This is a genomic window from Pseudogracilibacillus sp. ICA-222130, from assembly GCF_037892545.1.
GTDB lineage: Bacteria > Bacillota > Bacilli > Bacillales > Amphibacillaceae > Pseudogracilibacillus.
The window spans coordinates 1-57,671 of the sequence record NZ_JBBKBG010000001.1 but is presented as its reverse complement, the minus strand read 5'-3'; the positions used below and the strand labels follow the sequence as shown (position 1 = coordinate 57,671).

Below are 57,671 nucleotides of genomic sequence, written 5' to 3'. Positions count from 1 at the left end.
ATATAAACGCTAATTGTCCTTTAATATAAGCAATCATGAAATTCCCCTTTATACGAGCAAGTCATCATTCAGTTTCTTCTAAATTGTGATGCACATCTTGCACGTCTTCATTTTCTTCTAACATGTCAATCATTTGCATCATCTTCTCTTTAGCGTCACCATCTAATGCAGTATATGTTTGTGGAATCAGTGTAATTTCCGCTTCTTCAATATCATATCCTGCTTCACGTAAATGGTCATTTACCTCTTGAAATGCATCTGGTGTCGTATAAATTTCATATACACCTTCTTCGACTTCAATATCATCTGCTCCTGCATCAATAGCTTCCAAAGTTAATTCATCTTCATCTATTTTTTCTTCTTTATCTACAATAACAATATACCCTTTACGATCAAACATAAATGATACGCAACCCGTTTCTCCTAAGTTACCACCATGTTTACTAAAGGCATGGCGTACTTCTGATGCTGTACGGTTTCGGTTATCTGTAAGTGCATGTACAATAACAGCAATTCCGTTTGGTCCGTATCCTTCATATGTTACTTCTTCAAAGTTCGCCCCATCGAGCATACCTGTCGCTTTTTTAATTGCACGATCAATATTATCATTTGGCATATTATCTGCTTTTGCCTTTTCAATTGCCGTACGAAGTGGTGGGTTCATTTCTGGATCGCCACCACCCATTTTTGCTGCCGTATATATTAATTTTGCATGACGCATAAATATTTTTCCTCGTTTTGCGTCTTGTGCACCTTTTCTTCTTTGAATATTATGCCATTTTGAATGTCCAGCCATGTTCCTGTCCCCTTTCTCGCTTGGACTAAAATCCTTTTACAGTATAGCAAAATTATGCCAGTAAAGAAAGAATGTACCTTATTTTAAACGTAATTGTGTTGCAATGTTCCGCTTATGTTCTGTGCGTGCATGTAATCGTTCAATGATCGCTTTATCTTTTTCAGGGATTTCTTCCCCTTCTAAATAAGCATCAATATGTGCGTATGTGGTCCCCATTTCTTCTTCATCGGTTTGTCCTATCCAAAGATCTGCACTTGGATTTTTCTCAATGACCTCCACTGGTACATGTAAGAAGTGTGCAAGTTCACGAACTTCTTGTTTCGTTAAATCAACAATCGGTTGTAAATCGACTCCACCATCCCCATATTTCGTGAAATATCCTGTAAACCATTCAGCCATATTATCTGTTCCGACGACTAAATAATTGTAATTATTTGCAATAGTATACAATGTACTCATTCGGAGACGGGCACGTAAATTTGCATCTGCAATACGAGCATTCTTTTCATGCCACTCACTAACGCGATTTACTTCCTGTTGAATCGTTTCGATCATTAAAGCATGTGTCGCCGTTAAGTCAACATTCATGGATGTAATATGACAAGCTTGTACAACTGCTTGTGCATCTTTTAAGTCTGTTGGATTACTATTAATCGGCATAATGACACCAAGTGAATCATTCGGAAATGCGCGTTTAATTAAGTTTGCAACTACCCCCGAATCTAGGCCACCACTAACACCGACAACTAATCCATTCGCATTGGCTTGCTCTACTTGATCTTGTAGCCATACCGTTATTTTTTCAACAATTTGTTCCATCTACCTCATCCTTTAATATATTCGTATGGTAGAAAAGGGATATACATCTATTTTCTATCCCTTTTCCTACATTAAATATGCTTACTATTATGTTATATTATACACATAATGTGCGGTATCTTGAATTATTACAGTTTCCCCATTACGTCAAACGATAATGGCCACCTTCATGAAAATACGTATCATTTCTAAATGACTCGAATTGCCCTATATTTTCTCTTTGCATGTTATTTGGGATTGGATCTCTTTGATGTTCACCATGTTCGATCTGCGTATGATCATGTATGTTATTTTTTATTTCACTTAAATTTTCTTTATGATGTTTACAACAGCAACAATAGTAAACAATTGTATCCGGTCTTCTTTCATGAAAATCGGTTTGTCTTGTCTGGTTCGGCTCCACCATACGGTTTTCTACTTGATTTGGCATAGGCATCTCAGATCTTCGGTTGTCATCTCGTTCGGGAACTCGTGGTGCTACAACTCGTGGTTCCCCTAAAGGCCTATTTTGTGGCACATTTGATTGCAACTCATTTTCCCTTTCCATCGAGCGAGGTCTTTGTCGTTCATCATGTTCTACATCTTGCATCGGTCGAAAATTCCTATGTTCCATCTCACTTCTTTCTTCTTCTTTCAATCTCTCTTGTTGTTCGTTTGGATGAATGGGCATCATTTTAGAAGGAATTTGAATTTTCATTCCTGGAAGCATCATCTCAGGATCGGCAATTTGTGGATTCGCTTGAATTAACGTATCCAAATCTACCCCATACTGTTTAGAAAGTTGATATAACGTATCACCTTTTTGGACGATATGAATTTGCATGAACATTCTCCTTTGTATCATAGTCTATAACAACGTATGCAAAAATCATGTCCTACGTGCCCAGAAATACTCCTCTTCTTTCTTCAAAGAAAAACGTCCATAGCATATAGCACGATGAAAGTGCCTATATGTATATGGACGTAATATCATCATATAGTTGGAACTGATGATTTAAATTGATATACAGGATATGTTCCTAATACTGTCACTTTACAATCTAAAGCGGTTAATTCTCCGATGACACCTGGAAATAAAGCATCATCATAAGGTTCGTCAACATCAATTAAGAAAAAGTAATTCCCTAATCCTGTTTTCATCGGGCGTGATTCAATTTTGGATAAGTTCATCTTTCTCCAAGCAAATGCAGATAACACTTGATGTAAAACTCCCGCACGGTCTTCAGGTAAAGTTACTAAAATACTCGTTCTTTCTAGTTTTTTCTCATAGTTAATATTTATTCCTGTTTCATCTTTCGTTAAAACGATGAAACGTGTATGGTTATTCGGGAAATCGTGAATATTTTCCTTTAATACGGTTAAATCATATTCTTTTGCAGCGAGTAAATTTCCAATTGCTGCAATTGGACGGCCATTTTCACTTACCAATTCGGCAGCACTTGCTGTTGAATTCGTATAATGAATGGATGCATTTTTTAAATTTTTATGGATGAATTGCTGACATTGTGCAATTGCATGACGATGTGAGTGTACTTCTTCGATATCATTCAAACTACGATCAAAACTTTTATGCACGAGTAAATTTTGTTCGATTGGCACGACTAACTCTGCTACGATTGGTAAACGGACTTGATGTACTAAATAATCAATCGATAAATGTACCGTTCCTTCAATCGCATTTTCAATCGGTATGACACCGATGTCGATTTCTCCTTCCTCTACTGCATCAATGACTTGTGGGATTGTTTTATAGGCAATCTTTTCATCCCCATTAAATGCTAAGTCTGCCGCTATTTTTGTAAATGTTCCTCTAGGTCCTAAATATCCAATTTTCCCTGTCAATTCACTTCGCTCCGTTCTATTTTCCGATATTCATAAAGTTGTATCTATTTTCTAAATATTTACACATATAATATACATACTTTAACAAATGGAATAGAACTAATCAATAAATTCAAATTCAAAATCTAATAATCTTACTGTATCGCCATCCTGTGCCCCACGTTTTCGTAACTCATTATCCACACCCATATGACGTAATTGTCTTGCAAACCGTTTCACACCTTCATCTGTCGTAAAGTCTGTCATCTTAAATAACTTTTCAATTTCATTCCCTTGTAAGACAAAGGCACCATCATCATCACGACTTACTGTGAACGGTTTTTCTTGTGGTTTCGGTTCAATAACAACTGTATCTTCTATCACTGCCGTATGTTTCGGTATTGTATCTAAAGTATCGGCAATCTTATATAATAAGACATCTAATCCTTTTCGTGTAAAGGATGAAATGGGAATAACCTCGATATCAGCACCAATTTTTTCTCTAAATTCTTCTAAATTTTTCTCCGCTTCTGGCATATCCATTTTATTCGCTACAATGATTTGTTTTTTCTCCATTAATACGTCATCATATTGTTTTAACTCTTCATTAATTTTTACATAATCATCATATGGATTACGCCCTTCCATACTTGCCATATCGATTAAATGAACAATCAATCTCGTACGTTCTACATGTCGTAAAAATTGATGACCTAAGCCAACACCTTCGTGTGCTCCCTCAATTAACCCTGGTAAATCAGCCATAACAAAACTACGCCCATCATCTGTGTCCACAACACCTAAATTAGGGGACAGTGTCGTAAAATGGTAATCGGCAATTTTCGGACGTGCAGCACTGACGACAGATAATAATGTAGATTTCCCAACACTTGGAAAACCAACAAGCCCCACATCTGCAATCACCTTTAGCTCGACACGGATATTACGTTCTTCCCCTGGTTCACCGTTTTCCGAAAGTGTCGGTGCAGGATTTTTCGATGTGGCAAAACGAATATTTCCACGACCTCCACGACCTCCTTTCGCAATAACAGCACGTTGTCCATGTTCTGTTAAATCTGCTATCAATTCATTTGTATCTTCATCATATACAACCGTTCCCGGTGGAACCGGAACGACTAAAGGTTCTGTATTTCTTCCATGTTTACTTTTACTCATGCCATTTTCGCCACGTTCTGCTTTGAAATGACGATTATAACGAAAATCTATCAACGTATTAATTCCTTCATCTACTTCGAAAATGACGTCTCCACCATTTCCTCCATCTCCTCCAGCTGGTCCACCTTTTGGTACATATTTTTCACGACGGAAAGCAGCCATCCCGTTCCCACCGTCACCAGCTTTTACATAGACGGATACTTGATCGATAAACATATATTTCACCTCATTATATTCTCTTTCTTGCCATGTCTCGTACAAAGTATACCAAATTGTCTAATGGATGATAATAATATCAAAGAAAAAACTCCAATCTAAATTGATTGGAGTTTTTTTATCATTTACGCTTCAACAGATTCAGGATATACGCTAACTTTTTTACGGTCACGTCCGTAACGTTCGAAACGTACAACCCCGTCTACTTTAGCGAATAAAGTATCGTCTTTTCCGCGTCCAACGTTTTCACCCGGATAGATTTTCGTGCCACGTTGACGGTATAAGATTGATCCGCCTGTAACAAACTGACCGTCTGCACGTTTAGCACCTAAACGTTTAGCTTCAGAATCACGTCCGTTACGAGTAGAACCTGCTCCTTTTTTCTGTGCGAAAAACTGTAAATCTAATGTTAACATGTAAGGCACCCCCTTACTCTAGTATAATTTTTATAAATTCACCATATTGTCGTTCTATCGTTTTTAAAGATTCGATCATCGCTTCTAAAATAATATTCGCCTTTTCTAATCGTTCTCCAGTTAAAGAATTTGGTAATTCAACGTATAAATAACCGCCTTCTCCATGCTGATCAACGATTAATTCCGTTTCGCATAAAGCAGATACCGCATTTACGGAACCAAAGGAAACGGCCGACACAGCAGCACATACTAAATCGTAGCCGTATGGTCCACTATTTGCATGCCCACTTATTTCAAATGCATGGATCGTATCATTATATTTTGATATGACAACTTTTATCATACTTAAAATCCTTAAGCGTTAATTTTTTGCACTACTAATTTCGTGTATGGTTGACGATGCCCTTGTTTACGGCTGTAGTTTTTCTTAGGCTTATATTTGAAAACAGTAATCTTCTTTTGACGACCTTGTTTTTCAACTTTTGCCTCAACAGTAGCTCCTTCTACGTATGGAGCACCTACTTTAACATCTTCTCCACCAACGAATAATACTTTGTCAAATGTAACTGTTTCTTCTACGTCAGCATCAACTTTCTCAACGTAAATTACTTCCCCTTCAGCTACTTTAACTTGTTTACCACCAGTTTCAATAATTGCGTACATTCTCTTGCACCTCCTATTAGACTAAGACTCGCCATGCAGGTACTTTCTTTTAAAAGTTTAAAACCTGATCTGTGCGGTTGTAGCAATGGTGCTACAAATACATAACATAAAGATAATAGCATATTTCATTTATACTTGTCAACACCATTCATCCTTTATTTTTTAGCCATTGAAAGATGGTCATATGATATCCTCTAGAATCGAAAAAAGCATCTATTATTTCACGTTCTTCTACGATCAATTCATCGCTCATGTGAAATTGCGTTTGTTTTTCTTTATACAATTTTTTAATAAGTGTTTTGATTTGGTCCTCATGTTGACAATGGATTAATTTCCTCCGTTCATTGACTCTTTTTTTCTGCATCAGAAAACGAAGAAATTGAAAATGTCTTTCCCGAAACATACGTACATTTTCAAGGAACAGAAATATAGTGAGTAAAAGTACGGTTAAATGAAAATGGTACATATAGTAATACATCATATATAAGAGGGCGAGTAGCAATAGTGAAAATAGAACGATGAGTTGATAGGCAAAGTAGTACGGTAATTTTTTTAAAACGATATAAAACAACATTCTTCCCCCATCTAACGGCATGATAGGTAATAAGTTAAATACGCATAAAAGAAGATTAAAATAATGAATTTCTAAAAGGAGGGATGCGGGTACAATTGGAAATAAAGCTATTATGTTTAAAAAGAGAAATATAAATGCATGTTGAATTGGTCCCGCAAGTGTAACGATCATACATTCATTTATCGGTCGATTCATCCATTCTGTCGTCTCCATCACACCACCAAAAAAATGAAAGGAAACAGTTGGAATGTCCCATTTATAATATTTCGCAGCAATAACATGTCCTAATTCATGTATACATACAATCAAACTAACAATGAAAAATTGTACAAACATCCCAGTAAAAATACTAATAATGAAAAGAAATATAAAAACTGGATGAATGGATATGTTACGGGCTATCGTCAACTTGAATTACCTCTAAAGGATCCATATATGTATTATTTTTTTCCATTTGTACATATACTTCTTTTGCTTTACTTGCTTTGCCAATCCTATCTCCAGCTTCAACGGTTTCATAAATGTGTACATCAATATCTTTTAACTGCCCATAAGTCGTTGTACTATTATTGGCATGTTGAACAACAATCGTTTTCCCATAGTCTTTATCGTTTCCAGCAAAAATAATAACCCCACGCTGCATCGCATTTACGTTTTCCTCGTTTGTCGCAAGCACCGTCATTCCTTGTCCATTAGTTGAAAAAGTTTCAATCACTTCATTTTCTGTTAAAAAATTTCCCGACTCTGTTTCGTCTTTCATATGTTTTGTTGGGATTATTGCGAGAGGACTTCCAAAATTCGATACATACCATTCATTTACTTTTGCAAATGGAAATTCTTCTTTCATCCCATTATGTACAAATTGTGCCACCGGTTGAAAAAATGGAATGTTCGTCTGTAACAAAAAAGCACTTAATAAAAACAGTGTCATTGCACCAGCGAACGATCGAAATAACCGTTGACGGCGAAACATATGCTTGTTTGCCATCGGTGGAACATCGACATTACCATCATAAGATTCTTCTAACGTTGGTAAAATTGGCATCTGTTTTCGTTCATCACGTTGTACTTGTACACGTCGCATCCCTTTTCGTTTTTTTATTCCTCTTCGAATTTCTTTAATTCGCTTGTCCATACCGTTTCATCCTTTACCTAATTTGTTATCTTACTATATGCAAACGGATGGACACATATGAATTTAAAAAGTGTGGTATAAACTAAAAAAATAATTTCTTACGCTAAAATGATTGGCAACCAAACATATTGATATAACGAATATGATGAAACAATAAAACGAAAAGGTTGTATCCCTGTTATTCACTTAAGTTCGTACTTCCTATTCGTCTAATTGATCATGATGCCAGGGAATTTTTTCTTCTCTAACATTATATGGTATCGAGCCAAAAAAGGAGTCCCAGTAAAAATTACTGACACTCCTTTTCGCTCATTCGCTTTTGTCCAAGCCTTGTCATACATATTTTCTATGACTTAAAGCCAAACAAACTTTTCATTTTTTGGAACATTCCTTTGTTCTCCTCCAATGTTTGAAGGGGAACCGATTCTCCTAAAATACGACGTGCAATATTGCGATATGCAATCGAAGCCTTGTTGTCATTTTTCAATGCGACAGGCTCTCCATCATTGGACGCTTTTATGACATCGTCACTATCGATGACAATTCCTAATAGGTCGATCGACAACACTTGAATAACATCATCAATATCAAGCATATCGCCATCTTTCATCATATGATTACGAATACGATTAATAATCAATTGTGGCCGTTCCATTTCACGCTGTTCAATTAAACCGATAATACGATCAGCATCTCGTACACTGGATTTTTCAGGTGTTGTCACAACAATAGCTTTATCTGCACCTGCAATGGCATTTTTAAATCCTTGCTCAATTCCAGCAGGACAATCAATGATGATATAATCATAATCTTGTTTTAATTCCGCAATAATTTTTAACATTCCTTCTTCTGTAACAGCAGATTTATCACTCGTTTGCGCTGCTGGTAACAACGAAAGATGTGAAAAGCGTTTATCTTGAATTAACGCTTGTTGTAGACGACATCTCTCTTCAATGACATCCACAATATCGTAAATAATTCTATTTTCAAGCCCCATAATGACATCCAAATTACGTAAACCGATATCTGTATCAATGAGACACACCTTTTTATCCATCAATGCAAGGGCAGTTCCAACGTTTGCGGTTGTCGTCGACTTTCCGACGCCACCCTTTCCAGATGTAATAACAATCGCTTCACCCATCATACATTCCCCCTTTTAATTTACGCAATTTTCTCTGTACGTAAGGTAATACTTGTAAGCGGTCAATTACAATTTTTTCATTTTCTTTATCCAAATAGCCGCACTCCATATAAACCCCTTCTGTCTCGTAATCAGGGGCACGACTTATGTATTGTGATATGCGCAATTGATTTGGGTTCATATATGAGGCTGCAATGACAGCTTCATCGTTTCCCTTTGTTCCTGCATGTGCAATCCCATGTAATTTTCCTAATATGTAAATATCCCCTGTTGCACGAACTTCACCGCCCGGATTCACATCTCCAATTAAAAGTAAATCACCTTCAATATCAAGAATTTGTCCCGAACGAACGATTTGCGATATCGATTTTAAAGAGTGTTCTTCAAACCATTGTTTTGCTTTTTCACGGCTAATAACTTTGGAGTCAAATTTTTCTACATAGAAATGATTGTCTTTTTCAACCATTTCACGTAACTGCTTTTTTTGTTCAGGTGAAACATGACGATATCCCAATTGTAATGTCACATTTGCAGCTTTTTCCTGTTGGTCTGTATGAGGAACAGATGCTAACACTTCTTCTAGTTGAAGTATAACATCTTGGTAACTTGCTTCATCATTAATATGAAAAATTAAACCATCTTTTGTTCCTTTAATTGAAATAATTTGATTGTCATTTTGCATTTGTTTCACCCCATTAAGCAACCTTCCTTATTATGAAACTCGTTGTAACTCTTCATCACTCCATCTTACTAAACGTTTAGAAAAAATGAAATAGACTAATAAAAAGAACAAAAGATTTGCTACTACTGTTGGAAGGAGTCGATGTGTCAAAAAGAACATAAATGGTAAATCAATTGTTCCAACAAAACTATATACAATGTAAATTTGGATTTCTACTAGACTTATAGTAATCATTGCGATAATACATGACACAAGAAAATTCGTTATAAATAGTCGTTTTAAGATTTGTGCAATATAAACAGATACAGCATACACAAACATGTACACCCCTAATATATCCGCATAGACAATATCAATTAGTATCCCAAAAACAATACTAAATACGACTGCATAGAATGTATAACTTTTGTCAAAAAAAATAGCGACAACGATTAGAAACATAAATAACCAATGAGGGACAATTAATATTTCTGTTTCTAATAAACGTAAAGGCAATAAATCAATTGCTATACCTTCAATGACAAGCAAACCAAATAAAATGAGTACTAATACAAGACGCTTCATTTACTTATCACCCGAATTTTCTATGTCATCGTCTGTATCTAATGCTCGATCTATTACAATTACTTGATTAATATCGTAAATGTTTGCACTCGGTTCTAAATATACCTTTGTTGTTAAACCATACGGGTCTGCTTCAATCTCCTTAATTGTACCTATTGGAAGACCAGATGGATATTGTCCACCTAAAGAAGAAGAAACGACTAATTCTTCTTCTTTTACCTTTTTACCAGATTGCTCCATTATACGAAAAACAAGTGCTTCCTTTTCCTTGTCATACCCTTCAATTAACCCAAAAATATTATCTTTACCTTTACGTGAAATTGTAGCGGATATACGATTTAACTGGTCAAAACCAGTAATAAGTTGTACTGTCGCATGCATATTAGATACAGATGTAACTTTTCCAATCATCCCATCTACCGTCATCACTGCCATGTTCTTTTCCACACCATGTTTTGTCCCACGGTTAATGGTAACTTGTTCTAACCAACGTTCAGGTGAACGAGAGATTACTGTTGCTAATATTGGCTCAAAATCTCGTGGCGAATCTACGATATCTAGTGTTTTACGTAATTCCTCATTTTCTTTATCCAATTCATTTACTTCGTATACTAATGTTTTATATTCAGCTAATTTTTCTTTTAATATTTTGTTCTCTTCATACGTTATTCTAATATCCCCAATACTATGGTACGTATCAATAAAAAAGTTCGCTGGTTGACTAATAATGTTTTGCATCCAACCAACCGAATCGACAATCACCTTCTCAGGGCCTGATAAATGATCTCTTTTTGTTAAAGAATAGCCAACTAATACTACAAGTAAGATGATCCCAATTAATAGTATAAATAAAGATTTCCTACGAAAAAAAGACATGCATACACCTACTTATTCAATCGTTGTACGTGATGCTACATTCGGATTATCACGGAAATGTTGAATGTACTCTAATGATTTCCCTGTTCCAATCGCAACACATTCTAACGGATTATCCGCGATAAATACCGGTATATCCGTTTCTTCACTAATTACTTTATCAATATCATTTAATAGTGCGCCTCCACCTGTTAATACAATTCCACGATTCATTATATCAGCAGATAACTCTGGTGGCGTTTTTTCTAACGTCGTTTTTACCGCATGGACAATTTTTTCTACACTCTCTTTTAATGCATCTACAATTTCATCTTGAGAAATAGTAATGGTTTCTGGTAAACCATTCAATAAATTACGTCCACGAATAGCCATTGTAACATTGCTGTCTGCTTCTCTTGCAGATCCTATTTCCAGTTTAATTTCCTCTGCGGTTCTTTCACCAATCATTAAATTATATTTTTTTCGAATATAAATCGTAATAGCTTCATCTAAATTGTTTCCTGCAACACGAATTGATTTAGCTGTAACAATACCACCTAAAGAAATAACCGCTACTTCTGTCGTACCTCCACCAATGTCAACAACCATACTTCCTGTCGGTTCCCATACAGGTAAATCAGCCCCAATAGCTGCTGCAAATGGTTCAGCAATTGGATATGCTTCTTTTGCTCCTGCTAGTTTTGTTGCATCAATAACTGCTCGTTCTTCTACCTTCGTAATACCTGAAGGCACACAAACGACAACATTTGACTTCGCCCCAAAGCTAGAGCGTTTTTCATTTGCACGTTTCATATAATATTTCATCATCGCTGCAGTCGTGTCATAGTCTGCAATAACTCCATCTTTCATCGGACGAACAACTGTAATATTACCAGGAGTTCTTCCAATCATATCTCGTGCTTCATTTCCTACTGCGACAATTTGATTCGTGTCGTTGTTAACGGCAACTACTGATGGTTCGCTAACGACAACACCTTTTCCCTTTATACATACTAACGTATTTGCTGTACCTAAATCTATTCCTAAATCTTGTGATAATCCAAACATGATAAAACCTCTCTTTTATCCAAATAATTTGTCCATTCCTAGTTGATGATTCATAATCTTACCTTTTTTATAATATAACCAAACAATTCACAAAATAACATCTTGCATTAATCGTCATTCTTTATTATACGAAAAATAATGAAAAAATGATAGGGATACTTTTTTTCATTTTCATAAAAAATGCCATCTTTTCGCTGTTTTTTGTCATCAAAATGTAACCTTCTATCCATTATAATATAAAACACCAAAAAAAGTTATCCGGACATTTAGAAGGGATATTATTGTTAGAGTTGACAGATATATGAAATGTTTCATTTATACATCAAAAGCATTGAACTTTTTACAGAAAAAGTGGAAAAAATGGTCGCATATTTGAGATGTTTTTAGACGGTTATACAATATCAGCTGAAGATGCAAATGGAATAATCATGCGTACGATGGAAAAGGATCTTTACTTTGAAACATATCACATTTTAGATATAGACCCAACTCCAATCGCCGAATCAGATATTTCATTAGAACAAATGTCGAAATTTACATGTAACCAAGAGGGAAATGGTAGCATGTAGAGAAACTGTTCTACCAGTATATGACAAATGAAGTGACCAATTTGATAGTATGGTGGAACATATTCAAAATAATAGATTTTATCATGTGGTCATTCAGTAATGTGAGAAACTTTTTTCAAGGGAGGTGTTTTATATGGTCAAAGATAGCTCATCATTATAGTTGCGAATATTTTTATACAAATTGTTTTGAAGGTGCGCGGAAGCGGATGCGATAAACGGAATTCGGATGCAACAACTACGGAAACAGATGCAATAAAAAAATTTTAGATGCAACAATCGTGAAAACAGATGCAATAAACTAATTTTAGATGCAACAAACACGAAAACAGATGCAATAAGCAAAATTCGGATGCAACTAACGCGAAAACAGATGCAATAAACTAATTTCAGATGCAACAATCGTGAAAACAGATGCAATAAGCAAATTTCAGATGCAACAATCGTGAAAACAGATGCAATAAGCAAAAATTCAGAAGCAACAATCGTGAAAACAGATGCAATAAACAAAATTCGGATGCAACAAACGTAAAAACAGATGCAACCATCAAAAATTCAGATGCAACAAACGTAAAAACAGATGCAACCATCAAAAATTCAGATGCAACAAACGTAAAAACAGATGCAACCATCAAAAATTCAGATGCAACAAAAGATTAAATAATATGTACAACAAACTTGGGACAATATACAAAACAAACTATTGTCCCAAGCCTTTTATGCAAAAAAAAAATTATAAATACCCTTTTTCTTTTAAGGAGGTGAAGGTCCCTTTTCCAATAACGAGATGATCGAGCATTTCAATCCCCATTATTTTTCCAGCTTCCACTAGCCTTCTTGTCACATGTATATCTTCTTGAGAAGGTGTCGGGTCTCCAGATGGATGGTTATGTACACAGATGATGGAAGCAGCCGCACGTTTTACTGCTTCTCGAAAAATCTCCCGTGGGTGCACTATAGAAGCGTTTAAGCTACCTATAAAAATCGTCTGTTTATGAATAATTTGATTTTTTGTATTAAGAAATAAAACAACGAGGTGTTCCTGTTTTAAATGTTGCATATCTTCCATTACAAAATTCGCCCCGTCTTTTGGAGAACGTATAATATATGCTTCATCTGGTTTATATCGTTTAATTCTTTTTCCTAATTCAATTGCAGCTAATATATTGACCCCTCTTGCAATACCTACGCCTTTTATTGCCGTTAGTTCCTCGATCGTTGCCTCTGATAATAATTTAATCCCTTCAAAATGCATGATAATTCGAGTGGCTAAATCTAATACAGACTCCTTTCTCGTTCCGCTTCCGACTAAAATAGCAATCAATTCTTGATTGGACAGCTGTTCTGCCCCGTATTTTAATAAACGCTCCCGAGGCCTTTCATCTTTAGGTACATCTTTCATTTTAACAACAATATTATTCCCCATATATTCCCTCCTTTTCAACGTACACATATTGTACAGTGGAAGGAATATTTTGACGAATGGACAAAATTGCATTTTAAGCTACATATTCGTATCTATTTTTGCAAAATCTCCCTAGGAAAATAGCGTTTTATCCTTATTTTTCGTCTAGAAAAATTAAATTTACCTATTTGATAGATTTTTTTCTAACCCAAATAATAATTGCAATATTTTCCCCTTTGTCCATGCGTTTTCCTCTGTCTCTTGTATCATTTTATAACTATTGTATAACATGCTATCCTTTGGAACTGTCAACGCCTGTAAGCGGCCCAATGCATGTCCATCATCTGTCCCTAATAATTGGTTTTCCAACCAAACAACTAACGTTTCCAAATACATTATCTCTTCTTCAGAAAAATTAATTTCTCCCATGTTAATTGTCCATTCTTTTATAAACACCGTTTCATTGTTTTGATACTTTTTTTCTAAAGTTTCCTTATTAAAACTTATATCTATAAAGAGGTAATATTTCCCATCCTCTTCCCAAATATACGTTTCCTCATGCTTGTCACGTATGGATTCAGCATTTGATTTTTCTTCAAACAGACCAGCTTGTACGATATAAAAAGAAATATTTTCAATTGCTGTTGGCTTTTTTACGATATTATCTTCTGTCATCGTTTCTACTTGTTCTTCTCCAGTTACTTGCAGCATAAATAGCCCTAAAAAGATCCCAATGGTCGTACTGAAAAATACAGTTATAATTAACTTTGTTACAAAGACCTTGTCCAATGCATGCCAAAACTTATCGATCTTTTCTTTCATTTTATCCAACAACTTTATCACCTTCTTTATGTTCATCATAATACTTTTAGAACGCATATTTCCCCTTATTTTGTCGATTCGTTTTCTACAAATTTTATCGTTTTCCACTTGTAAAAATAAGTTATTCCGATACACTTATGAGTAGACTATAATCGCTTCTATTAGATACATATAAAGAAAGTTGGTAAAAGATGTCTTATTCATGTTGGATTATTTATAATGGTTTTTTAAAAAGTGATAAATTTATTGATTTCGCAAACATGTTTCATCATGCAGCAAATACAGTTGGGGATAAAGCAACTATTTATCGAAATGACGAAATCTTGACGTTAATTGAAAACAATTTAATTGTAAATGGAAAGCAAGTCCAACGACCTGATTACGTTATTTTTACAGATAAAGATATTTACCTAGCAAAACAATTAGAATACCTCCATATTCCGGTATTTAATTCTAGTGAAACCATTGAAATTTCTGATGACAAAATTAAAACCTATCAAGCTTTAAAATTCGCAAACATACCGATTCCAGAAACAATTGTCGCACCAAAAACGTACGGATTACCAATTCAACTTGATCATTCTTACATAGAATACGTCATGGACACTTTCGGCTTCCCGCTTATCATAAAAGAAACATTTGGTTCATTTGGAGAACAAGTATATTTAATTGAAGATGAAGCTACTTTGTATAAAAAGAAAAAGGAAATCGGTGGTAAGCCATTCATGTTTCAAAAGTTTATAAATACGAGCTATGGAGTAGATGTACGTTTACAAGTAGTCGGAAATGAAGTGGTTGCGAGTATGAAACGTGTAGCAGAAAATGATTTTCGTGCTAATATAACAAATGGTGGAAAAATGATGGCATATACACCGAATGAAGAAGAAAAACGTGTCGCTGTTCAGGCTTCCAATGCAATCGGAGCTCATTTTTCTGGAGTGGACCTTCTATTCGGCAAAAACGGGAAACCGATTGTTTGTGAGGTTAATTCTAACGCACATATCAGAAATCTATATGATTGCACGGGTATTGATGCCTCCCATGCAATAATCGAACATATTCATCGAGTATTAGAAAATACAAATGCATAAAAAATGGTGCCAATGGATTTTATTTTCCACCAACACCAGTTTTTGTATAACCTGAAAAAATGAAGCACGATAAAAAGCAGGCTGATAGAAAAATAGTCTATTTCTTCCTATTCGTGCTTCATGTACAGAGATAATCTCTTACTTGCATAATAAAATGCATGGATCCAGTTATGATGTATAAGATTTCTGAATCTTTATCTTTATTCAATGTATCAAGATAAAGATGCCAATCCGAGAGAAAATGAACACCCTGTAATTCCAATGTATATAATTCCTCCATCGACATTGCTCTTTCATGGTCAAACGACGTAACGGTCATTTCATCACAATTATTTGCTAGAAATTCAATCATTTCATGTACGGCCTTATCTCTAAATCCAGCAAATAAACAATGGATTTTTTTCTTTTGATATTTTTCCTTTATAGCATGGGTGAGCGCTTCTACCCCTGCCATATTATGAGCACTGTCCAACAAAATAGCAGGATTTTTAGAAATCAATTCCAAACGTCCTTGAAGTTGGAAGGTTCGAATGGCTTCCTCAGCTGTTTTTCTATGGAACTTTATGCCATCCTTTTGTAATAGATATAATCCCATACACGCTACAGCAAAATTTTGTAGATGATAGGTACCTGTAAAGGATGGATCAATATTGATCCGTTCATTTTCAATTTGTATACATATCTCCGTATCTGTTTCTTCCAGTGTATAATCTTTTCCAAAAGTATATAATGCTGCTTCTTGTTTCATTGCTTCCTCTTTTATGACGTCACTTGCTTTTGTGCTCATATTCCCAATCACAACAGGATGACCTCGTTTAATTATTCCAGCTTTATGAAAAGCTATACTTTCAATTGTATTACCTAAAAATTGCATATGATCCATTGCAACAGTGGTAATAATCGACAAAAGAGGCTCTACAACATTCGTCGTGTCTTCTCTTCCACCCATCCCTGCTTCTATGATAACGATATCTGTTCGTCCGACAAAATAACGGAATGCTATCGCTGTTAAAATTTCAAAAGGAGTTGGATGGTTACCTTCCCTATCTAACTGTTCAATCGTTTTCTCTAAAGCTTCAAATAATGCAACAAAATGTGTTTCTGGTATTGGTCGATCATTCCATATAATATGTCCTCTTATCCCTGTAAAACTCGGCGATGAAAAAACACCGACTCGATAATTTTCAAGTCTTAATATATTTTGCATTAAAGTAACGGTCGACCCTTTCCCATTTGTTCCAGCAACATGGATGACCCGTAATTTTTTCTCTGGGCGATCAAATGCTTCTAGTAAACGGTACATTCGATCTAATCCTGGTTTAATCCCAAATTTCTTTCTTTCTATGAAAAATGTTTCTATTGTCTTGATCGATTTCATCTTTTTCCCCACATTTTCTTGTAAATTTTATATTTTACATTAAAATTAGTATAGCAACTATTAAACGGAAAAGCATGTATGAAAAGATAGGTGAAAAAATGATTGGTTGGATCATATACAATGAACAAGATGCGAATGAAAATAAGCGTTATATTGAATGGTTTATCGATGAAGCTAAAAAAGAGGCCATCGATTTACAATTGAAATTGCGACATGAACTAATAATCGGGACAGAGAACGGCAAACAAACCATCCTATATCAAAACAAAAAAATGATGAAGCCGGATTTCGTCGTCATACGAACAATTGAACCATTTTTACAATTATATTTTGAGCGAATGAACATTCCCGTTTTCAATAACTATGAAACAGCAAAGGTTTGCAATGATAAAGCAACAACATATATGGAAATGAATGCTTTACAAATCCCAATTGTACCGACATATTTTATACATAAGGCTGCTTTGCCAGAAACGATGCCTCTTCCCTTTCCTTTTATTTTAAAACAAACGAATGGCCGAGGTGGCAGAGAAGTATTTTTCATAAAAAACGAAACAGACTGGGACGAAGCGATTGCACAATGTACCAATCATGCACTCGTCATACAAAGTGCAAATGTCCAACTCGGTCGTGATGTGCGTGTCTTTATTATCGGAAAAGAAATTATCGCCGCTGTGTTACGTAAAAACGACACTGATTTTCGTGCAAATTTCAAACTTGGTGGTACTGCTGAACGTTTCAAATTAAGTAAACGGAATGAAGAAATGATCATGAAAATTGTCGAAAGATTTAATTTCGGTCTAGTTGGAATCGATTTTCTCATTGGAAAAAATGGCGAATTAATTTTTAATGAAATTGAAGATGTAGTCGGATCAAGAATTTTAAGTGAAACGACGGATATTAATCTACTACAAAAATACGTACAATTTATTAAAAAACATGTAGAAAAATAACGGTACATCGGAAAAAACATCAATAACCTAGAGTCAGATGACTAAAATCTAACTCTAGGTTATTTTTTTACGCCTTTAATTCGTGTAAACGATCTTGAACGATACGGCGTTTTTCTTCATATTCTATTTGTTTTTTCTTTTCTGCTTCAACCACTTGTGCTGGGGCCTTTTCAACGAACCCTTTATTACTTAATTTTTTCTCTACTAAAGCAACTTCTTTATTCCATTTTTCTAGTTCCTTTTCTAGACGGGCGATTTCTTTCTCAAAATCAATTAATCCTTCTAATGGTAAAAATATTTCTGCTCCCGTTACTACTGCTGACATAGCTTGCTCTGGTACAATTGCGTCCTCATCAATCGTAAGTTCACTCGTATTACAAAAACGCTCTATAAATAAACGGTTTACGGACAATTGTTCTAACGCTTCTGTAGAAGTTGGTTTTAAAATCATGTTCACTTGTCGTGACATTGGTGTATCTACTTCCGCTCGAATATTACGAACAGATTTAATGATTGCCATGACTTGTTCCATTTGGTTGGATGCTTCTACATCATGAAATTTGTTATTTACTGTAGGCCAAGTCGCAACCGTGATAGATGCTCCCTCATGTGGCAATTGTTGCCAAATTTCTTCTGTAATAAAAGGCATATAAGGATGTAACATGCGTAATGTTTGGTCTAATACATGTGCTAAAACAGAACGAGTCGTTGCTTTTTTCGTTTCATCGTCCCCATATAAAGAAATTTTTGCCATTTCAATATACCAATCACAAAAGTCATCCCAAATGAAATTGTATAAATAACGTCCAGCTTCCCCAAACTCATATTTATCTGTATTCATTGTAACATGCTCGATTGTTTCATTTAGGCGCGTTAAAATCCACTTATCTGGTAAGGACATTTCTCCTGTTAAGTCGATTTCCTCATAAGTCAATCCATCCATATTCATTAACGCGAAACGAGAGGCGTTCCAAATTTTATTAGCAAAATTCCAAGTCGATTCGACTTTTTCCCAATGGAAACGTAAGTCTTGTCCTGGAGTGGATCCTGTTAATAAGAAATAGCGCAGTGCATCTGCACCATATTTTTCGATTACTTCCATCGGATCTACACCATTTCCTAATGATTTACTCATTTTACGTCCTTCCGCATCACGAATTAAACCGTGAATTAACACATCTTTAAATGGTTTTTCATCGGTAAATTCTAACCCTTGGAAAATCATACGAGCAACCCAGAAGAAAATAATATCATATCCAGTTACTAACACATCTGTTGGGAAGTAACGTTTGAAATCTTCACTTTCTTCATCCGGCCACCCCATTGTTGAAAATGGCCATAACGCACTTGAGAACCAAGTATCTAACACATCCGAATCTTGCTCCCAATTTTCAATATCTGCTGGTGCTTCTTTCCCTACATATATTTCCTTTGTTTCTTTATGGTACCACGCCGGAATACGATGTCCCCACCATAATTGACGTGAAATACACCAATCACGAATGTTTTCTAACCAATGTAAGTAAGTTCCTTCAAATCGATTCGGAACAAAGTTAACTTTTTCTTTCGTATTTTGTAATTCCACTGCTCGGTCTGCTAATGGTTGCATGTTTACAAACCACTGTGTAGATAAGTAAGGTTCTACAACTGCTCCACTACGCTCCGAATGACCTACTTGGTGTACGTGGTCTTCTATGTCGAATAATATACCCGCTTCTTGTAAATCTTTCACAATTTGCTTTCTACATTCAAAACGATCTAAACCTTCATATTGACCCGCGTTTTCATTCATCGTTCCATCTTCATTCATAACGAGTACACGATCTAAATTATGACGGTTTCCAATTTCAAAGTCGTTTGGGTCATGCGCTGGTGTAATTTTCACTGCACCAGAACCAAATTCCATGTCTACATAATCATCCGCAACAATTTCTATTTCACGACCGACGATTGGAAGGACTATTTTTTTGCCAATTAAATGTTTGTAACGTTCATCTTCAGGGTGTACGGCAACAGCAGTATCTCCTAGCATTGTTTCAGGTCGAGTTGTTGCAATTTCAATGGTTTCATCGCTATCTTTAATCGGATAACGCATATGATAAAATTTACCATTTACTTCTTCATAGATCACTTCAATATCAGATAATGCTGTTTTCGTTGCAGGGTCCCAATTAATAATATACTCTCCTCGGTAAATTAACCCTTTTTCGTATAAATTAACGAACACTTCTTGCACTGCATCAGATAAACCATCATCTAATGTAAATCGTTCACGTGTATAATCCAGTCCTAATCCTAGTTTCCCCCATTGTTCACGGATATGGTCTGCATATTCTTCTTTCCATTCCCAAACCGTGTCAACGAATTTTTCACGTCCTAAATCATAACGTGATTTCCCTTCTGTCTCTTTTAATTTTGCTTCTACAACGGCCTGTGTTGCGATTCCAGCATGGTCCATTCCAGGTAACCATAATACATCATACCCTTGCATTCGTTTCATACGCGAAATCGTATCTTGCATCGTCGTATCCCAAGCATGTCCTAAATGTAATTTACCAGTAACATTTGGTGGAGGAATAACGATTGAGAATGGGGTTTTATTCGTATCTCCTGTCGCCTCAAAAAATTTCCCTTCTAACCAAAAACTATAACGATCACGTTCGATAGCTACATGATCATATTTTGGTGGAAGATTTACATGATTGTTTTCACTCATTTTTCATAGCCTCCTAAATTTTGCAATAAAAAAACTTTCCATCCTAAATAGGACGAAAAGTATTATTTCCGTGGTACCACCTATGTTTACAAGTTTCCTTGTACACTCTAAATGTACGTAACGTGTACGAACCGTTCTTTTCCTACTCTATTTTCAGAAAAGCTGTCTAAAGGGCGACCTTCTAAAAATGTATATAGAAAACTCTCAGCAATTGTTTTCTTCTCTGGCAATATAACATGTTTTATACTCTTCCCTCGCACTACATTTCTCTTATACAGTTATTATTATTTTAAACTTTTACAATGATTTTTGCAACTTTTACAATAATTGTGTCCCATCTTTTGTGTATGATACATATAGTATGGCAAGAGGTGAACAATATGGGGAAATTTTATCGTTATAAATTGCCAACATGGTTATGTAAAATAGTGAATATATTGGAAAAAGCAATCGTGCCCATTCTCGTTTTTCAGTTAATTCGTACACTGTTTATGACGACAACACTCGATTTAATTATTTTAACATTACTTATTATTTTGTTCATTCTTTTTTATGTACAATGGCTTTAAGAGGACTTTTTCTTCGTTTTTATTTTTAAAATTTGACCTGCTTCAATGATATCTTCAGTTAAATCATTATCTTTCATTAATTGATAAACCGATAGATTATATCTTTCCGCAATTTTATCTAAATAATCATTTTCTTGCGTAATATACATTTTTACATGTTCATACTGTTCTGTCTCATCTTCGTTAGAAAATAACATATGAAATAACGAGACAGGACTTTTGGTTGTTTCTTCTTCAACCGCTTCTTCTGCAATTGCTTCTTCCTCTTCTGTATGATCTAATTCTTGTTCATTCGATGAAAAACCGATAGTGACAGGTGTTTCTTCCTCTTCTACCATACGTATGTCATCCGCTTCATGTAACTGTACTGTTTCTTCTACTTGTTGGCCTTCATTTTTGCTTTGCTTTACCTTATCTAGTTCCTTTTCTTCATCATGAAGTTGTGTCGAAATAATATCAGTTTCTTTTTTATCTTCTTTTCGTTCCTTTTCGGAAGTGGTTTGATCAATTCCATTAATCCTAACATTGGCGGTTAGATGAATGGTAACAGGATTTTTTATTGTATAATCAAACATTTCCATTTGCATAGAAACATCATCTAAATTTTTAATTTTTGATTTTTCAATGGCAATTTCAATCGGGAATGCATGCAAAAACATCGCTTTATTTTCACCTAATAACTGTACTTGTTCCATTTGCGGTTCTTTTCTGTCAAATGGTTCCTCATTTTCTAACAAACGATAGTTTCCTTGTAAAATTAAATCTCCTTTTAATAAAATGAAATCATGTTTCATTTGCATGATAATATTTGGCTCCAAAGATATTTGCATCATTTCATCAATTTTCATATCGTTGGAAACATGAATATATTCTTCTATCGGGATATACATTACTTCGTGTTCCTCCATCACAATCATTCCCCCTGTTAAAAAGACTTTTCTATATTGTATGTGGTAAAATATAGTTTATGAATGATCCGTTTTGGAAGGAAAGGAATGTTACAATGATGAACAAGCAACACGCATTTGTTGCCTATTTATTAATTGGGTTTGGAACGTATTTTTTAATTCGTCAACTCGATTTACAATTATTTGCTAATTTCTATTCATGGCCAACATTTTTACTCATTGTTGGCATTGCATATTTAATTCATGGATATACGATAAAAAATGAGGATGATATATTTATTGGATTCATTCTTACTGGATTAGGCATTCATTTTCATGGCATTGAAAATTATGATTTTTGGTTTGATCATTGGTCTATTTTCGCGCTCATTTTTGGGCTTGCATATATGATTCGATTTTGGCGAACGAAAAAAGGATTTATTCCAGGCGTTATTTTATTAACCATTGCTTTTTTCATGATTTTTTCTGTTAGTTTACCTTCTTGGTTTACATGGATTTATGGGGTTGTAGAATTTTTAGAAACCTTTTGGCCAGTTGCGTTAATTGCCATCGGTTTGTATTTATTAAAATTTAAAAAATGAAGGTGAAATCGAACAATAGAAGGATCGTAATCCTCTATTGTTCGTTCTTATTTATTCGTTATTGGAATGATTTTCTCCCCAAATTTATTCTATGCTACATGAAGTATACCCACATATGATCACTCTTCGGTCTATCCTTCATTTTTTACCATGTACCTTATTTTGGGTGAACACGTTTTAACCGTTGATCTTATTCATATTTCCATTATTTTTCACATAAAATATAAAAAGATGCATCTTATATCAGTCATAGAGAGAGGTTCGTTATGCATAGACTAGCTTCGCATGAGGGGTTTGGTAACACCATTCATTTACCTAAGCTTACATGAGCCATATGGTAAGGAGGTGTGTACCAATGACAATTGATAGTGCGCTATCATTAATGATTTCTTTTGGTGCATTGGTCGCTTTTATCGTTGCCAATCAAAATAAAAAGAAATAATCCCCCACATGCATTGGTTAGGCGCTGAAGGATTATTTCTGATGTTGCCTTCCCCTCTTTGTCGGGTCCGGTCTATTATGGCCGTCTCATGTCATACACATGAAACGGTCTTTAATAATGTATGATACGTGTAAAATTATATGCCAATAAAAAACATACCGAATAATCACAAATAATAGATTGGAACTATTGAGAAGTTCTCTTTCTTCTATTTGAGCATATGTTATTAAAAAAGGAGTGTGACGTATGGAATCAATCAGTTTTCCTATTTTCATTCAAACGATGGTAGTAGAAGCCGAACCAAACACAAGGTTATACTATCCAAGAGTAACTCACTTACCGGATCCAGTAAAAAGAAAAATAAATGAGACTATTTATCAGATGGTGGAACATTTATATGAGCGACAATTTATCGAACAACAAACAAGCGAATTTGCTGAAGCACTTGGAACATATGAAGTAAAATTAAATGAACGACATTTATTAAGCATTACTTTATCCAATTATAGCATCGCCCCTCAAGCTGCAAACGGACTAACCATGATGGAAGCTTTAACTTTCGATACCGAAACTGGCAAAACATATACTTTAAGTGATTTATTTCAACCTGACAGTAATTACATAGAAATTTTATCCACCATCATCCAGAAACAAATAACAGATAGAAATATTCCAACCAATGAAACTTTCACAGAAATTTCTCCTACACAATCTTTTTACTTAACCGACAAATGCCTCATTCTCTTTTTTCAAGCGCTTGTTTTCACCCCACATTATGTTGGGATACCCGTTTTTCCCATCTCCATATTTGAATTAGAAGAGATAATCAATGAAGAAGGACCGTTAGCGCGTTTGCTACCTACTGTGTAGCTAAAGATAGAAAAAAGCTTGTAGCTTCATATAAATATAGCCACAAGCTTTTTTATTTATTTCAAATACTTTTCCATCACAGCCCAAATTTCTTCTTTATTTTCACCCGTTTCAGCTGAAAATGGCATGACGTATGGTTGGTCATTATACTCTGTGATAAATGCATTACGCACTTGTCGTATATGTTGATCTCGTTTATTCTTCGCAATTTTATCTAGTTTCGTCGCTACAATTAGAACAGGATGTTCTAAATACGAAGCAAAATTATACATTTGAACATCTTCTTCTGTCGGTTTATGGCGAATATCGACGATCAATACGACTAATTTCAGCTGTTCTCGTGTTTGGAAATATTCTTCCATCATTTGTCCCCATTTTGCTTGTTCTGTTTTAGATACTTTCGCATAGCCATATCCGGGAACATCAACAAAATGAAATGCATCATTAATAATATAAAAATTTAATGTACGAGTTTTTCCAGGTTTTGACGATGTACGAACGAGATTTTTTCGTTGAATCATTTTATTAATAAAGGATGATTTACCAACATTTGACCTTCCTGCTAATGCTATTTCTGGTATAGAATGATTTGGATACTGTTTACTCGAAACTGCGCTAATGACAATATCAGCACTATTTACCTTCATTGTTTCGCCTCCACAAGTGCATGATCGAGCACTTCATCTAAATGTTTCACCGGTATAAACGTTAAGTCATTACGAATACTTTCTGGAATATCTTCCAAATCACGTTCATTATCTTTTGGAATGATAATGGTTCGTAAGCCAGCACGATGTGCACTTAATGATTTTTCTTTTAATCCGCCGATTGGTAAAACATTTCCACGTAATGTAATTTCCCCTGTCATCCCTACTTCACGTTTAACAGCACGATTTGTCAATGCTGAAATTAATGCAGTAGCCATTGTAATCCCCGCAGATGGACCGTCTTTTGGAGTTGCTCCTTCCGGTACATGCACATGGATATCATATTTTTTATGAAAATCAGGTTCAATTTGTAACGCATTTGCACGAGAGCGAATATAACTGAAAGCTGCTTGCGCTGACTCTTTCATAACATCGCCTAATTTTCCAGTTAAAATTAATTCCCCTTTACCTGGATAATGAGCAACTTCAATGGCTAATGTATCTCCGCCGACGGATGTATATGCTAATCCTGTCGCTGTTCCTATTTGGTCCTCTTGTTCCATTAATCCATAACGATAAATTGGTTTACCGAGTAATTCAACTAATCGTTTTTCTGTTGCAATGACTCTTTTTTGTTCCCCAGCAATAATAATTTTTGCAGCCTTACGACAAAGGGTTGCAATAGTACGTTCTAAATTACGTACTCCAGCTTCTCTCGTATATTCTCGAATCAACTTTAATAGAGCATTGTCCCGAATTTGCAAATCATTCTTTGTTAGTCCGTTTTCTTTTAATTGTTTCGGAATTAAATGATCTTTTGCAATATGCAATTTTTCTTGCTCTGTATATCCAGATATATTAATTAATTCCATTCGGTCTAGCAGTGGTCCAGGAATATTGTTAACGTAGTTTGCTGTAGCAATGAATAAAACATTCGACAAATCATACGTTTCTTCAATAAAATGATCACTAAAGTTATGATTTTGTTCTGGGTCCAACACCTCTAGTAATGCGGATGATGGATCCCCACGAAAATCATTAGCCATTTTATCAATTTCATCCAATAAAAAGACCGGATTTACAGTGCCCGCACGTTTCATTCCTTGAATAATACGACCCGGCATTGCACCAATATAGGTACGACGATGTCCTCTAATTTCTGCTTCGTCACGTACACCACCAAGTGAAATGCGGACAAATTTACGATTAACCGATTCCGCAATCGATTTTGCTAAAGATGTTTTCCCAACTCCAGGTGGGCCCACTAAACATAAAATGGGTCCTTTAATAGAATTCGTTAATTTTTGTACAGCTAAATATTCTAAAATACGTTCTTTTACTTTATCTAATCCGTAATGGTCTTTATTTAAAGTTGCCTGAGCTCGATCGATATGGATCGTATCTTCCGTTTTTTCCTGCCAAGGAAGCGCGATTAACCAATCAAGGTAATTACGAATCACAGAGCTTTCGCCAGAACTTTGAGGCACACGCTCAAAACGTTGTAATTCTTTTAAAGCTACTTTTTCCACATTTTCCGGCATTTTCACTTCTAAAATATCTGCACGTAATTGGTCAATTTCGCTCAATTTACCTTCTGTCTCACCAAGCTCTTTTTGGATTGCTTTTAATTGTTCACGTAAATAATACTCTTTTTGCGTTTGTTCCATCGATGTTTGAACACGTTTTCCAATTTTTCTTTCTAAATTTAATACTTTCTTTTCATTTGCCAAAATTGTTAACAATAATTTCATACGTTCGATTACATCATCTATTTCTAATAAACGTTGCTTGTCTTTCATTTTAATCGGTAAATGTGAGGCGATCATGTATGACAGACGATTCGGTTCATCTATATCAACTAAAGTTGCTAACGTTTCTTTCGTAATTTTTTTGGATACTTTTATATATTGGCTAAACTGGTCTAAAAGTTGCCGCATTAATGCTTCTTCTTCGTGCTCATCGCCATTCGTATCATTTAATTTCGCAATTTTTACTTCAAATTGCTTTTTTTCTTCTATATATTCAATAATTTCTGCACGATACAGTCCTTCCACGAGAACTCTCAATGTACCATTTGGTAATTTGATCATTTGTGTAATTTTTGCAACTGTTCCTACTTTATAAATATCTTCTTTTTCTGGCTCTTCCATAGCAATTTCTTTTTGCGACGATAAAAAAATCAATTGTTCTTCATGCATCATGGCATTTTCCAATGATGCAATCGATTTTTCACGTCCTACATCTAAATGGATAACCATTGATGGATAAACGAGAATACCGCGCAATGCCAGGAGGGGTAATTTTTCGATCTTATTGTTTTCCATATGTACCTCCATACTTCTTTCGATGTAAACACGTATTTCAATAATAAAAAAGACTAACTTAAACGATCAAATTGCTCCATCATGCGTTTTCACGGTTGGAGTAGATGAATACGTGAGTCAGTCTTCTTTATAAAATAACGTCAATGAAGCGTTCGCCAATTCGATTGACGTTATCAGTTAATTTTATGCACTTTCTTTAGGCAAGCCTTTGTTGCTATCTTCTACAGTACCGTCTGTATAGATTAATTTTGGCCTTGAATGCTCTTCTGTTACCGTTTCTTTCGTAATGACACATTTCTCAATATCATCACGAGAAGGAATTTCAAACATAATATCAAGCATAATTCCTTCAATAATCGAACGTAATCCTCGAGCACCTGTTTTTCGTTCCATTGCTTTTTTCGCAATTTCAACGAGTGCCTCTTCTTCAAACTCTAATTCAACATCATCCATCTGGAATAATTTTTCATATTGTTTTACTAGTGCATTTTTTGGTGTTGTTAAAATTTCAACTAATGCCTTTTCATCCAGTGGTTCTAAGTTTGCAATGACGGGTAATCTTCCAATAAATTCTGGAATTAACCCATATGATAACAAGTCTTCCGGTAATAAATGTCCAAGTAATTCCGCCGCTTCCAACTCTTCGTTTTCGTTTTGTTCGCCAAATCCGATAACCTTTTTACCTAAACGGCGTTTAATAATTTGGTCAATTCCATCAAATGCACCACCGACAATAAATAAAATATTCGTCGTGTCGATTTGAATGAATTCTTGATGTGGATGTTTTCTACCGCCTTGTGGTGGAACGCTTGCAACTGTACCTTCTAAAATTTTGAGTAAAGCTTGTTGTACCCCTTCCCCTGATACATCCCGTGTAATCGATGGGTTTTCAGATTTTCTTGCAACTTTATCAATTTCATCAATATAAATGATCCCTTTTTCTGCTTTTTCTACATCATAATCTGCAGACTGGATTAATTTTAATAAAATATTTTCTACATCTTCCCCTACATACCCTGCTTCTGTAAGAGATGTTGCATCTGCAATTGCAAATGGCACGTTTAAAATGCGTGCTAATGTTTGTGCTAGTAATGTTTTACCGCTACCAGTCGGTCCAATCATTGCGATGTTACTTTTCGCTAATTCAACATCGTCACTGCCTTTTGATGAATTGACACGTTTATAGTGATTGTAAACAGCTACAGATAAGTTTTTCTTTGCCTTATTCTGACCGATAACATAACTATTTAAAGTTTCAAAAATCTCATGAGGTGTAGGTACTTCTTCCAATTCTACTTCTTCATCTGAACCAATTTCTTCTTCTACAATTTCGGTACATAAATCGATACATTCATCACATATATATACACCTGGTCCAGCTACCAGTTTACGAACTGATTCTTGGTCCTTTCCACAGAAAGAACATTTCAATTGTCCTTTTTCATCATTAAATTTAAACATTTATACTTCACCCCTAAACGTTTCAATCACTCAAATTTCGAGCTTATAGCAATCATAACAGATACAAATCGGAAAATAAAACAATTCACCCTTTTCATGTCTGTATGATTACTGTTTATTCTATTGTACCATGAATAACTGAATATATAACCAATTTTAGTTGATAAGGAAAAGAGATTGGAACGATGTAGTCCCAATCTCTGCTATTTTAAAAATTACTTAGCTTTACTTTCGTCAACGATAAAGTCAATTGCTTTTTTAATTTTTAAATCTTCTTTCAATAAGTTAGTGTTTCCACCTAACATACCGATGATTTGATCTTTGTCTAAGTTATACATGCTAGCCATGTTTTCTAATTCCGCTTCAATATCTGCTTCTTCCACTTCAATATTTTCAGCTTCTAAAACAGCTTCTAATACTAAGTTTGTTTTCACACGTAATTGTGCATCATTTGACATTTGTTCTTTTAATTGTTCTTCTGTTTGACCTGAAAACTGGAAGTAATTTTCTAAGTTCATTCCTTGCATTTGTAAACGTTGTTCGAATTCACGTAACATCTGGTCTAATTCTGTTTGAACCATTGCTTCTGGAATATCAATTTCAGCATTTTCTGTTACTTTTTCGATTAACTGTTCGCGTTTTTTGTTTTCCGCGGCTTGTTCTCTTTCTTTTAAAAGTTCTTCTCTTTGCTTTTCTTTTAAAGCTTCTAAAGATTCCACTTCTTCATCAACATCTTTAGCAAACTCATCATCTAATGCTGGTACTTCTTTCTCTTTAATTTCGTGGATCGTCACTTTAAATGTTGCTTCTTTTCCAGCTAATTCTTCCGCATGGTAATCTTCAGGGAAAGTAACGTTTACTTCTGTTTCTCCTGCTCCTTTACCAATTAATTCTTCTTCAAATCCTGGGATAAATTGACCAGAACCAATTTCTAATGGATGATTTTCACCTTTTCCACCTTCAAAAGGCTCGTCCCCTAAAAATCCTTCAAAGTCAATTACAGCTGTATCGCCTTCTTCAACGGTACCTTCTTCTTTTACAACTAATTCTGCATGGCTTTCTTGTAAAGCTTCTAATTCGTTTTGAACGTCTTCATCTGTTACTTCTACTTCTTCCACTTCAACTTCTAAACCTTTATAATCTCCTAATTTTACTTCAGGTTTAACCGTAACTTCACAAACGAAAACTAAATCTTTTCCACGTTCAATCTCATCGATGTCAATGCTAGGCTGATCAACTGGGAAAATTTCTGTCTGATCAACTGCTTCACTATATGCACTTGGTAACACAATATCAATTGCATCTTGGTATAAAGATTCTACTCCAAAACGTTGTTCGAAAATCTTACGAGGTACTTTTCCTTTTCTGAATCCAGGAAGATTTACGTCTTTTACTACTTTTTTAAACGCTTGATCTAAAGCTGTTTCAAATCTGTCAGCTGGTACTGTAATTGTCAGTACCCCTTCATTGCCTTCTTTTTTCTCCCAATTTGCTTGTACTGTCATTTGTTTTATTCCCTCCACATTCATTTAAAACATATATCTTTCATATATATTATTTACCTTTTAATATTCAACCATTAAAGTATAACATAGTCAACAACTTAATGAAAATAAATACATTTTACGATCGTATAGCTATTTCATGAACGATAAAGTGAGGCATTTTCTAGTAAATACCACTTACACCTAATGCAAAAATAACTCCACATATAATCGTTCTGCTTCCATCACTTTTTTTAAATATTTATTTACCTTTCCATCATACATCGGTTCATTTTCTACTACATATAACTCCTGGCCAATAAACATTAATGCTTGCATAATATGTTCTACTTCATTACTCAGATCCATCGGAACATACATATAAAGAAAATGCTCAGTTAATTCCAGTAAAAATTGTTCCATGACTGGATTATCTTGTCCTACTAATTCTAGTTGTTTGGCAATATCTTTATATGTCCTCGACTGTTTGACCATCGTCGTTTCTGAAGGTTTTTTAGTTATTATTTCACCAAACTTTGAAACAGAAATACTTTCTTTTACTTGTCGTTCACGTAATAGTTGCCATATATATGCTTTTATCCCTTCATGGATGTCCATCAACAAATATGAATGAAAAACGGTTGGTGGTTGCTTATGCAATGTATTCCACTGTTTTAAACATATAAACGCATTTTTGTATTCCTTTTTTTCTATGTGCTGTTCGATTTTTTCTAATAGCTCTTTTGACTCTTTTTCATTCATCATTTGACACATTTCGTATATTTCACGATATTTTATTTGTTCTTCTGGTGGAACAGTGGTCGTTGACTCCAGTTCGTCTATATATTGAATGATTTTGTTATATCGTTGAGCTTCAAATAAAATCGTAATATAGTAGAATAATATCGTATAAAATGCATTACCTGTCTTTCTTTCTAATATATCTTCACAAAATATTTCCGCTTCTAATGGTTGTCCTAATTGAATATGACAAATAATTTTCCCAATTGCTATATCCGAATTTTCTATGCCGTGATGCAGTAATTGATCAATATATGTTAATGCTTCTGAAAAATTTTCTTGTTCCATTGCAAGAAAACTTTTTTCTATGAGTGTATCTTGCATTTGTGGAAATAATATAATCTTGTTTTTTTCCGCCATTATGTCACCACATTTTCTTTTGTGATCTATTGCTTTGTATGAACAATAGAAAAATATGTCTTCTATGTATTTTTTTTACCTATTTAGTTCATCTTCCTATAAAAAAGATATGATATCAAATAATTTTCATTTCTTTCAAATATTTGCCTTAAAAGGTTGTTGAGTTTTCTGAATATTCCTTTAAAATAGAAGGTGAAGGATATTTAAAGGAGGATATGTATATGGCTAAAAAAGTACTCATATTAATTGGTGATGCTGTAGAATCTTTGGAAATTTATTACCCGTATTATCGATGTTTAGAAGAAGGTATCGAAGCGACAATTGCTGCTTCAGAAGTACGTAAAGTGCATACGGTTGTCCACGATTTTGTTGGATGGGAAACATATACAGAAAAACCAGGTTATTTAATTGATGCACATATTGCTTTTAGTGACATAAATCCTGAGGAGTATGATGGTCTGATTATCCCTGGTGGACGATCTCCTGAACATATTCGTATGAATGAACATATCCCGAAAATTGTGAGTCATTTTTTTGAAGCGAACAAGCCTGTCGCTTCAGTTTGTCATGGTAGTCTCGTTTTAACCATGGTGCCCGAACATATAAAGGGTCGTGAAATGACAGCATATATTGCATGTAAACCTGAAGTAGAAGCTGCTGGTGCAACCTATGTCCATGAAATGTTACATGAACATAAAAACTTAGTCTCCGGACATGCATGGCCCGACTTACCGGGATTAATGAAAATGTTTTTAAGTAAACTTTAAACTGAAAGATGGATATAAATAGAAATAAGATGAGGATGTTAGTATATACATTACTAACATCCCTTTTTCATAGGAAATGATGAACCATTACCATATCGATTATTTTTGTATATATTCGACGATTTGTCTAACTGCTTCTTCGGCTTGTCCGATGCAATCCGGGATGCCTACCCCTTCTATGGAACTTCCAGCGAGAAAAAAACCTGGCATTTCTTTTTCTAATGTACGTTTCGTATGTAACACCCTTGCTTTATGTCCAACGGTATATTGTGGCATCGCATTTTCCCATCTTGTTACAACAGAAAAAATAGGCTCTTTTTTTACCCCGATAGATTTCTCGATATCTTTTAAAGCGATTTTTGTGATTTCCTCATCTGATAGATGCACGACAGATTGGTCTGTAGGTTTTCCGACATATGCACGTAATAACGCTTTTCCATCCGGTGTCGTATGTTGCCACTTTTTATGTGTCCACGTGCATGCCGTTATCCGATAATTACTATGACGCGATATAACAAATCCAGTTCCATCTAAAGTTGCCCCAAGCTCATCTGTATCATAAGCAAGGGCAACATTTGCAACTGAATTAGAGGTCATCTCACATAAACGATCCATATTGAAATCATTTCCTACTATTTTCTCCAATATATGATGTGGTGTCGTTGCCAACACAATATCCGCTTCTATACTTTCACCATTTTGACAATGAACAGTATATGTATTACTTTTTTTCTCTATCCATTCCACTACATGCTCTTTTCTAAGCACAGAAGGCGAAATTGCCTGTTCTAAAGCTGTCACTAATGTGTCTAAGCCATCTGTAAATGTGCAAAATTGCCCCGTTTTTTTCCCTGTATTTGCCGAACTTTTCCCTATCGTATTTCGAATGCCTTTTATAATACTCTTATGTGATTGTTCCAATTCGAAAAATTGTGGAAATGTGGCATATAAACTCATTTCATCGATATCTCCAGCATAAATACCTGACAATAGCGGCTCTATAATATGATCCACTAATTCATCACCAAATCTTCTCCGTAAAAAATAGCCTAATGATTGATCTCCTACATAGGTGGAACGAGGTAAAATGAAGTCCAATCCTGTACGTGCTTTTCCCCTTTTAGATAATAAGGACGTTTCTAAAAAAGGTTGTAACGTGGTTGGCACTCCCATAAATGAACCTTGGGGCATTTTATGTAATACATCATTGGAAAGGATGTATGCTTGCCCTGTTGTATTTCGTACAAGCTGATTTTTTATTTGTAAACTTTCAACTAATCGAATTGCTGGTAATTTTCTGCCTAAAAATGAATCCGGACCTCGTTCAATAATAAATCCATCTTTTCGTTCTGTACGAATTTTTCCACCAAAACGATTGGAAGCCTCTAACAATTGTATCGTATAAGGTGCTTCCAATCCTTCTATTTGTTGTTGCAAATAATAAGCGGCAGCTAACCCCGTAATACCACCGCCGATGATTACGATAGACGTTTCTTTTTTATCCATGTTCCTTTTAACGGCTCACAATCGAACGTCCAGAATGTGAATGAATGAGTTCTGTAAGTTTTTTCAATGTTGCTGGTTGAATGTTCGGGGTTACACCATGTCCTAAATTAAAGACATGTTTTCCATCTTGTAAACCTTCGTCAATGATGGCTTTTGCGCGTGTCTCAATCGTATCCCAGTCCGCTAATAATATCGTTGGATCTAAATTTCCTTGTAATACTTTCGTTACTCCAAGTTCACGTGCCTCTTGGATAGAAGTTCGCCAATCTAAACCGATGACATCTAATGGTAAATCGTTCCATTCCAGTAATAAATGACGTGCATGAATCCCAAACATGATAAGTGGGACATTTTCCTTCTGTAATGCAGTGAAAATTTTATGCATATATGGTTTCACAAATGTACGGTAGTCTGATGCGTTTAACGCGCCAACCCACGAATCAAATATTTGAATGGCATGTACTCCAGCCTCGATTTGTGCCTTCGTATAATCAATCACCATATCACTTAATTTATCCATTAATAAAAACCATGCTTCTGTATGAGTGTACATAAAAGCTTTCGTTTCACTATAATTTTTCGAAGGACCACCTTCAATCATATAACTTGCTAATGTAAATGGTGCGCCACTGAAACCAATTAATGGGACCGATAATTGTCCCGTCGTTAATAAGTGTATTGTATCCAACACATATGGAATATCTTCTTTCGGACGTAATGTGCCTAACTGTTGGACATCCTCTATCGTTCTAATTGGATTTTCAATTACTGGCCCGATCCCTGATTTTATTTCTACATCTATTCCCATCGCAGGAAGTGGACTCATAATATCTTTATACAAAATCGCTGCATCATTATGATAATTTTCAACAGGTGTTCTTGTCACATAAGCACAAAGTTCCGGATTATGTGTAATTTCAAATAATGTATGATTTTTTCTCACTTCTAAATATTCTTGCTGAGAACGTCCTGCTTGCCTCATGTACCAAACAGGTGTATAGTCCGTTTTTTCTCCTTTATACGCTCGAATGATCGTATCATTAAATTTTTTCGTCATCGTTCATTGTCACCCTTCTTTTATAAAGTACTAAATACACGTTGTACTGCTTCCACTGTTTTTTCAATATCCTCATCAGTATGAGCAGTTGACAGGAAAAGCCCTTCAAATTGAGATGGTGGCAAGAAAATTCCTTCTCGAATCATTCCTTGATAATATTGTTTGAATCGATTTAAGTCTGATGTGGAGGCTGTATCATAATTCGTCACTTTTTCATTTGTAAAGAAAAAACCTACCATAGATCCTGCACGATTCACTTGTAATGGAATATTATATGTATTTGCTGCCGCTTCATATCCCTCTATTAATCGGTCTACTTTTTTATTCAACACGTCATACGTTTCTTCCGTTAAAGCATTCAATGTTTCATATCCTGCTGTCATTGCTAATGGATTACCTGATAATGTCCCCGCTTGGTAAATCGATCCACTTGGAGCTACCTTCTCCATTATTTCCTTTTTACCACCATATGCTCCAACAGGAAGACCACCACCAATTACTTTTCCTAAACATGTTATATCTGGCTCGATACCGAAATGTCCTTGTGCACAATGGTATCCGACCCGAAAACCAGTCATCACTTCATCAAAAATAAGCAATGAACCATATGTTTTTGTTATCTCACGTAAAGATTCTAGAAAATTACTTACAGGTGGAACGACCCCCATATTTCCGGAAACCGGCTCTACAATTACAGCCGCGATATCTTTTCCATATACTTCAAATGCTTTTTCAACACTTGCTATATCATTATATGGTACGGTGACGGTGTTTTTTGCAATTCCTTCAGGTACACCAGGACTATCTGGTAATCCTAATGTTGCCACACCAGAACCAGCTTTAATTAATAAAGAATCACCATGACCATGATAATTTCCAACAAACTTTAAAATAATATTACGACCTGTATACCCACGTGCTAAACGTAAAGCACTCATCGTCGCTTCTGTTCCGGAATTTACCATACGGAGCATTTCAATAGATGGGACGCGTTCTTTCACTAATGCTGCTATTTTATTTTCTAACAACGTCGGTGCCCCAAAACTTGTTCCTTTTTCAGCAACATCCTTTATAGCATCTACCACTTTATCTGGTGCATGCCCTAAAATTAATGGTCCCCAACTTAACACATAATCAATATATTCATTACCATCGATATCTGTAATTTTAGACCCTTTTCCTTTTTCCATAAAAATGGGCGACATGCCAACAGAAGAAAATGCTCGTACTGGAGAGTTGACACCTCCCGGCATAAGCTCTACCGCCTCTTTGTATGCATCGATTGAGTTTGTAAATTCCATCATTATTCTCCTAACTTTATTGTGTATTTTTTAACCATCTAGCTACTTCTTTTGCATAATAAGTAACAATCAATTGTGCACCAGCACGTTTCATGGCGATTAGTTTTTCCATGACAACACTTTTTTCATCAATCCATCCATTTAATGCTGCTGCTTTTGTCATGGAATATTCACCACTTACGTTATACGCAACGACCGGTACATCAACATGGTTATAAACTTCACGGACAATATCTAAATAAGCTAATGCAGGTTTAACAATGATAAAGTCGCCCCCTTCTTTCGTATCTGTTTTCGCTTCACGTAGCGCCTCTTTCCGATTTGCTATATCCATTTGATAGGTTTTTCGATCCCCAAAGGCTGGAGTGCTTTCTGCTGCATCACGGAACGGACCATAAAAAGCGGAAGCATATTTCACGGCATAAGACATGATGGGAATATGCACAAATCCCGCCTCATCCAAAGCGTTTCGAATTACTGTCACAAAACCGTCCATCATATTAGACGGAGCGATTATATCAGCACCAGCCTCTGCTTGTGTAACAGCAGTTTTTGCTAATAGTTGCAAGGAGCTATCATTTTCAACATATCCATCACGAAGCACACCACAATGACCGTGTGATGTATATTCGCATAAGCATGTGTCTGCAATGACGAGCATATTTGGTGCATACTGCTTTATGAGCCTTGTTGCACGTTGCACGATACCTTCCTTGTCGTAAGCTCCCGTCCCTTCCTCATCTTTTTCTTTCGGAATGCCAAATAATAAGACGGCCTTTAATCCTACATGTTGTAATTCATCTAGTTCTTCTTCCAAAAAATCGAGCGAAATTTGGTATACCCCAGGCATGGAAGGAACTTCTTTTTTCGTGTTCGATTCTTCTGTAATAAAAAGTGGATAAATAAAATCATTCACTGATAGCGTAGTCTCCCGTACCATTTCCCGCATCGCTTCACTATGACGTAAGCGACGGTGCCGTTTAAATGAAGCATTTTCCATTTTTTCATTCATCCTTTCCGTTATGATGTTGAATCATTTTTTCAACCATTCCTTCAATCGTAAATACATCCGCAACGAGAATATTCGAAAATTGTGCATCGATCGCCTTTTTTTCTGTCGTCGTTCCAATACAAACTGTTGGGATAGATTGCCATGTTGTAAAATTAGGTACCATGGAAAGAAACGCATCAATGGCAGATGGACTTGTAAAAGTGATATAATCAATCGCATTCCTTTCAGACACTTTTTGTAACGTTTGTTTCATCCCATCATTTTGTTTCGTTTCATACACTTCCACGACATCATACGGTATTTTTTCCTTAGTAAACGCCTTTAATAATACAGGCCTTGATAAATTACCGCGAACGAATAAAACTCGCTCTTTCGTATTAAAACGTTGTAAAAATTGTGATGCCATCGTTTCAGCATTATAAGTACTTGGCATAAAATCAACTACATATCCTCTATTATGTAATGCTGCTTTTGTTTTTTCACCAACTGCTGCAATATTACATTGATGCAATTGCTGAGCATATCTTTCATGTTGTAAAAAACAGGCAACTCCTTTTTGACTCGTAAAAAATACCCAACTATATTGTGTCAATGCATCTTTCATTTCAAAACGTTTACAATTAATTTGTAAAAGTGGTACTTCTATTGGATTTGCCCCAGTTTTACGTAATACATCTGCCAAAATCGTTGCACCTTGTTGATCTCGTGTAATTAAAATGTTTTTGCCTTGCAAGTTACTCAATGTGCTTCAACTCCGCATTGGTTTTTTGAATAAGCTCCTCAGCTCCTTGCTGTTTCAAGGCATCAGCTACTTCTTTTGCTACTTCGTCCGGATTCGTTCCAATTGCTTCGTGTTCAAGGATCGTTTTTCCATCTAGTGAAAATAAGCGACCGCGTAAGTGAATTTTTCCGTCTTTCACATTAGCATAGGCCGCTAATGGTGCTTGATCTCCTTCTGCAAAAGCTTCTAAAAATTGACGCTCCGCACGTACGGAATTCGCTGTATCTGCATCATGGATAAGTGATAATAATTCGATCATTTGTTCATCATCTTCCCGGCATTCAATCGCTAAAGCCCCTTGCCCCATTGCTGGCATGAAATCATTATCAGGTAAATATGCTGTAATATGTTCTGAATCGATACCGAGTCGTTTTAATCCGGCTACAGCTAATATGATTGCATCAAACGACCCTTCTTCTAATTGCTTAATCCTTTGATTAATTGGACCACGTATCCACTTTGCTTCAAGATCTGGTCGTTTCGCCAAAATTTGTGCTTGTCGACGAACACTACTCGTTCCAATGACGGCACCTGGTGGTAGCTCTTCAAACGGAATATGATGTCTGGCAATATAAGCATCACGATGATCTTCTCGCTTAGGAATCGAAGCAATCGTTAATCCATTCGGAACGGTTACAGGTACATCTTTTAAACTATGTACGGCAAAATCAATCTCCCCTTGTAATAATTGTGCTTCAATTTCTTGTAAAAACACACCACCTTGGCCTAATTTGGTCAGGGAAACATGTAAATTTTTATCTCCTTTTGTCATTATTTCTTTAATGGAAAATGGCTCTTTTACTCCTTTTTCTCGGAGTGCTTCCATTACCCATTTTGTCTGAATTAACGCTAACTTACTATTTCTTGAACCTACGACAATATCTCGCAAATAAAACCCCTCCTATCTTTTTTCGGTCATGTTATCTTCTAACCCAAAAATATCGATGAACAATTCCTTTTCTTGTTCAAACGTTCCTTCTTCACACATTGTTTTCACTTGTTTGATCGGTTGTTCCATTAATTGATTGACGATACTTTTTGTATGCTTTTCAATTATCTTTCGTTCTCTTTCAGTTAAAGAAGGAATTTTTCGGAACACACTCTCTACTGTTTTTGCTTGAATACCAAAAGATTTTTCGCGCAATGCATGAATAACAGGTACAGCTTCCAATGTTTCTGTCCATAATCGAAACGACAGTAATTCTTCTTGTATATCTTCTTCAATTAACTTGGCAGCCTCTTTTCGTGCTTGCATATTGTCGTCCACGACATGTTTTAAATCATCCACATCATATAAAGTGACTCCTTTAATTTGTTGGACAGCTCTTTCGATATCTCGAGGTACAGCAATATCAATACAAAGTAGTTCTTTATTCTTTCGCTTATTCATTACTTGTTTCAGTTGATCTTTCGTAATAATTGTATGTGCAGCACTTGTAGAGGTAATGACAATGTCTACTTCTGTTAACACCTCTTCTAATGCTTCAAATGGCTTACATTGTACATCCATTTTTTCGGCGAGTGATTTCCCACGTTCTACATGACGATTTAATATCGTTATGTCGGTTACACCAGCCGATAATAAATTTTGGATCGATAATTTTCCCATCTCCCCTATTCCGACAACGCAAACAGATTTTTCTTTTATATTTGGATAAAATGACTTTGCTAATTCCACTGCAATATAACTAATCGACATCGGTTGCTCGCCAATTTGTGTTTTATGATGGGCGTTTTTCGCAAATTGAATGACCCGCTTACTTAATTCATTTAACATTTTTCCTGTTGTTTTATACTGTTGTCCTAATAGAAAAGCGTCACGAACTTGACCGAGAATTTGCGTTTCTCCAAGGACAATTGAGTCAAGTCCAGAAGCTAGGCGAAATAAATGATGAACAACAGCTTCCCCTTTTGTAAATTGACAATATTGCAGTAATTCTTCTTGCGAAAAATGAAATATTTCACTTAAAAAATGCAATATATTATCTTTTCCACCATGTACATGATCGACAACAGCAATTATTTCTGTTCGATTGCATGTGGATATAATTATATGCTCACATATATGTGGATATTGGTGTAATGCTACATATGATTTTTCCATTATTTCATCAGAAAATTGAATTTTTTCACGTATTTCAATCGGTGTCGTGTCATAATGAACACTCATTTTTAACATGTACAACTTTTTCTTCTCCTTTTGGATCGATATGAAAAATTGGATGATGTCTTATTCTCATTATTATGTACGTTTTCCATCATGTTATGGGTAAAATTTGTAATTAGAAAGTTATCTCATTAGCTATCTAAACTTTTTCTCATAAAAATTCACTATGTCCTTTATCATACCATTTTATTATACTAACTGGTATATATAATTTTTGACAATTGTTTGTCTTTTATTTGACAATGATGAATCATCTTCTTTGTATTCGCATTTTTCAAATAATGATAAAGGTTATAAAAAAGCTCTTCAAACAAGTATGTATGCTGAAGAGTTTTTTTAGTACCTATTTTATACTGTGAGCGTGTTTCCTGTATGCAGCGATTCATATGCTTTTTCTAAATAATGGATCATTTCTAATGATTGATTAATATCGTACATCGGTGTACGGTTTTCTTTTATACAAGCATGAAAATGTTCTATTTGTAGCGAATATTGATTTGCTTTCACTTTTTTCGTTTCCATGATGTTTCCTTGCTTATTCATAAGTTGAACAATCGCTTCTTCATTTTCTGCAGCATCTGGTCTAAAGGCCGATGCAACGAAAATGGACCCATTATCGCCAAATATTTCGTAATAATTTCTAAATGGACCTTTAAAGGAACATGTAACGGTAGCGATTCGTTCCTTTTTATCTTTAAAGATTGAAGTGGATGTGACATCTACCTCATGTTTTGGATCCACATGACCAATGGTCGTTACAGACGTTGGTTTTATACGTGCAATTTGTGTTAGTGCATGTATGCCATAACAACCAATATCCCAAATTGCTCCACCACCAAGCTCTTTATTTAACCGAATATCTTGTTCCTTTTCTAACAAAAATGAAAAATGGGCATGTGCAGAAGTAATATTTCTAATTTTGCCTTCTTCTATCCATTGTCGTACTATATTATGTTGTGGATGATATTGATACATAAATCCTTCCATAAAAGTTACTTTATGTTTGTCAGCCGCATCTTTTATTTCTTGCAAATCCTGTACTGTTAATGTTGCTGGTTTTTCGAGTAACACATGCTTTTTTGCTTCTATTGTTTTCATCGCCCACTCTTTATGTAAATTATTTGGTAATGGAATATATATAGCATCAATATTTTCATCGACAAGTAATGCTTCATATGAATCATAAACCTTCGCAATACCAAATTTAGCTACTTTTTCTGGACTTTTAGAAGCGATTGCGACAATCTCCTGATCTGCTACTTCCTGTATGGCAGGTAAAAATTGTTCATACGCGATATTTGCAGCACTTAAAATTCCCCAACGTAATTTCTTCACATATGTTCCCTCCATCTTTCTTTTATTATATATAACTTTATTTCATTTGCATAGTTTTCTGATTGTTTAAGTAGGAATTAAAGTAAGGTTTTTTTCTATTTTTCTAGCTTCACGATACAACTCCGTATTAGGTAAAATATAAGAGATTAAAAATGATGAGAGGAAGCCCACTTTTATAACATAAAGCAGACATTCCTCTACCCACTATTATTCGTTTAAATATCCTTTTGATTGCACAAATTCTTTTAAATGTGCTCGACGCGGTTTTGGCCAAAAATCTGCCATTGATTCTGTCCACGTAATATTTTTTTTGTTATTTGTACGTGCTTTTATGTAATTATTATATGTTTCATCATATTCTTTCAATAAGTCATCATACTTTTCCTCATTATACCCATCGACATGTACGATAGCTTCTAACGGCAAACGAGGTTTTACTTCATTTTTCTTAGTAGGGACACCTACCGTCATCGCAAATAATGGGATGACATACTCCGGTAAATCGAATAAATCACTAATTTCTGCCGGATTGTTCCTTGCTCCACCAATATAACAAATCCCATATCCTTTCGACTCTGCCGCAATGACAAAATTTTGTGCATAAATCGCCGTATCAACTGCTGCAACTAAAAAATCTTCAACACGGTCACCAATTAATTCTTTGCCATGCATTTCCACTGCTTTTACATTACGCTTTAAATCTGCACAAAATAAAAGTGCAACGGGTGCTGTTGTAAATTGGAATTCATTATTCGTTAATGCCGCAAATTTTTTTATTTTTTCTTCCTCTTTCACATGGATGACTGAATATGCTTGGACGAAATGTGAACTTGCACTATATTGAGCCGCTTCTAGTAATTCATACAATTGCTCATCGGAAATTTTTTCATCTGTATACTTTCGAACAGAAGTATGTGATTTTAATAGTTGTAACATTCTTATCCCTTCCTTTAGCTATACTTTCCATCATTATAAGCGATTACATTGTTTTATCATACTAAAAAACCTTTAAAGAAAGTCAACTGCAATCTTTAAAGGTTTTTCAGTTATGCTCGACGTCGTCTTCTTCTTTCTGGCATATCACTCATTTCATTTACAGATACAACTTCTTCCACTTTTTTCTCTGGTGGATTCCAATATTGTTCGTTTCCAGGTAAATCGTCAAACCATGCGGCATCTTTTGGACAATCTAATACCATGAATTTACCGTAATTCCCATCACGAGCTTGGTGGAATTTTAAATACGCTTTTCCATCTTCAATTGCCAAAATTTCTACCTTCCCAGCTGTATGACTCATCGATAAACGAACACGTTTTCCTAGTCCAGAAGTTGTTGCCTTCGCCTCTTCGACAATATTGTATGCTTCTTCTAAACTTAACACAAAGTCTTCGTTCCCACGTACTGGGCGGTTAATAAAGAAGTAATACGGTGTCACACCAGCCCATGAAAGCTTGTCCAATAATTCCCCTAACACTTCTGGGTCATCATTAATTCCTTTTAATACAGGTGTTTGGTTTACGACGATTGCACCAGCTTCGTGTAACGCTTGAAATGCTTTATATGCTTCTTCCGTAATTTCTCTAGGGTGATTAATATGTGCCATAATATAAATTCGCTTATCTTTTTGTGAGTGTTTTTTAATGACATCTAACAATTCTTGATCTTCATAAATTCGCATCGGGTTAAAAACAGGTAATTTTGAACCGATTCGAATAATTTTCACGTGGTCAATCGCTCGTAATCGTTCAAAAATCATATCGAGGCGCCTAGCGGCTAAGATTAGTGGGTCTCCTCCAGTTAAGAGGACATTATTAATTTCAGGGTGTTGTTCAATATATTGTAGCCCAGGTTCTACATCAATCATCGCTTCTTTTACATCATTTCGGAATAAACGTTTTCGGAAACAGTATCGGCAATATGCTCCACATACTTCCGAACAAATTAACAGTGCCGTCGTTGTATATTTATGCTGACAACCTGGTACAACATAATTCGTATCTTCATCAGATGCATCCCAACGCCCATAATCTTCTAATTCATTTTCATTTGGGATAACTAACTTTTTAATTGGATCATGTGGATCATCCCAATCAATTAAGTTCAAGTAATAATCATTGACACGGAAAACAAATTTCTCCGTAATCTGTTTCAATCTTTCCCTTTCCTCCTCAGGGATTTGTGTAATCTGATCAATGTCTGTGATGTATTTAGGTAATGTCATCTAGAATCTCCTCCATTTATGTAATTTTGGTAGATCTCACATATGCAATACTCATTCTTACGTCAGACAATTCTTGATAGCGCATACATGCCATATATTAACGTTACCATATAAAAATGGTTCTTTCAAATGACCTTGTCAAAATTTAAATAAATTATACAAAAGTTGTGAAATTTTTCTGAAAATAAACGTTTTAAGTTGACATTTGCACCGTTTATTCTTATATTATAGGTGTAATAATTGAACGATCATAAAGGACTAGTATGTAATAACTTCTATGTACAGAGAGTGAAACATTTGTTGAAAGTTTCACCTTAGAATCTACAGAACCTACCTTTTAGTCTAACAAAAGTTGGCGTTTCTTCACGTTACGAAGTTAAGTGGGACTTGATGTCCAATATAGGTGGTACCGCGGAGGAATATAACTCTTTCGTCCTTATAAGAAGGATGAAAGAGTTTTTTTATTGTGTAAAGAATAGGAGCAACAATGAATGAAAAAACAAACAATCGTCGTAAAAATTGGGAGTAGTTCTTTAACGAATGAGCATGGAGAAATCGATGAACAAAAACTAACCACTTATGTAAATGCTATTGCAGCTTTAAAGAAGGCAAATCATACGGTCGTTTTAGTTTCATCTGGAGCAGTTGCTGCTGGTTTTAAACAGTTAGGGTACGCTTCTCGCCCGGTTACGATTAAAGGACGCCAAGCAGCCGCGGCAGTCGGTCAAGGCTTATTAATTCAATCATACAATGAAAAGTTTCAAGCACACGGGCTTGTCTGTGCACAAGTTTTATTAACGAGAGCTGATTTTACGGAAAAAGAACGTTACCAAAACGCCTTTTCTACGATGAATGAATTAATGCATCGAGGCGTCGTACCTATCATTAACGAAAATGATACCGTCGTGATTGATGAATTAACCTTTGGCGATAATGATATGTTATCTGCACTCGTTAGTGGATTTATTCATGCCGACCAACTAATTATTTTAACAGATATTAATGGGCTATATACGGATAATCCAAAACGAAATCCGCTTGCGAAGAAATACAACTTTCTAACTGAAATCGATGAAACCATTTTATCTAGTGCGACAGCAGAAGGATCCCATGTCGGTACTGGTGGCATGAAATCAAAAATGGAAGCCGCCAAAACCGCCCTCTCTCTCGGTGTCTCCATCTTCATCGGGAAAGCAGAAGATGAAACTAGTTTAGTAGACATTTTAGAAGGTCAAGGGGATGGAACATATATTTCAAACAAATCATTTGGCCCAATCAACACGAGCAAACAATGGATTGCACTCCATTCAGAATCGACAGGGAAAATTTATATTGATAAAGGGGCTGAAGATGCCATTTTGCATAAAGGGAAAAGTTTACTCCCCGCTGGTATCATCAAAGTAAAAGGAAACTTCTCACGTGGAGATGTTGTTGAAGTACATGGTGTAAAAGGATTTATTGGTAAAGGGGAAGTAGGATATACATCTGACGAGCTAGTGGAAGAAATAAAACAACGTAAATTAATGAAAATTTCTTCTCCTTCAGTTGAGGTGATTCACCGAAACCGTTGGATTGAAATGAAACATTTATAGGAGGAATGAAAAATGAATGAAGTTTTTCAAAAAGGAAAGCAAGCAAAACGTGCAAGCTATGCACTTGCTGTAGCGACGACAGAAGAAAAAAATGATGCACTGTTACAAATTTCCCAACAGATCATTTCGGATCAAGAAATAATTTTAAAAGCAAATAAATTAGATGTAGCTGCAGGAGAAAAAGATGGTTTAGATAAAAGTGTCTTAGACCGTATTATGTTAAATGAAGAAAGAATTCATGCGATGGCAGAAGGAGTAAGACAAATTGTTACGTTAAAAGACCCAATCAATGAAGTATTGGAAGATTCTGTCTTACAAAATGGATTACAAGTTACTAAAGTTCGCGTCCCAATCGGAGTATTTGGCATGATTTATGAAGCTCGTCCAAACGTGACAATTGATGCAGCAACACTTGCTTTAAAAACAGGGAATGCAGTTATTTTACGCGGAAGTTCATCTGCCATCCATTCTAATAAGGCATTAGTTTCCTCCATTCACCGAGCTTTGGAAAAAACGACGATTACCGTTGATGCCGTTCAATTAATCGAAGATACTTCTCGAGAAACGGCAAAACATTTATTCCAATTAAATGAATATTTAGATTTACTAATCCCACGTGGTGGTCAAAAGTTAATAGATACGGTCATTCGTGAATCGACCGTTCCAGTCATTGAAACAGGAGCAGGAAACTGTCACGCATTTGTTGATGCAACTGCAAAAGTCTCGATGGCTACGGATATCGTTATGAATGCTAAATTACAACGCCCTTCAGTTTGTAATGCCATTGAATCATTATTAATAGAGAAAAATTGGTTTGCAGAAAACGGAAAAGCACTATTACAAACATTGCACGAAGCTGGAGTAGAAATTATCGGAGAAGAAAAAGTAGTAGAAGTTTTTCCAGAAGCAATATTAGCAACAGAGGAAGATTGGGGAACGGAATATTTAGATTTAAAAATCAGTGTGAAATTGGTTGACGATGTAACAGAAGCAATAGAACATATTAACACATATGGAACACATCATTCAGAAACAATCATTACAGAAGATGCCACACATAAAGAGATGTTTTTAAACGGTGTGGACTCTTCTTCTGTATACCATAATGCTTCCACCCGTTTTACGGATGGGTTTGAATTTGGATATGGTGCTGAAATTGGTATAAGTACACAGAAATTACATGCGCGTGGACCGATGGGCTTACAAGCATTAACATCGACAAAATTCGTCATTAAAGGGGACGGACAAATAAGAGAATAACGAAACACACCCTTTGAGTTAAACTAAATTTAGCTCAAAGGGTGTGTTTGGATGTTCGAATATTTTTTCTATAAAGTGATCCTATATTTTCGTTTTAAATTTTCTTTAAAAACGCTGATTTCAGTTGCATGTTTCCATGACCTGGAACTTTACAATCGATATCATGGTCTCCTTCGATAATTTTAATATCTTTAATATTCGTTCCTTGTTTGACGACAATAGAAGATCCTTTCACCTTTAAATCCTTTATTACTGTTACGTTATCTCCGTTGTTTAATTCTGTCCCATGTGCATCACGAGTTATGTTCTTTCGCTCTTCTTCTACAGGAATATCTGACCATTCATGTGCACACTCAGGACAAACATAAAAATGTCCATCCTCATATGTATAGGACGAATTACATTCTGGACAATTCGGTAATTGTGTCATCTATTTCCCCTCCCTACCACCAAGTATTTACATCCACATCATTATAACATGAACAAAATAAGAAGCGAATGTTTCAAATAAACTACCCTTATTCACGCCTATAAGGTGGAAACATCTATCATTCTAACGAGTCTCTCACTTATTTTTATGCAGAAAAAATGGTGCCAGTGGATTTCCACCAACACCATGTATGGTAATATGCTTTTTTCTTGATGAGCGTTTTAGCTCAGGCCGTGCGTTTAGTTCGGATCAATGGTAATCGTTGTGCTTTCAGAAATGGCCATATTATATGGGAAGTAAGAAATGATTGCTTCCTCTTCTTTCCCTTTTTCAACGCCAGCATAGATTGTTGCTTCTAGCTTTTCGCCTGGTTCCATATTTTCATCATAAGCCCAAAATGCTTCTCCCTCTTTTGGAACGATAAGATCGGCACTAAGACCTTGATCTAATACAATGTTTTCTATATCGCCTGTACGAACATACGGCACAGCAAAATTAAAACTGATCGCTTCGTCCGTCGTGTTTTCAAATGTAACGTCCATGGCCAGATAAGTTAACTCTTCTCCTGCTATTCCTTTACTTTCCATTTCTTCCACGGACTCTTCCGTGTAAACATCATGGAATGTCACTCCAAGACCACCATCATCACCATGGTCTACTGGAAATACTTCTTCCTCTAAACTATATGTACCGACAGGTGTTTTATGTTCACTTTGAGGTACGGCATATACGAATGGACCTTCATCGGCTTCATATCCGTTAAATAATAACACAGAGGAATATTCTAATGCTGGATCAGTTAAAACAACAGAACCAACAAAATGTATCTCTTCTCCTGGCTCAATCACTTCATTAAAAGGATCGTCTCCGGCTTCTAATGTTTCATGTTCTGGATATGTCACATCAATCTCTGCATTCATCTCTGAAAATTTTGGAATAAAATCTCCATAACCGATATCTGCTTCTCCTTTATTTACAACCGTCATATCAATTAAAGCAATACTATCCACATCGTCAAAATCTCCATATATATCTTCAATATATTCTTTATGGTCTTCCTTTTTTTCGATCGATATGTCGTTTACCGTTACGTCCATTGGTTCGTTTGAGTAATAACCGATTAATTCAAATGTTTCCCCAATTTCCGCATAATTTTTATCTTCTTCTGCTGCACTATTCTCACTTGATTGATTGCTATTATTATTTTCATTTGCTTCGTTATTGCTATTTGCTTCTTTATTTTCTCCACATGCTGCAAGAAAAAGCATACTAACGACAGCAAAAATTATATATGTACGTTTTAGCATCATAAAATCTTCCTCTACTTCTTTAATTTGTCCAAATGAACGTTTCTTCCCTCCTTTAAAATATTAGACAAAAAAGTTATACCACAAATATTTTAAAATAAAACATAAAATAACAAAAACAATTATTATTACCTATATATTTTTTTCATTCCAAAATAAAAACAGACAAATTTTCATGCGCATATTTTCTTATAAGATTCATTTACTGAAATTACTTTTTCGTTTTACTAAGTTTTGTTCAAGGCTCTCTCCTTATTTTGCGTCATGAAGTGTAGGGTTTTGTGATTTTTCCAAAACGTCTTCGATAGAAGCATCTATTTCTATCTCGACATAAATTTCCTTTTTCGACATGTTACCACAATCCTTTATTCATTGTTAACCGTTCCATTCCGGTAATAAGTTGGATGTACCTATATATGTATTGTTGTTCCTGTCTACTCGCAATTGGTTAAAACGGAATACGTTTAAACAATAAACCTCTCAAAGAAGGGTTCACTTTATCCATGACAATAATAAAATAAATGAATAGATATAAAAATGGTTCTGCATGTGGGTGTAATTCGATTGTAAACGTTGCCGATAACCGGAGTAATTTTGTATCTATTCGTCCTAGCTCTTGATCGTCTTGCCATAATGTATAAGATAATTTTGAGTCATTATGTGTCGTATGAATGCCATGCGGTTCAATGGAAAAATAATGTTTCGCCCACCCTTTATTCGTTTGAATACGTGCTATTTCTTTTCCTTCCTTTTCAATCGTAAATACGATATTTTTTCGATCTTGTTTACGAAACATTGTCGCTTCTAGACTTTCATCTTCTGTTTTCCATAAGTCATACCCGTATTTGCTGAATGGATTTGCAATTCTCGTATAAAACAGAAGATCTTTTTCTGTGTTGTACACATAATACCTATCTTTAAAATCAATAAATTTCTTTTTAACATCGTATTTTTTCATATAAATACTCCTCATTTTCAACAAAAAAAACTATATTTATGATGAACTACCCTTTCATATTTCAATCTAAACGAATAAATGATAAGCAGTTACATTGTATATAAAGAAAACTAATATTATCATATTAGTGAGCTTGTAATTTTAAAGAATAGGATGATGATACATGACAAAACACGTACCATTAAGTGTGCTTGATTTAGTAGGCATTTCGAAAGGACAAACGGTAAAAGAAGCAATAGATACTTCTATGGAACATGCTCAACTAATAGATGAATTAGGATTTAAACGATTATGGTATGCAGAACACCATAACGCCATATCTCTTGCCGCAGTCGCCACTCCTTTATTAATTGGGCGTGCAGCATCTTTGACAAAAAACATTCGTGTCGGATCTGGTGGAATCATGTTACCAAATCATGCTCATTTTCGTGTTGCAGAGGAGTTTGGAACGTTAGCACAAATGTATCCGAATCGGATTGATTTAGGATTAGGGCGTGCTCCTGGAACAGACGGAATGACTGCACAATTAATTACGCGAACGAGTGGGGATGCACAAGAATTTGCAAATAATATATACGATATGATCGGTTGGTTCAGTGAAGATGGAGTTTCTTCCCGTATTCCAAATGTAACGACAGGAGTTGCAACGAATACGAATGTGCCAATTTGGGTATTAGGTTCCAGCATGAATGGTGCCCATATTGCTGGTCAGCTAGGGTTACCATATTCAATAGCCACTCATTTTATGCCGGACGATTATGAAGAAAAATTAGCATTCTATCGCTCGTCATTTGATCCTAGTGGACCAACTGCAGCACTTGATGCGCCATATTCTATGGCAGCGATCAATGTCGTCGTTGCTCCAACAGATGAAGAAGCAGAACGAATTTTTACTTCAACCGAAAAAATGTTTATCAATTTATATGCTGGTGAACGAAATTATATCGAACCTCCTGTTGAGCCATCTGAACTTCCTAACCGTCACTTAGCGGAAGGCGCATTAAAAGTAAAAGCAGTTGGTTCTCCAGAAACTGTTCGAAAACAATTAGAAGCCTTTGTAGAAAAAAGTAAAGTGGACGAATTGATGATTGTTACTTATGCGTATCACCCTGAAGATCGTAAACGCTCTATGGAATTATTAGCAGACCTTTGGTTTTAAACTACAGCATAATTTTCTTTTGGTTGTAAAAAATAAAAAGACATGATTCAGTTCCGTTCGAATTATGACGTAAATGCATCTTTCAAACTTTAATAAATAGATGAAGAAGAATCCAAACAAAAAACGAAGTTGGAACATTGGTAAGTATACAAGCTACACGACTATGTTCTAACTTCGTTTTCTTTTAATCTACTTAAATACTCATTATTCCACCTTTTGATGCGTTTGTAACAAGTGCAGAATAGCGAGCTAACCAACCTTTTTTAATTTTTGGTTCAAATGGTGGTAAGTTTCTCTTTCTTTCTGCCAATACTTCGTCACTTACTTTTAAGTTCATCGTACGTGATGGTAAATCAATTTCGATTATATCACCGTTTTCTACTAATGCGATTGGACCGCCTTCCGCAGCTTCTGGTGAAATATGTCCAACAGAAATCCCACGAGATGCTCCACTAAAACGACCGTCAGTAATAAGTGCTACATCTTTCCCTAAGCCTCGTCCCATAATTGCAGACGTTGGAGCTAACATTTCTGGCATTCCTGGTCCACCTTTTGGTCCTTCGTATCGAATGACAACGACATGTCCTTTTTGAACCGTTCCATCATCAATACGTGCTTGTGCTTCCTCTTGAGAGTCAAATACGATAGCTTCTCCCTTAAACGTTTTAATAGAAGGGTCTACTGCTCCAACTTTAATAACTGAACCCTCCGGACAAATATTACCGTAAAGAACAGATAATCCACCTACTGGACTGTACGGATTATCTTTCGTACGAATAACTTCTTCATCTTTAATATGGTAATCTTGCACTAATTCTCGCATCGTTTTTCCTGAAACAGTTGGACGATCTGGGTTCATTGCTCCAGGTATTTTTATTAACTCATTAATAATCGCTTCTACTCCACCAGCTTTATTAATATCATCCATTGAAATATCTGATGCTGGCATAATTTTCGCCAAATAAGGAACCCTTTCTGCAACTTTATTAATGTCTTCCATGTCATAATTAATTTCCGCTTCATTTGCAATAGCTAATGTGTGTAATACCGTGTTTGTGGAACCACCCATTGCCATATCCAATGCGAATGCATCATCAATGGCATCTTTTGTAATAATATCACGAGGTTTCACATCTTCCTTAATCATGCGAACTAGTTGTCTAGCAGCCTCGTATACTAACTCTTTACGCTTCTCACTTGTAGCTACAATCGTACCATTTCCTGGTAAAGCGACGCCTAGCATTTCCATTAAACAGTTCATGGAGTTTGCAGTAAACATTCCCGAACAAGAACCACAAGTTGGACATGCATTCATTTCAATATCTAACAGTTCTTCTGAAGACATTTGACCTGATTTATGTGCTCCAACCCCTTCAAATACAGAAGTTAAAGAAATTTGTTTTCCTGAAGCACTTACACCGGCCTCCATCGGGCCCCCTGATACAAATACAGATGGGACGTTCGTTCTTGCAGCAGCCATTAACATTCCCGGCGTAATTTTATCACAGTTCGGAATGTAAAACACACCATCAAACCAATGTGCATTGATAACTGTTTCTGCTGCATCCGCAATTAATTCACGACTTGGTAATGAATAACGCATTCCGATATGCCCCATTGCAATTCCATCATCTACCCCAATTGTGTTAAATTCAAATGGAATTCCACCAGCTTCATAAATAGCATCTTTCACTACTTCTGCAAATTCTCGTAAATGCACATGCCCAGGGATAATATCAATATATGAGTTACATACTCCAATAAATGGTTTCTCTAAATCTCTCGGTTTCACTTTCCCCGTTGCATATAGCAAACTTCTATGTGGGGCACGGTCAATTCCAATTTTAATTTCATTACTTCTCATCTGTAGTGCACCTCAATTTTCTAAAAATTTAGTATGTTCTTCTTATTGTAAAACGTACGTTGTCTACTGTCAATTATGTTGTTGGACAAAGAATCATTTTCTGTCATTTTCACGTCATGCCTAAGTCTTTCATCGCATGTAAAATGTGAATTTTCATCGCATTTCTTGCACCTTCTGCATTCCTTACTTCCATAAATTCCATTATTAATCGATGATCATGAATGGTATCTGTAACGACATTTGTCTTTTTCTCAGACAAAATAACTCCTCTATTAATCGCTTGGAAAATTACTGGCATTAGTCGATCGATAAATTCATTATGGGTCGCCTGGGCAATCGTGCGGTGAAATAATTGTTCCACCTCTGTACGATCTTCGCCTTTATTTATTTTCTCCTCGATTAATTTTCCATATTGCAAAATTTGTGCAATTTCTTGATCTGTCGCTCGTAATGTCGCATAATATGCCGCTTCCGGTTCAAAAATAAGACGAATTTCATATAAATCTTTTATATTCATCGTCAAATTAGACAAATCATGAAAAGAAGCGGTTAATTGATCGACATGGAGTTGTTCTTTCACAAATGTCCCTCGACCACGTTTTATTTCTAATATGCCATTTGTTACAAGAATACGGATTGCTTCTCTTAAAGTTGTCCGACTAATTTTCAATTCTTCTGAAAATTCTACTTCATTTGGAAGTTGATCACCAGGTAAAAACCTTTGATCAACGGTAATCATCGACAAAATTTCTGTCGCAATTTTATCGGATAATCGTTTTTCCCCTATCATCTAGTTTCATCCTTATTTTTTCTCTATAGCATAATAGAAAAAAATAAGGATGTAAAGCGTGATATTTTTTAAACAAGTTACATGGAGTTAACTTTATTTCAGATAATTAAAAGATTTAATTTTTCATATGGCTATATAAACATTAAAATATCCAATACTTATATACAAACAGATAAAGTTTTAATCTTGCTATATTCCAAATAAATTTTTATTATGATAAGCTATAATCGTGAATAATACGTCAAAGGAGAAAATTATCATGAAACATAGACCTTTTACTATACAAACCTATTTTCCTACCGGCGATCCAAGAGGATATCGTATTTGCCAAATTCCAACGCGAACCATACAAGCAATTTATATTCCACGAATTGATTTAGATGAAGTACTCCAAGAAAGGGCCGAACTATCTTACAACGGTATATACTTTTTGTTCCATCACCAAGATATCGATGGAACAGATAAAAACAAAGTATATATTGGAGAAAGTGAAAACATTGCAAAAAGGTTAAGATCTCATCGAAAGAGAAAAGAAGATTGGAATATCGCAATTGTATTTACGACGATAAGTGAGGAAAGCCAGTTAACAAAAGCCGATATAAAATATTTAGAGAATTTATCCTTTCAAAAAGCGACCGAGGCTGAAAGATACGAAATAAATCAAAATATACCGACAAAGTCCTTTATACATGAATCAAGAATTGCAGATTTAATGGATATGTATTATTCCATTTCCCATATTTTAGATTTCTTAGGTTACCCAATCTTTAGAGCAAAAATCGATGAATTAGAACTACGTAAAGATAACTCCATCTACTATATTAATACCCGTAACGCCAATGCAAGAGCATTTTTTTCGGAAGATGGAATGACGGTACTTTCAGGTTCAAAAATAGCAGATACTCCTACTCCTTCATTCTCAAAAGAAAAATTATTAACACAACTTAAAAATTCAAACATCATTGATGATAAAGGAATTTTTAAAAAAGATTATACCTTTTCTAGTCCTTCCACCGCTGCTACGATTGTACGTCTAGCATCTACAAACGGATGGACGAACTGGAAAACAAAAGAAGGTAAAACCTTAGATGAATGTCAAGCTAGATAAAGAATTTTAATACATATTTACTTTTTATAACATTTATTCTGACATAAAAAACACCTCTATCCGTTAAACGTACATCTAAACGTACATCTAACGTATAGAGGTGCCATGATGTTTTTAATTAGACACTGCTAAGTCATCCGTATCTGAATGTTTCGCAGTCCAATTACCATACCATTTTGTAATATAATTATTCGGTTTTCTTCCAAGTATTTTCGTTAAATTTGCATATTGCATTCGTACATTATCATGCTCCCCAATCGCATCATACAACTGCATTAGTACTAAATAGTTGTTTTGGAAAGTCGGATAATGCTTTTGAATCGTCAACGCTAATAAAAGCGCATCAAAATAATTATGTTCTACTTTTAGATGTTCAATCATCGTATTGATCATTGTAATATATAAAATTTTTAATTGTTCATTTTTATTTGCTTTCCAGCTAAAGTTTTCTTCTTTTAAATAATCTCCCGTATAATACTTCATTAATTTATCATAGTAACGATAATTTTCATCTGTTAATGATTCGAAGTTATCAAAAACCGACTCAAAAATATGTAAATCGACAGCGACATCATGTAAAATCATTTCATAACGACCAACCGTATTCGTTATATCAATATTAAAATCAATCGACTTTAACATGGATTTAATTTGATAAATTGTCGTGTATAAATTTTGCATCGCCTTTGTTTCATCATATTCCGGCCATAACATCGTCGTTAACTCTTCTTTAGATGCACTTTTATGTTGCAATAAATAACAAAATAACTCCTTTGCTTTAATCGTACGCCAGTTTACATCCTTAATGACATCTCCATCTTCCATAAATTGCAATGTTTTAAATGTACGAATCATTTTACCTTCCTGAAATCTTTTTACTCCTGTATATAAATCAATCATATTTTTCACCCCAGTTGTTGAATCGTATAGTTTTTAACTGTGTTATATGGACCTATACGAAATCTTTACATTATATTATTACCGTTTTTCAAAATTATAAACAAGTATTTTTTTCCAACTGTGAAAAAGTGCAAGGATAAACCTTATTTTATCCTTTATTCTTAAAGCAATAACGACTTTTTTAAAGTCATCAAAATTTTGAAAAAACGAACATTTCCTGTCCTATCATCATTTCCGACATATTAGCGTTTTTTATATGTCATATTATTTTATCCAAGCCTCAACCTGAAATAATCTATGTATACTTCCCTTTTATCCTATTCATGATTAGCCATTTTATGTACATACTTGTTTTAAATTCATACTTCTAATAAATACTTTATCGTTTCACACTTTTCCTTCATCATAGATCGCAATCGTACATCATTCTATCTCCTATTTTCCCTTTTAAAATTAAAGTTAACTTATATCTTACTAACACGAAATGAAAACAAACTGTGAGATTTATGAGAATACGATTAGAAAACGACAATATAGTATACATAATATAATTATTGTAAACAGAGTACGATGAAGCGTGATTTTTTGGACGCCCTATTGTATAATAGGAACAAACGTTCTATAGGTGGGATAATATGACTGACTTAGAAATGGCAAAACTTTATTTATTTCTCGACCTAGCCATTAAAAATTTATTATTAGATTTAAAATACATTTATGAAGGGCCCTTTCGTATCAAGGATCCTTACATCCTATTCAATGAACAACTATTAACTAGTGCGAGAACTGAAATGAGGAAATTAAAACGAGAAATGTACAAACGAAATATCCAAGTCGTTCTTCTACGCCAAGAAGGAAAATTTACAACATACAAATTTATTACCAAACAAGAAATTAAAGAAATTACTTATATGAATGCCGTCATGAAAAAACATGTCAAATATGTTATAGAAAGAATTGCTACTGGCCAAGCATTTTAAATCAACCTTTTCGTATGTAAAGTCTTTCTAACAAAAAACAGGATAGTTTTCAATGATGATGGAAACTATCCTGTATGGTTGGCATTAAAAATGGATTTTTACATGTTCTTTTTCATCATGATCATCTAACGTAAAAATGGATACATCAACCTCTAAATAGTTAGCCGAAACCAAAATAAATGGTATTTTTCTCGTCGTCTCACTCCATTTTTTATTTTATACACTTACAAATAAAAAGGTAATAATACCATGAAAGTTCGTTAATTATACATACTCGTAAGTCTAACATTTATATATTTATGTTACTATTTTATAAGAGGAGAGGATGAACATGAACAAGACAATAGTTGATAATAATTTACTAAAGGAAGCTACCTTATTTATCCAAAATTGTTATGAAGAACTTGGCTTATCTGCTGAAAAACAAAATGAAAGAATTAAACAAATAGAAAAAGAAATTTTTGCTACAGATACGTATACACATGAACCATTTGAACTAATCCATGGAGCTAAAATGGCTTGGAGAAACAGTAATAGATGTATTGGAAGACTGCTTTGGAATACATTACATATTTTCGATGCAAGAAATATTAACACGGCGGAAGAAGCATATGAAAAACTACTTAACCATATAACTTTTGCCACAAATGATGGGAAGATTCAATCTACCATTACGATTTTCCCCGCTAGAAAAGATGGAAAAGATCCACTTCGAATTTGGAACCATCAATTGATTCGATATGCTGGCTATGAAATCGATGGAAAAATTATTGGTGATGCTTCATCGATTGCTTTTACACGAGCTTGTGAAAAATTAGGATGGCAAGGCGATAAAACAGATTATGATATATTGCCTTTAGTCATTCAAGAAGACGGAAAGGAACCGAAAGTTTTCGATATTCCAAAACATTTAGTCAAGGAAGTACCAATTACACATCCTGAGTATGATTTTACACCATTAAACGCAAAATGGTATGCTGTTCCCATTATTTCTGATATGCGTCTCGAAATCGGTGGAATTGATTATCCTATGGCACCTTTTAATGGTTGGTATATGGGTACGGAAATCGGTGCAAGAAACCTTGCTGATGAGGATCGTTATAATTTATTACCAAAAATTGCCGAAATCATGCAACTTGATACGACGATCAGTCGATCACTTTGGCTAGATAAAGCGTTAGTGGAATTAAATATCGCTGTATTGCATTCGTATCATGCTGCTGGTGTTACGCTTGTTGATCACCATACAGCTGCAAAACAGTTCCAACAATTTGAAAAGAATGAATTAAAGAACGGTCGGGCTATCACTGGTAATTGGGCATGGCTCATTCCTCCACTTTCACCAGCAGCAACCAATATATATCATCGACCATACAATAACGATATTGTGTCACCAAATTACTTTTATCAAAGAGATATTAAGTTTGATTAAAAAATGAAACAAAGAAAGAAAAAATTATAGAAGAAGATTGTGAAAATGACTAGATATTTAATTTAGGAAAACTACACCAAATAGATGAGGACATTTTTCACTAAGAACAAAACAGCAAATGAATTAGTCCTTTAGCATGGTGCATGGCGGAATGGAGATAGTTTTCTACACGGTGGAAACAATCATGATGGAGCAGTAATCAAAGGCTGTCTTTCTTAACAATATCTATTATAACAATTACTATTAAAGATATTATCGATGAGACAAATAAGGATAAACTAATATACCCTAAACCCATACCTACCCATGCACCGACTGTTAAACTAATCAAAAACAAAATAATACTAATTAAGAAAATAACTATCGGTAACATGACTCTTATTTCTGTTTTTTTAGTAAGAAATGAAAGTAGAATGATGGACATAATAAAAAATAA

At 35.0% G+C, this 57,671-nt stretch carries 56 protein-coding genes and 3 other annotated features (1 of these 59 running past the window's edge); of the genes, 13 read left to right on the top strand and 43 right to left on the bottom strand.

Going from position 1 to position 57,671, the window contains the following annotated elements:
- From ruvA to WKT09_RS00205, 16 genes are all read right to left on the bottom strand, one after another.
- On the bottom strand, positions 1–37 hold the beginning of the coding sequence (gene ruvA / locus WKT09_RS00280) for a Holliday junction branch migration protein RuvA (RefSeq protein WP_340414120.1). It extends 560 nt beyond the left edge of the window; the window shows 37 of its 597 coding nt (coding positions 1–37); it begins with the start codon at positions 35–37; the stop codon falls past the left edge of the window.
- 27 nt (positions 38–64) lie between these two features.
- Positions 65–796: a YebC/PmpR family DNA-binding transcriptional regulator gene (locus tag WKT09_RS00275; protein ID WP_340414119.1), complete on the bottom strand. Its 732-nt coding sequence runs from the start codon at positions 794–796 to the stop codon at positions 65–67.
- Between the two features lie 78 nt (positions 797–874).
- Complete coding sequence (gene nadE, locus WKT09_RS00270; RefSeq protein ID WP_340414118.1) at positions 875–1,615, bottom strand: NAD(+) synthase; 741 nt, start codon at positions 1,613–1,615, stop codon at positions 875–877.
- A gap of 142 nt (positions 1,616–1,757) precedes the next feature.
- Complete coding sequence (gene safA / locus WKT09_RS00265; protein ID WP_340414117.1) at positions 1,758–2,438, bottom strand: SafA/ExsA family spore coat assembly protein; 681 nt, start codon at positions 2,436–2,438, stop codon at positions 1,758–1,760.
- A 149-nt stretch (positions 2,439–2,587) separates the two neighbouring features.
- Complete coding sequence (gene pheA / locus WKT09_RS00260) at positions 2,588–3,457, bottom strand: prephenate dehydratase (protein WP_340414116.1); 870 nt, start codon at positions 3,455–3,457, stop codon at positions 2,588–2,590.
- A gap of 99 nt (positions 3,458–3,556) precedes the next feature.
- Complete coding sequence (gene obgE, locus WKT09_RS00255) at positions 3,557–4,828, bottom strand: GTPase ObgE (protein ID WP_340414115.1); 1,272 nt, start codon at positions 4,826–4,828, stop codon at positions 3,557–3,559.
- A 125-nt stretch (positions 4,829–4,953) separates the two neighbouring features.
- Positions 4,954–5,244: a 50S ribosomal protein L27 gene (gene rpmA, locus WKT09_RS00250; RefSeq protein WP_336267856.1), complete on the bottom strand. Its 291-nt coding sequence runs from the start codon at positions 5,242–5,244 to the stop codon at positions 4,954–4,956.
- A 13-nt stretch (positions 5,245–5,257) separates the two neighbouring features.
- The gene (locus WKT09_RS00245) at positions 5,258–5,587 is read right to left on the bottom strand and encodes a ribosomal-processing cysteine protease Prp (protein ID WP_340414114.1); all 330 of its coding nucleotides are present in this window, start codon (positions 5,585–5,587) and stop codon (positions 5,258–5,260) included.
- 11 nt (positions 5,588–5,598) lie between these two features.
- Positions 5,599–5,907 carry a 50S ribosomal protein L21 gene (gene rplU / locus WKT09_RS00240; protein WP_340414113.1) on the bottom strand — a complete coding sequence of 103 codons (309 nt, stop codon included), beginning with the start codon at positions 5,905–5,907 and terminating at the stop codon, positions 5,599–5,601.
- A 14-nt stretch (positions 5,908–5,921) separates the two neighbouring features.
- Positions 5,922–5,996: a sequence feature (ribosomal protein L21 leader region), on the bottom strand.
- 59 nt (positions 5,997–6,055) lie between these two features.
- On the bottom strand, positions 6,056–6,889 hold the full coding sequence (locus WKT09_RS00235; RefSeq protein WP_340414112.1) for a site-2 protease family protein: 834 nt from the start codon (positions 6,887–6,889) through the stop codon (positions 6,056–6,058).
- Positions 6,873–7,616, bottom strand: a complete 744-nt coding sequence (locus WKT09_RS00230; RefSeq protein WP_340414111.1) for a M23 family metallopeptidase — start codon at positions 7,614–7,616, stop codon at positions 6,873–6,875. Before WKT09_RS00230 ends, WKT09_RS00235 begins: the two co-directional genes overlap by 17 nt.
- A 346-nt stretch (positions 7,617–7,962) precedes the next feature.
- The gene (minD, locus tag WKT09_RS00225; RefSeq protein WP_340414110.1) at positions 7,963–8,760 is read right to left on the bottom strand and encodes a septum site-determining protein MinD; all 798 of its coding nucleotides are present in this window, start codon (positions 8,758–8,760) and stop codon (positions 7,963–7,965) included.
- The gene (minC, locus tag WKT09_RS00220; protein WP_340414109.1) at positions 8,753–9,442 is read right to left on the bottom strand and encodes a septum site-determining protein MinC; all 690 of its coding nucleotides are present in this window, start codon (positions 9,440–9,442) and stop codon (positions 8,753–8,755) included. The genes minD and minC overlap by 8 nt, the downstream gene beginning before the upstream one ends.
- A 30-nt stretch (positions 9,443–9,472) precedes the next feature.
- The gene (gene mreD / locus WKT09_RS00215; RefSeq protein WP_340414108.1) at positions 9,473–10,006 is read right to left on the bottom strand and encodes a rod shape-determining protein MreD; all 534 of its coding nucleotides are present in this window, start codon (positions 10,004–10,006) and stop codon (positions 9,473–9,475) included.
- On the bottom strand, positions 10,007–10,882 hold the full coding sequence (gene mreC / locus WKT09_RS00210; protein WP_340414107.1) for a rod shape-determining protein MreC: 876 nt from the start codon (positions 10,880–10,882) through the stop codon (positions 10,007–10,009).
- A gap of 12 nt (positions 10,883–10,894) precedes the next feature.
- Positions 10,895–11,929 carry a rod shape-determining protein gene (locus tag WKT09_RS00205; protein WP_340414106.1) on the bottom strand — a complete coding sequence of 345 codons (1,035 nt, stop codon included), beginning with the start codon at positions 11,927–11,929 and terminating at the stop codon, positions 10,895–10,897.
- A 377-nt stretch (positions 11,930–12,306) separates the two neighbouring features.
- Between WKT09_RS00205 and WKT09_RS00200 the strand changes: the two genes are divergently transcribed.
- Entirely contained in the window at positions 12,307–12,498 is a 192-nt protein-coding gene (locus tag WKT09_RS00200; protein WP_340414105.1) for a hypothetical protein, read from the top strand.
- 730 nt (positions 12,499–13,228) lie between these two features.
- Here WKT09_RS00200 and radC read toward each other — a convergent pair.
- The gene (radC, locus tag WKT09_RS00195; RefSeq protein WP_340414104.1) at positions 13,229–13,921 is read right to left on the bottom strand and encodes a RadC family protein; all 693 of its coding nucleotides are present in this window, start codon (positions 13,919–13,921) and stop codon (positions 13,229–13,231) included.
- Between the two features lie 159 nt (positions 13,922–14,080).
- On the bottom strand, positions 14,081–14,734 hold the full coding sequence (locus WKT09_RS00190) for a hypothetical protein (protein WP_340414103.1): 654 nt from the start codon (positions 14,732–14,734) through the stop codon (positions 14,081–14,083).
- Positions 14,735–14,913: 179 nt separating this feature from the next.
- Here WKT09_RS00190 and WKT09_RS00185 point away from each other — a divergent pair, with 179 nt between their 5' ends.
- Positions 14,914–15,813, top strand: coding sequence for an ATP-grasp domain-containing protein (locus WKT09_RS00185; protein ID WP_340414102.1), 900 nt, complete (start codon positions 14,914–14,916; stop codon positions 15,811–15,813).
- Between the two features lie 118 nt (positions 15,814–15,931).
- Here WKT09_RS00185 and WKT09_RS00180 read toward each other — a convergent pair whose 3' ends face one another.
- Positions 15,932–17,191 carry a bifunctional folylpolyglutamate synthase/dihydrofolate synthase gene (locus WKT09_RS00180; protein ID WP_340414101.1) on the bottom strand — a complete coding sequence of 420 codons (1,260 nt, stop codon included), beginning with the start codon at positions 17,189–17,191 and terminating at the stop codon, positions 15,932–15,934.
- Positions 17,192–17,265: 74 nt separating this feature from the next.
- On the opposite strand from WKT09_RS00180, the gene WKT09_RS00175 reads away from it, so the two are divergent.
- A complete protein-coding gene (locus tag WKT09_RS00175; protein ID WP_340414100.1) occupies positions 17,266–18,144 on the top strand; it encodes an ATP-grasp domain-containing protein in 879 nt (292 codons plus the stop codon).
- A gap of 67 nt (positions 18,145–18,211) precedes the next feature.
- Here WKT09_RS00175 and WKT09_RS00170 read toward each other — a convergent pair whose 3' ends face one another.
- Positions 18,212–20,860 (bottom strand): valine--tRNA ligase, encoded by a 2,649-nt coding sequence (locus tag WKT09_RS00170; RefSeq protein WP_340414099.1) that lies wholly within the window; start codon positions 20,858–20,860, stop codon positions 18,212–18,214.
- A gap of 45 nt (positions 20,861–20,905) precedes the next feature.
- Positions 20,906–21,129: a binding site (T-box leader), on the bottom strand.
- Between the two features lie 111 nt (positions 21,130–21,240).
- Between WKT09_RS00170 and WKT09_RS00165 the strand changes: the two genes are divergently transcribed.
- Complete coding sequence (locus WKT09_RS00165) at positions 21,241–21,429, top strand: hypothetical protein (protein WP_340414098.1); 189 nt, start codon at positions 21,241–21,243, stop codon at positions 21,427–21,429.
- Here WKT09_RS00165 and WKT09_RS00160 read toward each other — a convergent pair.
- The gene (locus WKT09_RS00160; protein ID WP_340414304.1) at positions 21,426–22,337 is read right to left on the bottom strand and encodes a LysM peptidoglycan-binding domain-containing protein; all 912 of its coding nucleotides are present in this window, start codon (positions 22,335–22,337) and stop codon (positions 21,426–21,428) included. The two genes, WKT09_RS00165 and WKT09_RS00160, sit on opposite strands and share 4 nt — an antisense overlap.
- Positions 22,338–22,435: 98 nt before the next feature.
- On the opposite strand from WKT09_RS00160, the gene WKT09_RS00155 reads away from it, so the two are divergent.
- Positions 22,436–22,918: a LiaI-LiaF-like domain-containing protein gene (locus WKT09_RS00155; protein ID WP_340414097.1), complete on the top strand. Its 483-nt coding sequence runs from the start codon at positions 22,436–22,438 to the stop codon at positions 22,916–22,918.
- 688 nt (positions 22,919–23,606) lie between these two features.
- Entirely contained in the window at positions 23,607–24,230 is a 624-nt protein-coding gene (locus tag WKT09_RS00150) for an RsiV family protein (protein WP_340414096.1), read from the top strand.
- Between the two features lie 56 nt (positions 24,231–24,286).
- Here WKT09_RS00150 and yihA read toward each other — a convergent pair whose 3' ends face one another.
- The 5 genes from yihA to WKT09_RS00125 form a co-directional block, all read right to left on the bottom strand.
- Positions 24,287–24,877: a ribosome biogenesis GTP-binding protein YihA/YsxC gene (gene yihA / locus WKT09_RS00145; protein WP_340414095.1), complete on the bottom strand. Its 591-nt coding sequence runs from the start codon at positions 24,875–24,877 to the stop codon at positions 24,287–24,289.
- Complete coding sequence (gene lon, locus WKT09_RS00140; RefSeq protein ID WP_340414094.1) at positions 24,874–27,201, bottom strand: endopeptidase La; 2,328 nt, start codon at positions 27,199–27,201, stop codon at positions 24,874–24,876. Before lon ends, yihA begins: the two co-directional genes overlap by 4 nt.
- 183 nt (positions 27,202–27,384) lie before the next feature.
- Entirely contained in the window at positions 27,385–28,662 is a 1,278-nt protein-coding gene (gene clpX, locus WKT09_RS00135; protein WP_340414093.1) for an ATP-dependent protease ATP-binding subunit ClpX, read from the bottom strand.
- Between the two features lie 215 nt (positions 28,663–28,877).
- Entirely contained in the window at positions 28,878–30,167 is a 1,290-nt protein-coding gene (gene tig, locus WKT09_RS00130) for a trigger factor (RefSeq protein ID WP_340414092.1), read from the bottom strand.
- A gap of 183 nt (positions 30,168–30,350) precedes the next feature.
- Positions 30,351–31,307 (bottom strand): hypothetical protein, encoded by a 957-nt coding sequence (locus WKT09_RS00125; RefSeq protein ID WP_340414091.1) that lies wholly within the window; start codon positions 31,305–31,307, stop codon positions 30,351–30,353.
- Positions 31,308–31,528: 221 nt separating this feature from the next.
- Here WKT09_RS00125 and WKT09_RS00120 point away from each other — a divergent pair, with 221 nt between their 5' ends.
- On the top strand, positions 31,529–32,074 hold the full coding sequence (locus WKT09_RS00120) for a DJ-1/PfpI family protein (protein WP_340414090.1): 546 nt from the start codon (positions 31,529–31,531) through the stop codon (positions 32,072–32,074).
- 99 nt (positions 32,075–32,173) lie between these two features.
- Here the strand turns inward: WKT09_RS00120 and hemY are convergent, their stop codons facing one another.
- The 10 genes from hemY to WKT09_RS00070 all read right to left on the bottom strand — a co-directional run bounded on the left by hemY (position 32,174) and on the right by WKT09_RS00070 (position 43,455).
- Positions 32,174–33,580 carry a protoporphyrinogen oxidase gene (gene hemY, locus WKT09_RS00115; RefSeq protein ID WP_340414089.1) on the bottom strand — a complete coding sequence of 469 codons (1,407 nt, stop codon included), beginning with the start codon at positions 33,578–33,580 and terminating at the stop codon, positions 32,174–32,176.
- Between the two features lie 7 nt (positions 33,581–33,587).
- Positions 33,588–34,637: a uroporphyrinogen decarboxylase gene (gene hemE / locus WKT09_RS00110; protein ID WP_340414088.1), complete on the bottom strand. Its 1,050-nt coding sequence runs from the start codon at positions 34,635–34,637 to the stop codon at positions 33,588–33,590.
- A gap of 20 nt (positions 34,638–34,657) precedes the next feature.
- Positions 34,658–35,941 carry a glutamate-1-semialdehyde 2,1-aminomutase gene (hemL, locus tag WKT09_RS00105; RefSeq protein WP_340414087.1) on the bottom strand — a complete coding sequence of 428 codons (1,284 nt, stop codon included), beginning with the start codon at positions 35,939–35,941 and terminating at the stop codon, positions 34,658–34,660.
- A 13-nt stretch (positions 35,942–35,954) separates the two neighbouring features.
- Positions 35,955–36,938, bottom strand: a complete 984-nt coding sequence (gene hemB, locus WKT09_RS00100) for a porphobilinogen synthase (protein WP_340414086.1) — start codon at positions 36,936–36,938, stop codon at positions 35,955–35,957.
- 4 nt (positions 36,939–36,942) lie between these two features.
- A complete protein-coding gene (locus WKT09_RS00095) occupies positions 36,943–37,692 on the bottom strand; it encodes a uroporphyrinogen-III synthase (protein WP_340414085.1) in 750 nt (249 codons plus the stop codon).
- Positions 37,685–38,620 carry a hydroxymethylbilane synthase gene (hemC, locus tag WKT09_RS00090; RefSeq protein WP_340414084.1) on the bottom strand — a complete coding sequence of 312 codons (936 nt, stop codon included), beginning with the start codon at positions 38,618–38,620 and terminating at the stop codon, positions 37,685–37,687. The genes WKT09_RS00095 and hemC overlap by 8 nt, the downstream gene beginning before the upstream one ends.
- A 12-nt stretch (positions 38,621–38,632) precedes the next feature.
- Positions 38,633–39,910 carry a glutamyl-tRNA reductase gene (gene hemA, locus WKT09_RS00085; protein ID WP_340414303.1) on the bottom strand — a complete coding sequence of 426 codons (1,278 nt, stop codon included), beginning with the start codon at positions 39,908–39,910 and terminating at the stop codon, positions 38,633–38,635.
- Between the two features lie 336 nt (positions 39,911–40,246).
- Complete coding sequence (locus tag WKT09_RS00080) at positions 40,247–41,233, bottom strand: Gfo/Idh/MocA family protein (protein WP_340414083.1); 987 nt, start codon at positions 41,231–41,233, stop codon at positions 40,247–40,249.
- Positions 41,234–41,440: 207 nt separating this feature from the next.
- The gene (locus WKT09_RS00075) at positions 41,441–42,169 is read right to left on the bottom strand and encodes an NADPH-dependent oxidoreductase (protein ID WP_340414082.1); all 729 of its coding nucleotides are present in this window, start codon (positions 42,167–42,169) and stop codon (positions 41,441–41,443) included.
- 110 nt (positions 42,170–42,279) lie between these two features.
- On the bottom strand, positions 42,280–43,455 hold the full coding sequence (locus WKT09_RS00070) for a KamA family radical SAM protein (protein WP_340414081.1): 1,176 nt from the start codon (positions 43,453–43,455) through the stop codon (positions 42,280–42,282).
- Positions 43,456–43,693: 238 nt separating this feature from the next.
- Positions 43,694–43,896, top strand: a binding site (T-box leader).
- A 50-nt stretch (positions 43,897–43,946) separates the two neighbouring features.
- Here WKT09_RS00070 and proB point away from each other — a divergent pair.
- The gene (gene proB, locus WKT09_RS00065; RefSeq protein WP_340414080.1) at positions 43,947–45,047 is read left to right on the top strand and encodes a glutamate 5-kinase; all 1,101 of its coding nucleotides are present in this window, start codon (positions 43,947–43,949) and stop codon (positions 45,045–45,047) included.
- Between the two features lie 12 nt (positions 45,048–45,059).
- Entirely contained in the window at positions 45,060–46,307 is a 1,248-nt protein-coding gene (locus WKT09_RS00060; RefSeq protein WP_340414079.1) for a glutamate-5-semialdehyde dehydrogenase, read from the top strand.
- Between the two features lie 94 nt (positions 46,308–46,401).
- On the opposite strand, the gene WKT09_RS00055 is transcribed toward WKT09_RS00060, so the two are convergent.
- The 3 genes from WKT09_RS00055 to WKT09_RS00045 all read right to left on the bottom strand — a co-directional run bounded on the left by WKT09_RS00055 (position 46,402) and on the right by WKT09_RS00045 (position 49,002).
- Entirely contained in the window at positions 46,402–46,737 is a 336-nt protein-coding gene (locus WKT09_RS00055) for a zinc ribbon domain-containing protein YjdM (RefSeq protein ID WP_340414078.1), read from the bottom strand.
- A 239-nt stretch (positions 46,738–46,976) separates the two neighbouring features.
- A complete protein-coding gene (locus WKT09_RS00050; RefSeq protein WP_340414077.1) occupies positions 46,977–48,047 on the bottom strand; it encodes a hypothetical protein in 1,071 nt (356 codons plus the stop codon).
- Positions 48,048–48,492: 445 nt separating this feature from the next.
- The gene (locus tag WKT09_RS00045) at positions 48,493–49,002 is read right to left on the bottom strand and encodes a hypothetical protein (protein WP_340414076.1); all 510 of its coding nucleotides are present in this window, start codon (positions 49,000–49,002) and stop codon (positions 48,493–48,495) included.
- Positions 49,003–49,165: 163 nt separating this feature from the next.
- Here WKT09_RS00045 and WKT09_RS00040 point away from each other — a divergent pair, with 163 nt between their 5' ends.
- Complete coding sequence (locus WKT09_RS00040) at positions 49,166–50,161, top strand: LLM class flavin-dependent oxidoreductase (RefSeq protein WP_340414075.1); 996 nt, start codon at positions 49,166–49,168, stop codon at positions 50,159–50,161.
- Between the two features lie 193 nt (positions 50,162–50,354).
- Here the strand turns inward: WKT09_RS00040 and ilvD are convergent, their stop codons facing one another.
- Together ilvD and WKT09_RS00030 are read right to left on the bottom strand one after the other, a co-directional pair.
- The gene (gene ilvD / locus WKT09_RS00035; RefSeq protein WP_340414074.1) at positions 50,355–52,025 is read right to left on the bottom strand and encodes a dihydroxy-acid dehydratase; all 1,671 of its coding nucleotides are present in this window, start codon (positions 52,023–52,025) and stop codon (positions 50,355–50,357) included.
- A 109-nt stretch (positions 52,026–52,134) separates the two neighbouring features.
- On the bottom strand, positions 52,135–52,815 hold the full coding sequence (locus WKT09_RS00030) for a FadR/GntR family transcriptional regulator (protein ID WP_340414073.1): 681 nt from the start codon (positions 52,813–52,815) through the stop codon (positions 52,135–52,137).
- A gap of 259 nt (positions 52,816–53,074) precedes the next feature.
- Between WKT09_RS00030 and WKT09_RS00025 the strand changes: the two genes are divergently transcribed.
- Positions 53,075–53,923, top strand: coding sequence for a GIY-YIG nuclease family protein (locus WKT09_RS00025; protein ID WP_340414072.1), 849 nt, complete (start codon positions 53,075–53,077; stop codon positions 53,921–53,923).
- A gap of 114 nt (positions 53,924–54,037) precedes the next feature.
- On the opposite strand, the gene WKT09_RS00020 is transcribed toward WKT09_RS00025, so the two are convergent.
- Positions 54,038–54,823, bottom strand: a complete 786-nt coding sequence (locus WKT09_RS00020; RefSeq protein WP_340414071.1) for a hypothetical protein — start codon at positions 54,821–54,823, stop codon at positions 54,038–54,040.
- A 635-nt stretch (positions 54,824–55,458) separates the two neighbouring features.
- On the opposite strand from WKT09_RS00020, the gene WKT09_RS00015 reads away from it, so the two are divergent.
- Together WKT09_RS00015 and WKT09_RS00010 are read left to right on the top strand one after the other, a co-directional pair.
- On the top strand, positions 55,459–55,803 hold the full coding sequence (locus WKT09_RS00015) for a hypothetical protein (RefSeq protein ID WP_340414070.1): 345 nt from the start codon (positions 55,459–55,461) through the stop codon (positions 55,801–55,803).
- Positions 55,804–56,134: 331 nt separating this feature from the next.
- A complete protein-coding gene (locus WKT09_RS00010; RefSeq protein ID WP_340414069.1) occupies positions 56,135–57,235 on the top strand; it encodes a nitric oxide synthase oxygenase in 1,101 nt (366 codons plus the stop codon).
- Between the two features lie 199 nt (positions 57,236–57,434).
- Here WKT09_RS00010 and WKT09_RS00005 read toward each other — a convergent pair.
- A partial coding sequence (locus tag WKT09_RS00005) for a YesK family protein (RefSeq protein ID WP_340414068.1) occupies positions 57,435–57,671 on the bottom strand: 237 nt, incomplete at its 5' end.

Bases quoted from the DNA above. Each gene is read 5' to 3' on its own strand.
- WKT09_RS00275 (WP_340414119.1), bottom strand. From the start codon at position 796: ATGGCTGGACATTCAAAATGGCATAATATTCAAAGAAGAAAAGGTGCA.
- nadE (WP_340414118.1), bottom strand. From the start codon at position 1,615: ATGGAACAAATTGTTGAAAAAATAACGGTATGGCTACAAGATCAAGTA.
- safA (WP_340414117.1), bottom strand. From the start codon at position 2,438: ATGCAAATTCATATCGTCCAAAAAGGTGATACGTTATATCAACTTTCT.
- obgE (WP_340414115.1), bottom strand. From the start codon at position 4,828: ATGTTTATCGATCAAGTATCCGTCTATGTAAAAGCTGGTGACGGTGGG.
- rpmA (WP_336267856.1), bottom strand. From the start codon at position 5,244: ATGTTAACATTAGATTTACAGTTTTTCGCACAGAAAAAAGGAGCAGGT.
- WKT09_RS00245 (WP_340414114.1), bottom strand. From the start codon at position 5,587: ATGATAAAAGTTGTCATATCAAAATATAATGATACGATCCATGCATTT.
- rplU (WP_340414113.1), bottom strand. From the start codon at position 5,907: ATGTACGCAATTATTGAAACTGGTGGTAAACAAGTTAAAGTAGCTGAA.
- WKT09_RS00230 (WP_340414111.1), bottom strand. From the start codon at position 7,616: ATGGACAAGCGAATTAAAGAAATTCGAAGAGGAATAAAAAAACGAAAA.
- minD (WP_340414110.1), bottom strand. From the start codon at position 8,760: ATGGGTGAAGCGATTGTTATTACATCTGGAAAGGGTGGCGTCGGAAAG.
- minC (WP_340414109.1), bottom strand. From the start codon at position 9,442: ATGCAAAATGACAATCAAATTATTTCAATTAAAGGAACAAAAGATGGT.
- mreD (WP_340414108.1), bottom strand. From the start codon at position 10,006: ATGAAGCGTCTTGTATTAGTACTCATTTTATTTGGTTTGCTTGTCATT.
- mreC (WP_340414107.1), bottom strand. From the start codon at position 10,882: ATGTCTTTTTTTCGTAGGAAATCTTTATTTATACTATTAATTGGGATC.
- WKT09_RS00205 (WP_340414106.1), bottom strand. From the start codon at position 11,929: ATGTTTGGATTATCACAAGATTTAGGAATAGATTTAGGTACAGCAAAT.
- WKT09_RS00200 (WP_340414105.1), top strand. From the start codon at position 12,307: ATGTTTTTAGACGGTTATACAATATCAGCTGAAGATGCAAATGGAATA.
- radC (WP_340414104.1), bottom strand. From the start codon at position 13,921: ATGGGGAATAATATTGTTGTTAAAATGAAAGATGTACCTAAAGATGAA.
- WKT09_RS00185 (WP_340414102.1), top strand. From the start codon at position 14,914: ATGTCTTATTCATGTTGGATTATTTATAATGGTTTTTTAAAAAGTGAT.
- WKT09_RS00180 (WP_340414101.1), bottom strand. From the start codon at position 17,191: ATGAAATCGATCAAGACAATAGAAACATTTTTCATAGAAAGAAAGAAA.
- WKT09_RS00175 (WP_340414100.1), top strand. From the start codon at position 17,266: ATGTATGAAAAGATAGGTGAAAAAATGATTGGTTGGATCATATACAAT.
- WKT09_RS00170 (WP_340414099.1), bottom strand. From the start codon at position 20,860: ATGAGTGAAAACAATCATGTAAATCTTCCACCAAAATATGATCATGTA.
- WKT09_RS00165 (WP_340414098.1), top strand. From the start codon at position 21,241: ATGGGGAAATTTTATCGTTATAAATTGCCAACATGGTTATGTAAAATA.
- WKT09_RS00160 (WP_340414304.1), bottom strand. From the start codon at position 22,337: ATGGAGGAACACGAAGTAATGTATATCCCGATAGAAGAATATATTCAT.
- WKT09_RS00155 (WP_340414097.1), top strand. From the start codon at position 22,436: ATGAACAAGCAACACGCATTTGTTGCCTATTTATTAATTGGGTTTGGA.
- WKT09_RS00150 (WP_340414096.1), top strand. From the start codon at position 23,607: ATGGAATCAATCAGTTTTCCTATTTTCATTCAAACGATGGTAGTAGAA.
- yihA (WP_340414095.1), bottom strand. From the start codon at position 24,877: ATGAAGGTAAATAGTGCTGATATTGTCATTAGCGCAGTTTCGAGTAAA.
- lon (WP_340414094.1), bottom strand. From the start codon at position 27,201: ATGGAAAACAATAAGATCGAAAAATTACCCCTCCTGGCATTGCGCGGT.
- clpX (WP_340414093.1), bottom strand. From the start codon at position 28,662: ATGTTTAAATTTAATGATGAAAAAGGACAATTGAAATGTTCTTTCTGT.
- tig (WP_340414092.1), bottom strand. From the start codon at position 30,167: ATGACAGTACAAGCAAATTGGGAGAAAAAAGAAGGCAATGAAGGGGTA.
- WKT09_RS00125 (WP_340414091.1), bottom strand. From the start codon at position 31,307: ATGGCGGAAAAAAACAAGATTATATTATTTCCACAAATGCAAGATACA.
- WKT09_RS00120 (WP_340414090.1), top strand. From the start codon at position 31,529: ATGGCTAAAAAAGTACTCATATTAATTGGTGATGCTGTAGAATCTTTG.
- hemY (WP_340414089.1), bottom strand. From the start codon at position 33,580: ATGGATAAAAAAGAAACGTCTATCGTAATCATCGGCGGTGGTATTACG.
- hemE (WP_340414088.1), bottom strand. From the start codon at position 34,637: ATGACGAAAAAATTTAATGATACGATCATTCGAGCGTATAAAGGAGAA.
- hemL (WP_340414087.1), bottom strand. From the start codon at position 35,941: ATGATGGAATTTACAAACTCAATCGATGCATACAAAGAGGCGGTAGAG.
- hemB (WP_340414086.1), bottom strand. From the start codon at position 36,938: ATGGAAAATGCTTCATTTAAACGGCACCGTCGCTTACGTCATAGTGAA.
- hemA (WP_340414303.1), bottom strand. From the start codon at position 39,910: ATGTTAAAAATGAGTGTTCATTATGACACGACACCGATTGAAATACGT.
- WKT09_RS00075 (WP_340414082.1), bottom strand. From the start codon at position 42,169: ATGTTACAACTATTAAAATCACATACTTCTGTTCGAAAGTATACAGAT.
- WKT09_RS00070 (WP_340414081.1), bottom strand. From the start codon at position 43,455: ATGACATTACCTAAATACATCACAGACATTGATCAGATTACACAAATC.
- proB (WP_340414080.1), top strand. From the start codon at position 43,947: ATGAAAAAACAAACAATCGTCGTAAAAATTGGGAGTAGTTCTTTAACG.
- WKT09_RS00060 (WP_340414079.1), top strand. From the start codon at position 45,060: ATGAATGAAGTTTTTCAAAAAGGAAAGCAAGCAAAACGTGCAAGCTAT.
- WKT09_RS00055 (WP_340414078.1), bottom strand. From the start codon at position 46,737: ATGACACAATTACCGAATTGTCCAGAATGTAATTCGTCCTATACATAT.
- WKT09_RS00050 (WP_340414077.1), bottom strand. From the start codon at position 48,047: ATGATGCTAAAACGTACATATATAATTTTTGCTGTCGTTAGTATGCTT.
- WKT09_RS00045 (WP_340414076.1), bottom strand. From the start codon at position 49,002: ATGAAAAAATACGATGTTAAAAAGAAATTTATTGATTTTAAAGATAGG.
- WKT09_RS00040 (WP_340414075.1), top strand. From the start codon at position 49,166: ATGACAAAACACGTACCATTAAGTGTGCTTGATTTAGTAGGCATTTCG.
- ilvD (WP_340414074.1), bottom strand. From the start codon at position 52,025: ATGAGAAGTAATGAAATTAAAATTGGAATTGACCGTGCCCCACATAGA.
- WKT09_RS00030 (WP_340414073.1), bottom strand. From the start codon at position 52,815: ATGATAGGGGAAAAACGATTATCCGATAAAATTGCGACAGAAATTTTG.
- WKT09_RS00025 (WP_340414072.1), top strand. From the start codon at position 53,075: ATGAAACATAGACCTTTTACTATACAAACCTATTTTCCTACCGGCGAT.
- WKT09_RS00020 (WP_340414071.1), bottom strand. From the start codon at position 54,823: ATGATTGATTTATATACAGGAGTAAAAAGATTTCAGGAAGGTAAAATG.
- WKT09_RS00015 (WP_340414070.1), top strand. From the start codon at position 55,459: ATGACTGACTTAGAAATGGCAAAACTTTATTTATTTCTCGACCTAGCC.
- WKT09_RS00010 (WP_340414069.1), top strand. From the start codon at position 56,135: ATGAACAAGACAATAGTTGATAATAATTTACTAAAGGAAGCTACCTTA.